51 protein-coding genes, 4 tRNA genes and 1 rRNA gene (1 of these 56 running past the window's edge) are annotated in these 57,671 nt (G+C 59.9%); 22 read left to right on the top strand and 34 right to left on the bottom strand.

Annotated features, from left to right (window positions below; all coding sequences use genetic code 11):
• From ED655_RS05960 to ED655_RS05935, 6 genes are all read left to right on the top strand, one after another.
• On the top strand, positions 1-118 hold the final stretch of the coding sequence (locus tag ED655_RS05960; RefSeq protein ID WP_122049387.1) for an FUSC family protein. The gene continues 1,934 nt to the left of window position 1, outside the view; 118 of the gene's 2,052 nt are visible here — the last part of the coding sequence; the start codon falls outside the window, past its left edge; it ends in the stop codon at positions 116-118.
• Positions 119-151: 33 nt separating this feature from the next.
• The gene (locus ED655_RS05955) at positions 152-346 is read left to right on the top strand and encodes a DUF1656 domain-containing protein (RefSeq protein WP_023978594.1); all 195 of its coding nucleotides are present in this window, start codon (positions 152-154) and stop codon (positions 344-346) included.
• A gap of 13 nt (positions 347-359) precedes the next feature.
• Positions 360-1,307 (top strand): HlyD family secretion protein, encoded by a 948-nt coding sequence (locus ED655_RS05950; RefSeq protein WP_023978595.1) that lies wholly within the window; start codon positions 360-362, stop codon positions 1,305-1,307.
• 70 nt (positions 1,308-1,377) lie between these two features.
• Positions 1,378-1,929, top strand: a complete 552-nt coding sequence (locus tag ED655_RS05945) for a nicotinamidase (RefSeq protein ID WP_122049386.1) — start codon at positions 1,378-1,380, stop codon at positions 1,927-1,929.
• Positions 1,930-2,055: 126 nt separating this feature from the next.
• Positions 2,056-3,570: a PepSY domain-containing protein gene (locus ED655_RS05940; protein WP_162993411.1), complete on the top strand. Its 1,515-nt coding sequence runs from the start codon at positions 2,056-2,058 to the stop codon at positions 3,568-3,570.
• A gap of 15 nt (positions 3,571-3,585) precedes the next feature.
• Positions 3,586-4,572, top strand: coding sequence for a DMT family transporter (locus ED655_RS05935; protein ID WP_122049384.1), 987 nt, complete (start codon positions 3,586-3,588; stop codon positions 4,570-4,572).
• Between the two features lie 60 nt (positions 4,573-4,632).
• Here the strand turns inward: ED655_RS05935 and ED655_RS05930 are convergent, their stop codons facing one another.
• The 7 genes from ED655_RS05930 to ED655_RS05900 all read right to left on the bottom strand — a co-directional run bounded on the left by ED655_RS05930 (position 4,633) and on the right by ED655_RS05900 (position 11,783).
• Positions 4,633-5,019: a response regulator transcription factor gene (locus tag ED655_RS05930; protein ID WP_205835994.1), complete on the bottom strand. Its 387-nt coding sequence runs from the start codon at positions 5,017-5,019 to the stop codon at positions 4,633-4,635.
• Positions 5,016-6,950 carry a GAF domain-containing protein gene (locus ED655_RS05925; RefSeq protein WP_162993410.1) on the bottom strand — a complete coding sequence of 645 codons (1,935 nt, stop codon included), beginning with the start codon at positions 6,948-6,950 and terminating at the stop codon, positions 5,016-5,018. Before ED655_RS05925 ends, ED655_RS05930 begins: the two co-directional genes overlap by 4 nt.
• A 207-nt stretch (positions 6,951-7,157) precedes the next feature.
• Positions 7,158-10,178, bottom strand: a complete 3,021-nt coding sequence (locus ED655_RS05920) for a ligand-binding sensor domain-containing diguanylate cyclase (RefSeq protein ID WP_205835993.1) — start codon at positions 10,176-10,178, stop codon at positions 7,158-7,160.
• Positions 10,179-10,653: 475 nt separating this feature from the next.
• A tRNA-Arg gene (locus ED655_RS05915) sits at positions 10,654-10,730 on the bottom strand.
• Positions 10,731-10,754: 24 nt separating this feature from the next.
• Positions 10,755-10,831, bottom strand: a tRNA-Pro gene (locus ED655_RS05910).
• Positions 10,832-10,944: 113 nt separating this feature from the next.
• A complete protein-coding gene (gpt, locus tag ED655_RS05905; protein WP_122049380.1) occupies positions 10,945-11,430 on the bottom strand; it encodes a xanthine phosphoribosyltransferase in 486 nt (161 codons plus the stop codon).
• Entirely contained in the window at positions 11,430-11,783 is a 354-nt protein-coding gene (locus ED655_RS05900) for a hypothetical protein (RefSeq protein ID WP_031240730.1), read from the bottom strand. Before ED655_RS05900 ends, gpt begins: the two co-directional genes overlap by 1 nt.
• A 164-nt stretch (positions 11,784-11,947) precedes the next feature.
• Between ED655_RS05900 and ED655_RS05895 the strand changes: the two genes are divergently transcribed.
• Positions 11,948-13,210 carry an MFS transporter gene (locus tag ED655_RS05895; RefSeq protein ID WP_122049379.1) on the top strand — a complete coding sequence of 421 codons (1,263 nt, stop codon included), beginning with the start codon at positions 11,948-11,950 and terminating at the stop codon, positions 13,208-13,210.
• A 19-nt stretch (positions 13,211-13,229) separates the two neighbouring features.
• Here the strand turns inward: ED655_RS05895 and ED655_RS05890 are convergent.
• Positions 13,230-13,305, bottom strand: a tRNA-Asn gene (locus tag ED655_RS05890).
• Positions 13,306-13,388: 83 nt separating this feature from the next.
• Here ED655_RS05890 and ED655_RS05885 point away from each other — a divergent pair.
• On the top strand, positions 13,389-14,396 hold the full coding sequence (locus ED655_RS05885) for an ABC transporter substrate-binding protein (RefSeq protein WP_122049378.1): 1,008 nt from the start codon (positions 13,389-13,391) through the stop codon (positions 14,394-14,396).
• 162 nt (positions 14,397-14,558) lie between these two features.
• Here the strand turns inward: ED655_RS05885 and rnhA are convergent, their stop codons facing one another.
• From rnhA to ispH, 3 genes are read right to left on the bottom strand one after another with little or no spacing between them, the layout of a single operon-like run.
• Positions 14,559-15,035, bottom strand: a complete 477-nt coding sequence (gene rnhA / locus ED655_RS05880; RefSeq protein WP_122049377.1) for a ribonuclease HI — start codon at positions 15,033-15,035, stop codon at positions 14,559-14,561.
• The gene (gene thrB, locus ED655_RS05875) at positions 15,028-15,990 is read right to left on the bottom strand and encodes a homoserine kinase (protein ID WP_122049376.1); all 963 of its coding nucleotides are present in this window, start codon (positions 15,988-15,990) and stop codon (positions 15,028-15,030) included. The genes rnhA and thrB overlap by 8 nt, the downstream gene beginning before the upstream one ends.
• A 45-nt stretch (positions 15,991-16,035) precedes the next feature.
• Positions 16,036-17,049 carry a 4-hydroxy-3-methylbut-2-enyl diphosphate reductase gene (gene ispH, locus ED655_RS05870; RefSeq protein ID WP_023978608.1) on the bottom strand — a complete coding sequence of 338 codons (1,014 nt, stop codon included), beginning with the start codon at positions 17,047-17,049 and terminating at the stop codon, positions 16,036-16,038.
• Between the two features lie 237 nt (positions 17,050-17,286).
• On the opposite strand from ispH, the gene ED655_RS05865 reads away from it, so the two are divergent.
• The 3 genes from ED655_RS05865 to ED655_RS05855 all read left to right on the top strand — a co-directional run bounded on the left by ED655_RS05865 (position 17,287) and on the right by ED655_RS05855 (position 21,648).
• Positions 17,287-17,853 (top strand): hypothetical protein, encoded by a 567-nt coding sequence (locus ED655_RS05865; protein WP_023978609.1) that lies wholly within the window; start codon positions 17,287-17,289, stop codon positions 17,851-17,853.
• 94 nt (positions 17,854-17,947) lie between these two features.
• Positions 17,948-19,657, top strand: coding sequence for an alginate export family protein (locus ED655_RS05860; RefSeq protein ID WP_122049375.1), 1,710 nt, complete (start codon positions 17,948-17,950; stop codon positions 19,655-19,657).
• A gap of 50 nt (positions 19,658-19,707) precedes the next feature.
• Positions 19,708-21,648, top strand: a complete 1,941-nt coding sequence (locus ED655_RS05855) for an OPT family oligopeptide transporter (protein WP_122049374.1) — start codon at positions 19,708-19,710, stop codon at positions 21,646-21,648.
• 205 nt (positions 21,649-21,853) lie between these two features.
• Here ED655_RS05855 and ED655_RS05850 read toward each other — a convergent pair whose 3' ends face one another.
• From ED655_RS05850 to ED655_RS05840, 3 genes are all read right to left on the bottom strand, one after another.
• Positions 21,854-22,465: a hypothetical protein gene (locus tag ED655_RS05850; RefSeq protein ID WP_122049373.1), complete on the bottom strand. Its 612-nt coding sequence runs from the start codon at positions 22,463-22,465 to the stop codon at positions 21,854-21,856.
• A 489-nt stretch (positions 22,466-22,954) separates the two neighbouring features.
• Entirely contained in the window at positions 22,955-23,494 is a 540-nt protein-coding gene (locus ED655_RS05845) for a cob(I)yrinic acid a,c-diamide adenosyltransferase (RefSeq protein WP_122049372.1), read from the bottom strand.
• A complete protein-coding gene (locus ED655_RS05840) occupies positions 23,491-24,066 on the bottom strand; it encodes a DUF4142 domain-containing protein (RefSeq protein ID WP_162993408.1) in 576 nt (191 codons plus the stop codon). The genes ED655_RS05845 and ED655_RS05840 overlap by 4 nt, the downstream gene beginning before the upstream one ends.
• 115 nt (positions 24,067-24,181) lie before the next feature.
• Between ED655_RS05840 and ED655_RS05835 the strand changes: the two genes are divergently transcribed.
• Positions 24,182-24,550 carry a DUF423 domain-containing protein gene (locus tag ED655_RS05835; protein WP_240993525.1) on the top strand — a complete coding sequence of 123 codons (369 nt, stop codon included), beginning with the start codon at positions 24,182-24,184 and terminating at the stop codon, positions 24,548-24,550.
• Here the strand turns inward: ED655_RS05835 and ED655_RS05830 are convergent.
• Positions 24,523-24,834, bottom strand: coding sequence for a hypothetical protein (locus tag ED655_RS05830; protein ID WP_122049370.1), 312 nt, complete (start codon positions 24,832-24,834; stop codon positions 24,523-24,525). The two genes, ED655_RS05835 and ED655_RS05830, sit on opposite strands and share 28 nt — an antisense overlap.
• Positions 24,835-24,990: 156 nt before the next feature.
• Between ED655_RS05830 and ED655_RS05825 the strand changes: the two genes are divergently transcribed.
• Positions 24,991-25,539, top strand: coding sequence for a thioredoxin family protein (locus ED655_RS05825; protein WP_240993524.1), 549 nt, complete (start codon positions 24,991-24,993; stop codon positions 25,537-25,539).
• 96 nt (positions 25,540-25,635) lie between these two features.
• On the opposite strand, the gene ED655_RS05820 is transcribed toward ED655_RS05825, so the two are convergent.
• From ED655_RS05820 to ED655_RS05765, 12 genes are all read right to left on the bottom strand, one after another.
• Positions 25,636-27,318: a M3 family oligoendopeptidase gene (locus tag ED655_RS05820; RefSeq protein WP_122049369.1), complete on the bottom strand. Its 1,683-nt coding sequence runs from the start codon at positions 27,316-27,318 to the stop codon at positions 25,636-25,638.
• Between the two features lie 116 nt (positions 27,319-27,434).
• A complete protein-coding gene (locus ED655_RS05815; RefSeq protein WP_408735657.1) occupies positions 27,435-28,583 on the bottom strand; it encodes a pyridoxal phosphate-dependent aminotransferase in 1,149 nt (382 codons plus the stop codon).
• Positions 28,584-28,644: 61 nt separating this feature from the next.
• Positions 28,645-29,847: a pyridoxal phosphate-dependent aminotransferase gene (locus ED655_RS05810; RefSeq protein ID WP_122049367.1), complete on the bottom strand. Its 1,203-nt coding sequence runs from the start codon at positions 29,845-29,847 to the stop codon at positions 28,645-28,647.
• A gap of 19 nt (positions 29,848-29,866) precedes the next feature.
• Entirely contained in the window at positions 29,867-30,976 is a 1,110-nt protein-coding gene (gene leuB / locus ED655_RS05805) for a 3-isopropylmalate dehydrogenase (protein WP_062164274.1), read from the bottom strand.
• Positions 30,973-31,605, bottom strand: coding sequence for a 3-isopropylmalate dehydratase small subunit (gene leuD / locus ED655_RS05800; protein WP_122049366.1), 633 nt, complete (start codon positions 31,603-31,605; stop codon positions 30,973-30,975). Before leuD ends, leuB begins: the two co-directional genes overlap by 4 nt.
• On the bottom strand, positions 31,605-33,023 hold the full coding sequence (leuC, locus tag ED655_RS05795; protein ID WP_122049365.1) for a 3-isopropylmalate dehydratase large subunit: 1,419 nt from the start codon (positions 33,021-33,023) through the stop codon (positions 31,605-31,607). The genes leuD and leuC overlap by 1 nt, the downstream gene beginning before the upstream one ends.
• A gap of 23 nt (positions 33,024-33,046) precedes the next feature.
• Positions 33,047-33,427, bottom strand: a complete 381-nt coding sequence (gene rplS / locus ED655_RS05790) for a 50S ribosomal protein L19 (RefSeq protein WP_023978624.1) — start codon at positions 33,425-33,427, stop codon at positions 33,047-33,049.
• 25 nt (positions 33,428-33,452) lie between these two features.
• Positions 33,453-34,154 carry a tRNA (guanosine(37)-N1)-methyltransferase TrmD gene (gene trmD / locus ED655_RS05785; RefSeq protein ID WP_062164272.1) on the bottom strand — a complete coding sequence of 234 codons (702 nt, stop codon included), beginning with the start codon at positions 34,152-34,154 and terminating at the stop codon, positions 33,453-33,455.
• Positions 34,151-34,735, bottom strand: a complete 585-nt coding sequence (gene rimM, locus ED655_RS05780) for a ribosome maturation factor RimM (RefSeq protein WP_062164271.1) — start codon at positions 34,733-34,735, stop codon at positions 34,151-34,153. The genes trmD and rimM overlap by 4 nt, the downstream gene beginning before the upstream one ends.
• A gap of 31 nt (positions 34,736-34,766) precedes the next feature.
• Positions 34,767-35,102, bottom strand: coding sequence for a 30S ribosomal protein S16 (gene rpsP, locus ED655_RS05775; protein WP_023978627.1), 336 nt, complete (start codon positions 35,100-35,102; stop codon positions 34,767-34,769).
• 50 nt (positions 35,103-35,152) lie between these two features.
• Entirely contained in the window at positions 35,153-36,550 is a 1,398-nt protein-coding gene (ffh, locus tag ED655_RS05770; RefSeq protein WP_122039280.1) for a signal recognition particle protein, read from the bottom strand.
• Positions 36,551-36,873: 323 nt separating this feature from the next.
• Positions 36,874-37,413: a Spy/CpxP family protein refolding chaperone gene (locus ED655_RS05765; protein ID WP_122049364.1), complete on the bottom strand. Its 540-nt coding sequence runs from the start codon at positions 37,411-37,413 to the stop codon at positions 36,874-36,876.
• 532 nt (positions 37,414-37,945) lie between these two features.
• Between ED655_RS05765 and ED655_RS05760 the strand changes: the two genes are divergently transcribed.
• Both ED655_RS05760 and ED655_RS05755 read left to right on the top strand, forming a co-directional pair.
• Complete coding sequence (locus ED655_RS05760; RefSeq protein WP_122049363.1) at positions 37,946-39,259, top strand: ABC transporter substrate-binding protein; 1,314 nt, start codon at positions 37,946-37,948, stop codon at positions 39,257-39,259.
• 152 nt (positions 39,260-39,411) lie between these two features.
• Positions 39,412-41,076, top strand: a complete 1,665-nt coding sequence (locus ED655_RS05755) for a glycoside hydrolase family 13 protein (protein ID WP_240993523.1) — start codon at positions 39,412-39,414, stop codon at positions 41,074-41,076.
• Positions 41,077-41,203: 127 nt separating this feature from the next.
• Here the strand turns inward: ED655_RS05755 and ED655_RS05750 are convergent, their stop codons facing one another.
• The 5 genes from ED655_RS05750 to ED655_RS05730 form a co-directional block, all read right to left on the bottom strand.
• Positions 41,204-42,682: a UdgX family uracil-DNA binding protein gene (locus ED655_RS05750; protein ID WP_240993522.1), complete on the bottom strand. Its 1,479-nt coding sequence runs from the start codon at positions 42,680-42,682 to the stop codon at positions 41,204-41,206.
• Positions 42,679-43,911 carry a putative DNA modification/repair radical SAM protein gene (locus ED655_RS05745; RefSeq protein WP_122049568.1) on the bottom strand — a complete coding sequence of 411 codons (1,233 nt, stop codon included), beginning with the start codon at positions 43,909-43,911 and terminating at the stop codon, positions 42,679-42,681. The genes ED655_RS05750 and ED655_RS05745 overlap by 4 nt, the downstream gene beginning before the upstream one ends.
• Positions 43,912-44,006: 95 nt before the next feature.
• The gene (locus ED655_RS05740; RefSeq protein ID WP_122049361.1) at positions 44,007-46,565 is read right to left on the bottom strand and encodes an HWE histidine kinase domain-containing protein; all 2,559 of its coding nucleotides are present in this window, start codon (positions 46,563-46,565) and stop codon (positions 44,007-44,009) included.
• Entirely contained in the window at positions 46,558-47,133 is a 576-nt protein-coding gene (locus ED655_RS05735; protein ID WP_122049360.1) for a biliverdin-producing heme oxygenase, read from the bottom strand. Before ED655_RS05735 ends, ED655_RS05740 begins: the two co-directional genes overlap by 8 nt.
• Before the next feature lie 474 nt (positions 47,134-47,607).
• The gene (locus tag ED655_RS05730; protein ID WP_023978637.1) at positions 47,608-48,579 is read right to left on the bottom strand and encodes a 3-hydroxyacyl-CoA dehydrogenase family protein; all 972 of its coding nucleotides are present in this window, start codon (positions 48,577-48,579) and stop codon (positions 47,608-47,610) included.
• Between the two features lie 143 nt (positions 48,580-48,722).
• Between ED655_RS05730 and ED655_RS05725 the strand changes: the two genes are divergently transcribed.
• The 7 genes from ED655_RS05725 (at position 48,723) to ED655_RS05695 (ending at position 56,857) form a co-directional block, all read left to right on the top strand.
• Positions 48,723-49,685, top strand: coding sequence for a LysR family transcriptional regulator (locus ED655_RS05725; protein WP_162993407.1), 963 nt, complete (start codon positions 48,723-48,725; stop codon positions 49,683-49,685).
• A gap of 161 nt (positions 49,686-49,846) precedes the next feature.
• Positions 49,847-50,800, top strand: a complete 954-nt coding sequence (locus ED655_RS05720; protein WP_122049358.1) for a LysR family transcriptional regulator — start codon at positions 49,847-49,849, stop codon at positions 50,798-50,800.
• A gap of 70 nt (positions 50,801-50,870) precedes the next feature.
• Complete coding sequence (denD, locus tag ED655_RS05715) at positions 50,871-51,857, top strand: D-erythronate dehydrogenase (RefSeq protein ID WP_122049357.1); 987 nt, start codon at positions 50,871-50,873, stop codon at positions 51,855-51,857.
• 69 nt (positions 51,858-51,926) lie between these two features.
• Positions 51,927-53,291, top strand: coding sequence for an MFS transporter (locus ED655_RS05710; RefSeq protein ID WP_122049356.1), 1,365 nt, complete (start codon positions 51,927-51,929; stop codon positions 53,289-53,291).
• 65 nt (positions 53,292-53,356) lie between these two features.
• Entirely contained in the window at positions 53,357-54,289 is a 933-nt protein-coding gene (locus ED655_RS05705; RefSeq protein WP_122049355.1) for a sugar phosphate isomerase/epimerase family protein, read from the top strand.
• A gap of 118 nt (positions 54,290-54,407) precedes the next feature.
• Positions 54,408-55,718: an MFS transporter gene (locus ED655_RS05700; RefSeq protein WP_122049354.1), complete on the top strand. Its 1,311-nt coding sequence runs from the start codon at positions 54,408-54,410 to the stop codon at positions 55,716-55,718.
• Positions 55,712-56,857, top strand: coding sequence for an alpha-hydroxy acid oxidase (locus ED655_RS05695; RefSeq protein WP_122049353.1), 1,146 nt, complete (start codon positions 55,712-55,714; stop codon positions 56,855-56,857). The genes ED655_RS05700 and ED655_RS05695 overlap by 7 nt, the downstream gene beginning before the upstream one ends.
• 567 nt (positions 56,858-57,424) lie before the next feature.
• Here the strand turns inward: ED655_RS05695 and ED655_RS05690 are convergent.
• Both ED655_RS05690 and rrf read right to left on the bottom strand, forming a co-directional pair.
• Positions 57,425-57,501 (bottom strand) — tRNA-Met (locus ED655_RS05690).
• A 35-nt stretch (positions 57,502-57,536) separates the two neighbouring features.
• A 5S ribosomal RNA gene (rrf, locus tag ED655_RS05685) occupies positions 57,537-57,651 on the bottom strand.
• Positions 57,652-57,671: the final 20 nt, after the last annotated feature.

The following is a 57,671-nucleotide window of genomic DNA, read 5'->3' as shown; positions in this document are numbered from 1 at the left end:
CGACCATGAGCGCAATCTGGCCGTGCTCTGCGCGGGCAGTCTTGAGGCTGTGCGGTCCACACTTGAGGATAATCGGTCGACCTTGCGCCATTTCGGCCTGGGGCGTCGGCGATGGTAGGCGGGACTTCCACACGCGACACGGGTGATGGGTATGAGTGAAGTCATCGACCTCGAAGGCGTTCTCGTCTCGGCCTTTGTCGCCAATCTGTTTCTCGCTCTCCTCACGCTGGCCATTGTGCGCTGGTGCTTCGGCCGTCTCAATCTGTGGCGTTTTTTCTGGAATCCGCCACTCGCGCAATTCGGCCTGCTTGTCTGTCTGCTTGGCCTTTATACCTGGCTTTTGTGAAGGTAATCCGCTCGTGCTCGCTCGTGCCTCCCGCCTGATCCGGTGGTTCATCACCCTGTCGATCCTCGTGGTCGCCGGGATCGTTATCGTGATCCTGTGGGATTACTATACCGCAGCCCCCTGGACCCGTAACGGACAGGTCCGCGCGCAAGTCGTGAACATGGCGCCGCGTGTTTCAGGCGAGATTATCGAAGTTCGGGTGCAGGACAACGAATTCGTGCATCGGGGCGACGTGCTCTATGTCATCGATCCTTTCGACTTCAAGGTGCGTGTCGCCTCCGCCGAAGCCAATCTGGCCGAGCGCAAGGCCGATCTCGATTTCAGGAATTCGCAGTTCCAGCGGCGGCGGATCATCCCGGGTGTTGCTGTATCCGGCGAGGAAAAACAGCAATATGCCGCCGCCGCCGCTCAGGCCCGTGCCCAGTATGACGCCGCACAGGCAGCCCTCAGACAGGCCCGCATCGATCTGGAGCGGACGATCGTGCATAGTTCGATCGATGGCTACGTGACAAACCTGCTCATGCGGCCCGGTGATTTTGCCACAGCCGGCCATGTGAATATCCAGATCATCGATTCCGCCTCCTACTGGGTGGACGGCTATTTCGAGGAGACCAAGGTCCATAATATCGAGATTGGCGACCCCGTCCGGATGGATCTCATGGGCGGCCATCATCCTGTGTTCGGCCATGTCGAGAGCATTACCCGCGGCATTTCAAGCATGAATGCCTCGACCGCAACACAGGGCCTGCCATCGGTGGACCCGGTCTATACATGGGTAAGGCTGGCCCAGCGTATCCCGGTGCGTATCCACATCGACAAGCTCCCCCCTGATCTGCATCTGGCAGCGGGCATGACGGCCACCGTCACGATTGTCTCCGAAAACGGCCACAGGCGGCACATGTCCACAAAGGACGCGCTTCATCATTTCGGAGACGACATGCGTCATGTTATTGGCCATTAGGAAAGCGGAATGATGCGATGGCACGCAGGCGTCTAGCCTTTTGAAGAAACAGGGAGCCACCGGAGTGACCATGCGAAAAGCCCTCCTCCTGATTGACGTACAGAATGACTTTTTGCCCGGCGGTGCGCTCGGCGTGCCCAATGGCGATGAAATCTTCCCGGCAATCGACATGCTCCTGTCTCTTGATTTTGCAGCCGTGATCGCCAGCCGTGACTGGCACCCGCCTGAACACTGCTCTTTCACGCCCTATGGCGGTCCCTGGCCCATTCACTGCGTAGCAGGCACGAGCGGGACCGATTTTTCTCCCCGCCTGAACCAGAGCCGACTCAGCCATATCGTCCATAAGGGGCTGGATATCGCCTGTGATTCCTACTCGGCCTTTTTCGATAACGATCAGGTTCACGCCACCGGGCTCGAAGGCCTCCTGCGCGGGCTCGATATCGGGCAGGTCACGCTTTGCGGCCTCGCGCTCGATTACTGTGTTGCCGCAACCGCCCGGGATGCGCGACGGCTTGGCTTCGCAACTGATATCGCGCTCTCCGCCTGTCGCGGCATTGCCCCTGACCCTGCCGCCTGCCTGACGGAACTGCACACGCTTGGCGTGAACCTCATCGAGGCCTGAGCAGGCGGCATTGATGCAACGCCGTACGACACAGGCGTCTTGTCAGGGCAATCACGAGGCGGCAGGTAAAAGCCGTCTTTCTCCCGTTTCTATCTGGACCATTCATGCGCCCGCGCCTTGTTCATCATGACTGATCGCGCGAAGCCGTTGTGCAAGAAAGCCGTTCGAGCGGCGTTTCTGGTTCATCGCTGGCTGGGTATTGGCCTTGGTGCGCTGATGCTTCTCTGGTGCCTGTCCGGGATGGTCATGCTCTGGAAGCCCTGGCCCCAGCCAGACGAGCGGCTTGCCAGACTGGCACATGAGCCCCTCCGGTTCGATCGCCCTCCTGTGCTTCCGGATCTGCATGGTTCCTATCGGCAGTTCCGGCTCGTTATGGCCGGATCTGTGCCCGTTTTGCAGGCGATGGACGACAAGGCAGAAAGCCGGAATTACGACCTGCGCACTGGCCTAATTCTGGGTCGTAATGATACCTATCCCGACCCTGCCGCTCTTGCGGAGGTCGCTGGCCGCTATGCTGCGCTGGAGGGCGAGACCGCCCCACCCGTTTTCAGGGGGCTACGCCGCGTGGATCAATGGATCCTGAATACCAAGGATCATGATGCAGGGTTCTATTGCTTCGATTTCGACAGCCCGCGCCACACGATCCTCTATCTCTCTCCGCTGACGGGCGATGTCGTGCAGGCCACCACCCGCAAGACACGGTTCTGGTCATGGCTTGGCGCTATCCCCCACTGGCTGTATTTTTCACAACTGCGCCGTTACCCCGTCATCTGGTCTGACACGCTCATTATCCTGTCAGCCCTTGGCGTCACCCTGACCACGCTCGGGCTCTGGATCGGTCTGCGCCGCTTCCGGGTCGGGCGTCGTCTTTCACCCTATCGCGGCGCGCATCTCGTTCATCATGCTGCCGGGTCGGTCTTCGGGCTCTTCCTCCTGTCATGGATCCTGACCGGGTTTCTCAGCATGAACCCGGCGGGGCTGATGGCTCACAAGCCCTCCCCCCTCTGGATGTCCCAATGGCGCGGCACCCTGCCCGCCTCGGCACTGACGCAGACAGTTGCTGCTCTTACCCGCGTACCCCATCAGTCGTTTCGCGACATTCTTGTCCTGCCCGGTGCGCATGGAACGGGACTTGCGGTGACAGAGGCAGAGGGCAACCCACAGCGGCTGGATCTGACACTCGCTCCCTCACCCCTGACCAGGCAGGAACTTGTCGATACGATGGCTCAGACGGGTACAAGGGCTGAGGTAACGCTCTTGCAGAACGATGATGCCTATTATTTCTCGACGCGTCACAAACGCCGCGTCTTTCCGGTTTTTCGTCTTATCGGAAAAGACAGGGCAAGACTCTATCTCGATGCCCGGTCCGGCGAGGCGCTGCTGCGTATCGAGACATCAGAAAAAGGCTCACGATGGGTCATCTATGGTCCCCATGATCTCGATTTTTTCTCGTGGCTGCGTCAGCCAGATGCACGGCTCCGGATCATTCTGCCCCTGCTCGGCGGTGTCAGCCTGATATGCCTTTCTGGCCTGTGGATCAGCGTGAAGCGCTGCCGGCATCGACGCCGCAGCCCGGCGAGGCTTGACCGTACAACACGTAACAGATCAGGAAGAAAACCACGCCGCCATGCAAGATCGTGATGCAAGAGAGCCAAGATGACACCCCCTTCTGCCACACAGCCTGAACGACAAGCCTATCCTCTGGGTATTTTATGCGGCGCAGGCGCAGGGGCTCTATGGGGGCTGGTTTTTCTCGCCCCTGAACTGGTGCGTCATTTCTCGCCGCTTTATCTCGCTGCCGGGCGCTACCTCGCCTATGGCGTTATTGCACTGGTCCTGATTGGCGCGCGATTGCCCGCGCTATGCCGGATTCTTGCCGCTCGTGACTGGAGCACATTGTTTCGTCTCTCGTTTCTGGGGAACAGTTTCTACTATGTCATGTTGTCCATGGCCGTGCAGAAGGGCGGGATTGCCCTGACTTCCCTTGTCATAGGGTTTATGCCTGTGGCCGTGACGATTATCGGCAGTCGCGACAGCGATGCCCCGCCGCTGCTCAAACTCGCGCCATCGCTGTTCTTCTGCATGATCGGCGCTTTCTGCATCGGCTGGCAGGCCCTGTTTCAGGTAGAACTGTCGCCGGGAATTGCGGGGCACAACCCTGTTCTCGGCCTTGCATGCGCCTGCGCTGCACTGGCCTCCTGGACCGGCTTTGCTGTCGGGAACAGTCGCGCCCTTGCGCGCCTCGATCATGTCTCAGCACATGACTGGAACCTACTTACGGGGATCATGACTGGCGCACAGTCTCTTGTGCTCTTTCCTGCGGCTATCCTGAGCGACACAGCGCAGCATAGCCATCATGACTGGCTTGTGTTCTGGGCGGTTTCGGCGGGAGTGGCCTTTATTGCCTCGGTCTGCGGCAATGCCTTGTGGAACCGCATGAGCCGGTTGCTACCGCTCACCCTCACCGGGCAAATGATCCTGTTCGAGACGCTTTTTGCGCTGATCTACGGGTTTGCGTGGGAGCAGCGCTTGCCACGCCCGCTGGAGATCGGCTCCTTCGTGTTTATCATCGCCAGCGTCCTGTCATGTGTTGCGGCGCATCGTCGCCCCGCCCAGGAGGCCGTAACCGAACAGGCGATGTGACGCCTGCTCGCTGATCTGTCAGGACACTCACGGAGTACACGTCACGCGCTGGAGTTGCGCTCAGGCGAAGAGGGTCAGGGCTTCCTTCACGCGCTGCTCGTTCAGCGGTTTGGAGAGAAATCTGGCCCGTGCCGGAAAAGTGGCGAGTTGCGGCACGCCGCGGCCGCTGGTCACGATGATCTCGATCGGTGGCCAACGATCCCGCACAAGAGCAGCGAGACGAAGTCCGTCCATGCTGCCTGGCATATCGACATCAGCCAGCACGATACGGATGTCAGGTCGGGTTTCCAGAACGATCAGGGCCTGATCGGCGTCCGAAGCTTCTGCGACAGCGTAACCGGCTTCCTCGACCATATCCATGAGGCACATGCGCTGCAGCGGTTCGTCTTCCACCACCAGAACCGTGGGAAAGCAAGACGTTGCGCGCGATGTAGCCTGTGCCATCATGTCCTCATGATCTTTTCTGCATCGGCCCTGAAGCTGGCCGACAGACCTTCAGTTCGATAGCGCAGCTCGACGCCGCCCGTTCCAATCAGCCCAAAGGAAATAAGGCGTGAGCCAAATCCGCCACGCACGGGCTGCGTGGCAGGCGGGCCATTGCGCTCCTGCCAGTTCAGCACAAGCTCGCTGTTACCCCCTTGATATTCGATTTCCCAACTGATCTCGATCTCGCCTTCTGATACCGAAAGCGCCCCGTGCTTGCAGGCATTCGTCGTCATTTCATGAATTAGAAGCGCCGTTGACATCGCCGCCCTCGAGCCAAGACGGATGACAGGCCCAGACAGGCGGCATCGCTCATCCATGCTGGCATCACGCAGGATGTTGGCGATGAGATCACCCAGATGCGCTGCACGCTGGTCGTCTCCATGCAAAAGATCATGGGCCCGTCCCAGTGACTGGAGACGCTCGTAGAAACGGCTCGCATCCTCTTTTGACAACGCATCGCGCAGTGTCATTCTGGCGACCGCCTGCACCATGGCCAGTGTATTGCGCAGTCGATGGGCAATCTCGCCATTGACCATGGCCTGCATTTCATCGGCCCGCCGGCGGGCAATGGCCACCTCAAGACGATCCGCCGCATTGTGCAGCCAGTGGATCTCTTCAGTGGTCCATTCATGCGGGTGGGAAAAATGCAACAGTACAAGGGCTACATTGCGCCCGTCTTCGCGCACCGGGATATTGATGACGCCACGCGCATTGAGCGCCAGCCACCCTGCACTGTCATCTGCGGTGCGCGGATCGGTCAGAATGTCAGTGATCACGAGCGCCTCACCGGCGAGAAGTGTCTCGCGCAGCCTGCCGTAATCATCAAAGCGGTACCGCCCCTTGATGGAAGGCATACCCTCTACTGCCCATCCCTCACTGACGGTCAGGCTCTCTATATCATGGTCAAGCTCACCATAGGTCGCCCGGTCTGCATCGAATGCCTCACCAATAACAGCCATAGCCCGGCAGGTCATGACATCAACATCACGCTCGTCGCGCAGCACGTCTCCGAGTGCGATGAGGCCATTCTGCCGCCTTTCCGCCGCGACCTGAGCGGTGATCTCACGAAGGGTGAGCGAAAAGAAATCCTGCCCGACCGGATAGAGCGTCCCCTCGAACCAGCGACGCAGTTTGCGCACCTCCTGCACGAAAGGCACAGGGCGGTTTTCATCTACAGCCTGAGCGGCGAGCGCAAACCAGTGCGATTCAACCCAGGGAAAGATGGCGCGACATGTCTGGCCGATCGCCTCATGGGCCGCGACCCCCATATGGCTCTCCCATGAAGGATTAACCTCCTGGTACCGCCAGTCATGTACATGCCCCGCCTCATCACGAATGACCTGAGCGAGAAAATACCCTTCATTCATGGTCTTTATGAGACTGCGCCAATGGGTCTGCGCCCGGTCATTGGCCAGGCTCTGGCGGCGCAGCTCAAGCAGATCAACAACCAGACGAGCGAGCTTTTCGAGGGCGTCTCGCTGTACGTCTGAAAGACCACCTGGCCTGGGTACAGGATCGAAAACTGCCAATGCACCGATCGTGCCAAAAGGCGTGCGCAGTGGCACGCCTGCGTAAAAGCGCAGATAGGGCGCCCCAAGCACCAGAGGGTTGCGCTCGGTACGGGGGTCGAGCGAAAGATCCTCGATCTCGATGACGGCGTCCATACTCGCCACCATGCCGCAGATGGCGTGATCAAGATCAGTCTGGCATAAACCGATCCCCTGACGCGCCTTGAACCACTGGCGGTCATGATCAATCAGACTCACGACGCCGGAGCGGGCCTCGCAGATCTGGGCAGCGAGAGCGACCAGATCATCATAGCCGCGCTCGGGCGGCGTATCGAGGATATCATAGGCGCGCACCCCATGTGATGTCGCTGTCTTTTCGACCATACCCGGTTCCATGCACCTCAGGTCCAGAGCGCTCACATGAGCGTTCTGGCTTACGGCTTCAAGCTTGTGCGACAAATGTGCGATGCTGATTGCCCCGACCATACGGTGTTACATACCCGGTGGACAACCGCTGTTTGTTTGCATTTTGACCCCAATCTTTCCGGATCTGTATTCATCGGCAAAACCCGCCCCGACATACATCCGTGATCAGCCTGCATGGGTGCGATCACGCCCGGCATGTTTGGCCCCATAAAGAAGCAGATCGGCCCTTCGCATAAGCGTCTTGATCGTATCGGCAGGCTCGAAACGGGTCAGCCCCGCGCTGAAGGTCACGAGCCCGGTCGAGCGTGAAATCTCCCAGTCGGTTTTCTCATGGAAGGCATCACGCACGCTTTCCAGGCGGGTTGCGGCCATATCCAGCGTCTGCGCCGGCAGCAGGATTCCGAACTCCTCCCCACCGATACGGGCCACCATGTCTGCCGGATGCGTATGTGTCTCGAGCACAGTGGCGACCTGACGCAGAATCTGATCACCCGTCTGATGGGAATAGGTATCGTTGATCGCCTTGAAATGGTCGATGTCGATAATTGCCAGACAGAAATCAGGGCCACCTGCATTGGCTCCTGTCAGCATTTTCTCGACGGCTTCATCAAATGCACGTCGATTATAAACCCCGGTCAGGGCGTCTTCGCGGGCCTGACGAGCCGTAAGGTCGATCTGGATTTCCAGACGCGCCAGAAGCGCATCTTTCTCGCGTGTCTGGGCTTCGAGATCCTTGGTACGCGAACGAATGATGCGCGACAGACGACTGGCCTCGGCCTTGTAGCTCCAGACGATGCCCCAGTAGGAGAGGGCAATGACGATACAGAGTATAGCTGAACACAAGATCCAGAACTGTCGGCGCTGCCACCATTTGGGATCGATCACGAACCGTACCAGCGTCACCGGGCGGGGCCAGATCTGTCCGGGATGTGCGGCTGAGGTCGTAAGCGTATAGGCCCCGGGGGGAAGCGACGTGAGTTCAAGTGTGCGCGAACGCCCGGTTGTCGTCCAGGCGCTTCCGGCGCCGGTGATCGTGGTGCGAAACAGGATCTCTCGGGGAGCAAGATAGCTGGGCGCTGTATAGCGTATGGTCAGATTGTGCCGCGACGGCACATGAAGCACATCCCCCTTGCGCAGAACAGGAATGTCGCGCCCGTCCAGAGCGAGACCGTCGAGCGCGACAGGCGGCGGCGGCGGCTTGACGAGGAACTTGTCAAAACTGTTTGTGTCGGTTGTCGCAAGACCGATCGCGGTGGCGACCCAGAGCGATCCGTCACGGCGAAGCGTGGCACCGGGTTGCGCGCTGCCACTGGCCTGACTGCTGCCAAGCCCGTTGGTCTCGTCCAGCTGGATGTAGTTCAGGGTCCCCTGTCTACCGTCGGCCGCCGCATCGAGATCAGCCAGGGCAATACGAAACAGACCGCGGTTGCTGGTCAACCAGGCAAAACCCCGCTGATCCCTGATGAGGGTAAAAACGGAGTCCACCGGCAATCCGGCCTCACGCCCGATATGGGTCATCCTGCCCTGTCGATAGCGGTAAAGCCCCCTGTCGGTCGTCAGCCACAGATCGCCATCAATGGCAGTAAAGCCGAAAATCGTGTGGGCACCATCCACGCCATTGAAGCGTATGGTGCGCGTCCTGCCATCGTGAATCACCCGCGCGCCATCGAGCGTCCCGATCCAGAGGGTATCCCCACGCGCCATGACAGCCGTGATCAGGCCGGTTGGCGTCGTACCGGCAGCATATCGCTCTACCCTGTCGCGTGCTGCAAGCCGGTACAACCCGTGCTGCGTACCAATGACGAGCTCATGATCATGATCAAAGGCCAGTGCACGCACATTGCCTGCTGGAAGGCCGTTTTCGGCACCAAGATGGCTGATCGTGCCATCCAGCGCGACAGCGAACAGCCCGTCCGCATAAGTGCCAAGCCAGACCGTACCATCCTGATCTTCCACGCTTGACAGCACTTCAGGCTGATGTCCCGAGCGCGTCGGCAAATACAGGGTCTCGGGCGGGTCATTGTGCATGATACGTGACAACCCGCCATCCGTACCGACCCATAACGCACCGGTATGATCCTCCATGACGGTACGCACAAAATCACCCGACAGACCATTATGCCGGCGCAGACTGCTGAAAGGCGTTTCCTGCAACCGGAACAGCCCGGCATTGGTCCCGACCCAGATGGACCCCTCTGAATCCTCAGCCAGTGACAGGATACGCCCCCCCGTGGGGTCGAGCGTATCAGGCATGACCTCGATCCTGCTCCCGCTCAGCCTCAGCAAGCCATGATCTTCAGTGCCGACCCAGAGAGAGCCATGCCGATCCTGCAGCAATGCCGTAACACGCCCACGATCCCTCAGATCGTAGGCCAGACGTGGCTGGTTATCCGCAAAGGAGAATATCTGGCTGTCTGAAACGATCCAGAACCTGCCATCAGGTGCGTGATACGGCCATGACAGACCATGCGGCAGATCCCAGGAGGCAGGGGGCTGACGGACATGGCCGTCCCTGTCGCGTATGATGATGCCGCTATAGGAGCCGAGCCACAGCGCATCCGCATCATCGAAAGCCATGTTCCGGTAGATGCCCGAAAGCGGCTCGTTATGCGCCGGGGTGATATAATGGAATCGCCCGGCATGCGTCATGGTACCCAGGCCGTGATTTTCAAAAAGCATCCAGACATCGTCATGCCTGTCTACCTTCATCGACTGGATGAGCGTCGCCGGTGCGCTGGCCTCATGCTGCCAGAAATGCCAACTGCCATCGCTGTCATGACGGCCGATATCCCCGCGGGAATCGCTGAACCACATATTGCCGGAAGCATCGAGCGCAAGCGCACCTATGCCATTGTCAGGCAAGGCCGGGTCACTGCCGCGGTTCTGTACGTGAAAGTCCAGCCCGTCATAGGAGACGAGCCCCTCCCATGTGGCAAACCACATTCGGCCATCGGGAGTCTGAACGATGTCGCGTATCGAGTTCTGCGGCAGGCCGTCCTGCGTGGTCCAATGCTTGATGGCATAATTGCCGAGCGATGAGATTTCGTCACCGGACGCCGCATGGGCCGAAGCGGCGGGCAGGACCACCAGAGCCAGGCTGCACAAGCCCGCCCGGATTTCACTGAGGATAGAGATATCTTCCCATCTGCGCCCTGAGGGCATCGGTCCGTAGCGTCCTTCAGCCAAGGCGCCGGCATCCATAGGGTCCAGGCCATGAGGGCAGCATCCTGCGCCGGTTCGTTCTCATCTTCTGGTCATCAGGCATGGTCATCTGTCACGTTCATCATGCGGGCAGAATGGAATTCTTATACCCATGCCTTCGTCTCAGGAAAAGCAGCCGGAACAACGCGGCTTGCGACGTTGCTTTTTCGCAACGCAGAACCAGATGCGTTCAGAAAGAGGCATTCAAACGGCATGCTATCATGAGATCGGTGTCATCATCCGGCTCGAAAACGGTCCGGTCACATAACCAACAGGTATTGATGGGCAACTCTCGAAGAGAAGGGCCGGGTCAATCAGACAGCGCCGTGATGGCGGGAAGACCGAACCCAGTCACTCAGATTGATCGCTCGGTGATCATAACAGACACGTTCTCTCGACCGTAATGCGGGGAATGCAGTTCTACGATAAAGAAGGAAAGAGCACACACGGACAAGGGGAGTGGCGCGCCCTGCTGGATTCGAACCAGCGACCCACAGCTTAGAAGGCTGTTGCTCTATCCAACTGAGCTAAGGGCGCGTATCGCCATACCCTTGGTGGTGGTGGTCGGGGCGCCCGGACTCGAACCGGGGGCCTCTTGTACCCAAAACAAGCGCGCTACCAGGCTGCGCCACGCCCCGAACGCGCGGACCCTACCGCAACTCGCGACAGGGTGAAAGGTGCACTCTCGAAAAAACTGAAGAATTATCCGAGGTTACGCCCAAAGGTTGCGCGCCCATGTCAGGTGCCCAGGTCAGGCGCCCAGGTTACGGGCCAGCGGCGGCACGAAGAGCGGCGCCGTGTCCCACGGGAAGAGCACCCAGGTATCCTGTGCCACTTCCATGACATACTGATCGGTATGCGGCTTCCCGTTGGGCTTGGCGTAAAGGCAGGCAAAATGCGCCTTGGGGAGCACATCGCGCACGACCTTGGCCGTCTCACCGGAATCGACCAGATCATCGATCACCAGAAAGCCTTCGCCGTCACCGGCAGCGACCGGGGCTTTCACCACGCGGGGTTCCTTCTGGTCCTGCGCGCTCTCGCCGGAATAGCTGATGACCGAGATGGATTCGACAAGACGGCAATCGAGCTCACGCGCGATAATGGCCGCCGGGATAAGCCCGCCCCTTGTGACGGCCACGATGCCCTTGAATTCGCCGCGCGCCATCAGGGCCGAGGCAAGGGTGCGGGCATCGCGGTGCAGCTGGTCCCAGGTGACGGTTGCGTAGTTGGTAGCCATCAGAACAGTTTTCCTCCATCTGGCACCCGGTGGTCCGGGCAGATCAGCACCATGTCGCCAGAGCGATCAGGCATGCCGAGCGCCAGCACTTGATTGACGGTCGTGTTTTGCAGCTGCGGGTTAACCACAGCGCAAACCTGCCTGCCAACCAGCTGCGGTGCCTTGTAGTTTCTTGCCAGGGTCATTGTGGCACGACGGACACCCAGATGGGCGCCAAAATCGATCCAGAGCAGCGTCTTGCCCCCCTCTTCCTGCGCCGAGGCGATGGTCCCGACACGTATATCGGGCTGAACGGCCCCAGCCTGCACCGGGGCCGGAGACGATTCGGGGGCAATGTCGCTGTCTGAAGTCATGCGGCGGAACCTGCCTGCGCAACCCGTGAAATGCAATCGCGCAATCACCATGCTGCGCGGGCATTCTGACGCTTGCAGTGAGGCAAAAACCTGCGCGGAAGCGTGCTGACGATTTTCATACACAACATTGCTGGATTGCGGCCGCTGTCTATAGTGATTGCGCCATGCCAGAGCCCCTTTCTCCCGACGCTTCGCCCCCTCCTCCCTCCGACGCGCTGCGCGATATCATCGGGCTCAAGCCCTTTCTCGCCGGTCGCACGCTCTCAGCCCTGTCCGCACAGGTGCTTGCCGTGGCGGTCGCCTGGCAAACCTATGCCCTCACCCACAGCGTCACGGCGCTTGGCCTTATCGGGCTCGCCCAGTTCCTGCCCATGCTCGCGCTGGTCTTCATCTCGGGCCATGTGGCTGATCGCTATAATCGCAAGCGTGTCGTGCAGATCTGTCAGGCGATCGAGGTGTGCGGAGCACTCCTCATGGCTTTCGCCACCATGACGGGCCAGCTGGCGCCCTGGGCGCTCTATGTACTCGTTGCGTGTTTCGGGGCACTCCGGTCCTTCGAGGGGCCCTGCCAGCAGACCTTTCTGCCCTCAATCGCCACCCCGGCACAGTTCCCGCGGGCGGCGGCGCTGTCATCCTCCCTGTTCCAGACAGCCTCGATCATTGGCCCGTCTCTAGGTGGCTTGCTGTACGGCATGGGCGCGGATTTCTGTTACCTGACCTGCGCCTGCGGTTTTGCCGTTGCTCTGGTCTCGACCTCGTTGCTCAGGCTGAAGCCCTATGTGGGCAATCGTTCGCCGATGAGCCTTGAATCGCTGTTCGGCGGTATCGCCTTCCTCAAGCGTCGCCGCGACCTGCTGGGAGCAATCTCGCTCGATCTGTTCGCGGTGCTGCTGGGTGGAGCAACAGCCATGTTACCTGTCTATGCCGATGATATCCTGCACCTCGGCCCCATAGGCCTGGGCATACTCAGGGCCTCACCGGCTGTGGGGGCGCTCATGGGCTCGCTGGTGCTTGCCCGCTACCCGCTCAAATCTCATGCTGGCCCCATCATGTTTGCCTCTGTCGGCATTTTCGGCATCGCCACGATTGTGTTTGGCGTCTCACATTCCCTAACCCTCTCCGTCCTTTCCCTGGCCGTGCTGGGTGCTGCCGATGTGGTGAGTGTGGTGGTTCGTGGTGCCCTCACGCAGCTTGCCACGCCTGATGGCATGCGGGGCCGTGTTTCTGCCGTGAACATGCTGTTTATCGGCTCGAGCAATCAGCTGGGTGAATTCGAGAGCGGTATGCTGGCGACAGCCATCGGCACTGAAGCCGCCGTTGTGGCCGGCGGCATTGGCACGCTTGTCGTCGCGGGGCTCTGGATCAGGATGTTCCCGCGCCTGTGGGCGCTGGATCGCCTTGATACGATCACACCGGATGAAACATGAATTTTGAAGGAAAAATGCCTGGCTCCCGAAGTAGGACTCGAACCTACGACCCAGCGATTAACAGTCGCTTGCTCTACCAACTGAGCTATTCGGGACCGGCGAGGCACTATCTAGCGAAAGCTTTTCATGGGGTAAACCCCCCTTTGTCATTTTTTTTGCATATGGAGTTTTTCTTCTGATGGCAGCGCCCTCCCGCCGACTTGTTCTCATGGGTGCAGGCGGCATCATTCTCGCTACAGTCCTGCAATCACGGCATGTTTTCCATCATCGCACACAGATCGCGACAGATGGAAAGCCAAGGCGCGTACGCCTCGCCTGGCCCGAACCTGATTATGATCCCCTGCTCTGGCTGTGCCAGCAGGGGCTTTTCGGGCGCTACAATCTGCAGGTCGATATCGTCGAGGTTGGCGGCGGAAACAGTGCGATCGATGCCGTGCAGAACGGTCGCGCCGATGCCGCGCTCAGCCCCCTGCTCGACTGGCTGCCTGCGCTTTATCAGGATGACGCCGAAGATCTGCCGGCGAAACTGGCCTGCGGCGTCAGGGGCGGGAGCTACCGGCTTCTGGTGCGGCGCGACCTGAAGCTGCACAAGGTGGCTGACCTCGCTGGAAAGAAGATTGGTGTCATGAGCCTTGAGGGTGCAGACCGCCGATTCGTCAGCATCCAACTTCGTCGACGCGGGCTGCATCCAACCGATTCGGTCCATTGGGTCGCGATTCCTGCAGACGACATGGCCGATGCCCTGCGCGCAGGGGAGCTGGATGCCGTCGCCGTGCATGACCCGATGGGATGGCGAATCCTGCAACAGACCAAAGGGATCAGCTGGAACATGCTCGACAGCATGACGGGGGCCGAACGCGAAAGAATCGACCTTACACTCGGCATTGCAACCAGGACCCTGGCACAGGACCCCGGTCTCGCTGCCGCCCTCACCGCCGCGCTCAGCGACGCGCAGCACGAATTCCCCGCGCATCGCGACGAACTGGCCTCGCTATGGGACAAGGACAAGGACGCACCTGACGATGCGAAGGGCATGCTGGATCGCGAAATCACCAGCCATCCGGTCACGGGGCATCCGCTTCGTGTGCAGGTCGAGCAATATGTGGACGAACTCAAGCTGATCGGCCTGATGCAGGACGCCGATAACGCGTCCGATATCGCCCATCGTATCTGCCTGCCCGTCTGACCCGGGTTTTCGCATCAAACGGATGCGCGGGGTGAGGCCCCGCTATGACCGACAGCGTTGTGACCCGGCGAAAGCCTGAGACATCGGGCAGTTGATTGTCTGAACGGGACGCGAAAGAGAAATTTAACAGGGATATGTGTCGGCCAGCGATGGCCGGGGCCATCAGCTTCGCTCGATAGCCTCACGCCCCGCAGTGGCAAGCTGGTCCACGCGTTCGTTATTGACGTTGCCGCTATGACCGCGCACCCAGAGCCAGGTCACGTGGTGGCGCTTTTCTGCTTCCAGAATACGCTGCCACAAATCCATGTTCTTGACCGGATCACCTGCCGCATTGCGCCAGTTGCGCCTCACCCAGCCAGTATGCCAGCGCGTGATGCCATTACGCAGATACTCGCTGTCGGTATGAAGCGTCACATGACAGGGACGGTTGAGCGCCTCAAGCGCCTCAGCCGCTGCCGTAAGTTCCATGCGGTTATTGGTGGTCTCGGGTTCACCACCCGAAAGCTCACGTTCATGCCCGTTGGCACAGAGCAACGCGCCCCAGCCTCCGGGTCCCGGGTTGGGGCGACAGCCCCCATCGGTCCAGATCTCGACGTGCGGCGCCCCCTCGGGGAGCGGCGGCTTGGCTGCCTCAGACATGGAGCAAGCCCTTCGCATTCTCGCGCCAGGCTCTGAGCCTGTGATGATAGGCCAGCGGGTCCTTGCGTGTGACGATCGCATCCGCTGGCGTGTTGATCCAGTCAAAGAGGCGGGTCAGCAGGAAACGGATGGCAGCCCCCTGAACGAGCGCTGGCATGGCCGCCTTTTCCTCAGCCGCGAGCGGCCGCACGGATTGATAGCCCCCCATCATCCCGGCAATGAGCGCAGGCGAGGCTGTCTGCTCGTCGGGAAAGCACCAGGCATTGAGGCAGATCGCGAGATCATAGGCATAGAGATCGGTGCAGGCGAAATAGAAATCGATCAGCCCCGAGACGTTCCCGCCTTCGAAAAACACATTGTCCGGAAAGAGATCCGCATGGATCTGCCCCTGCGGGAGGGTCCCTTCCTGCGGCCATGCTTTCAGCACATCGGCAATGGCAAGCTGAAGCTCTTCAGTCAGGCCCGGATACAGGCTGTCCCCTGCCCCGTGGCAGGAATCGAGCAATGGCTGCCAGGCCTGCGGGCCAAGACTGTTTTCACGACGCGCCCGAAAGCCGTCTCCCAGCAGATGCAACCGCGCCAGCGCCTGACCCAGCGAAAAGCACGCTCCCGCTGTGATCGTAGCGATCGGTCGGCCAGTAAGAAAGGTCGTGATGGCTGCCGGACGATCCATGAGTCGCCGCAGGGCAACGCCGTCACGCGCAATCACCGGGGTCGGGCATTTGAGGCCACGACGGGCAAGATGCTGCATCAGGCCAAGAAACCAGGGCAGTTCGGCCTCATTCACCCGCTTTTCATACAGGGTGAGGATCGCGCGCCCGGCTTCGGTCTCGATCAGATAATTGGTGTTCTCGACACCCTCGGCGATCCCATCCACGCTCTTGAGCGCACCGAGATCGTATTCCGCCAGAAACGCCTCAAGCGTCTCCGGCGGGATGGTTGTATAGACCGCCATCGATTCAGGCGGACAGAAGAGCGTTCATGCGAGTTCCGCCAGATCTCAGACGGGTTCGCCAAGCGGGCTGGGCAGACGGAACGCCACGTTTTCCTTCTTCACGATACGCTCCTCGATATCGAGCTTGTAGCGCGTGGAGAGGGCATCGACCATTTCCTGAACCAGCGATTCAGGTGCCGAGGCCCCTGCCGTGATCCCGACCGTGGAAACACCTTCAAGCACGCTCCAGTCGAGCGCCGCCAGCTTGGGCACAAGAAGCGCACGCTTGGCGCCCGAACGCTCGGCCACTTCACGCAGGCGCTGCGAGTTCGACGAGTTGGGCGAGCCAATCACGATCACCAGGTCGCTCTCTGGCGCAATGGCCTTCACGGCCTCCTGACGATTGGTGGTGGCGTAGCAGATATCTTCCTTCTTCGGCCCTTCGATGAGCGGAAAACGCTCACGCAGGATCGCGACGATCTCAGATGTATCATCCACTGAGAGCGTCGTCTGGGTGATGAAGGCAAGACGCGTCGGGTCAGCGGGCTGGACGGTACGGGCTTCTTCCGCATCGTTGATGAGCGTCACCGCGCCGTTGGGCAGCTGGCCCATCGTGCCGACGACTTCAGGATGGCCTGCATGGCCGATCATGAGGATATGGCGGGCATCGGGACCACCACCGGCAAAATGACGCTCAGCTTCACGATGCACTTTCGAGACCAGCGGGCAGGTCGCATCCAGATAGAGCAGGTTGCGACGCTGCGCCTCGGCCGGAACCGATTTCGGCACGCCATGCGCCGAAAACACGACATGGCCATCCGCAGGGACCTCGTCGAGCTCTTCAACGAAGATCGCGCCCTGCTCCTCGAGATTCTCGACGACAGTGCGGTTATGCACGATCTCGTGGCGGACATAGACGGGGGCGCCATAACGGCGGATGGCTTCTTCCACCACGCGGATGGCCCGGTCCACGCCAGCACAGAAGCCACGCGGCCCGGCCAGAAGAACGCGAAGCGTTTGTGCCCCGGACGCCTGCTCCGAGGTCTCTTGCGGGCGTGAAGTGGTCAAGGTGTCGGGCATGGTGTTCCCCAATCTCACGGCAGGCGGTATATGCGAACAAGCCCCATGGCAGCACGCATGTCAGATGATGCAACGCTTCGCGATGTGGGCTCGCATATGGGAGCTACGCAACCCGTTGCCAGTATGCAAGCCCATGATTGATGTGAGCCCGTGATTGCATGATCATTTGGCGTTGTGTCGCCACCATACCATACCGGGCTCGGTTTCCGCACCGGTGAATAGACGAGAGCCTTGTTCATGACCAGATATGCCCGCCAGTTCCTCCCTCTCCTCGCCATACTCGGCACGGGCACAGCCCTTACAGCGTGCGATCAGGATGATCAGAGCGCCTTCGCCCCTGTCTGCCCTCCGGTCGAAATCCTGAGTTCGGCAGCCGATTATTATCAGTATGACGGCCATGGACTGGATGCAGGCAGCCTTGTGACCCACGCGGCCATGAGCGGTCTGACCGGCAATTGTGAAGGCGCACCCAAGAAAACCGTTCGCTCACGCCTCAGCCTGGGCATTACGGTCGAACGCGGCCCGGCCTCTGATGGCAAGGATATCGTCCTGCCCTATTTCGTGGCCGTGATGCGCGACGGCAAGATTATCGACAAGAAGGAATTCGAGGTTCCCGTCTCGTTTGCCGGCAACCAGTCCACCGTCTCGCTGCGTACGCCAGTGCGCATCATTGATGTGCCTGCGTCGCCCGATCTGCAACTTACCAATTACTCCCTGAAGATCGGTTTCCAGCTCAGCCGTGAGCAGCTCGACTACAACCAGACCCATCTGCGCCCGGCAAAGTTCACTGCCCACACGAACTAAACCACACAATATCATAGTGTTTTTATAGAAACACTTTGTATTCTCGTTTTATGCTGATACGCTGGGGAACCATCTTTCTCCGGAACGTTTCGTCATGCGCCCATATCCTGCCCTGCCTGCCCTGCTCCTGCTTGCAGGCTCGCTTCCCTGCGCCGCGCATGGCGAAACCATCAATCAGGTCAACACAGGCCGCACGGCGACGACCGCCCCATCGGTTTCACGCCAGAAACCGCGGGTTGATCCCACAGCGGCAGAAGAACAGGTGACGGTAAGCGGCACCAGCCGACCCGAAATCCAGAACTTTCCCCATGCCGGGCCGGTGGGGCAGCCGCGACGCGTGACCCCGCTTCAAAACCGTCCCCCGCACGGGACGCAGGGCGATTGGGGCGTTTTCACGCGGGGAAACGGTGAATCTGCCGGGTTCGGCCCAATAGGCCGCTACGGTGTCGCCCCCTGGGCGGAAGACTGGTCTTTCCTGCGTGACAGGAAGCGCCATGATGACCTGTTCGATGCCATCAAATACATCCCGCTCAATGCCAGTGGCCGTTGGTGGCTCAGCTTTTCCGGCGAAACCCGCCTGCGCAACTGGTCGGAGGAGACGCCGTTTCTCGGGACACGTGGCCCGGCAGGCTCGGGGCGATTTGCCGTGCGCAACCTCTATGGTGCCGATCTGCACCTGGGCGATCATGTGCGCTTCTTCGGCCAACTCGTGAATGGCGATGCGGCTGGCTGGGGCGGGTTTGGCTACAACACCACCTATCGCAAGCGCCTCGACCTGCAACAGGGGTTTGTGGAACTGCGCTCCAGGCTTGCTGGCGCAAAGGCCGGGGTGATTGTGGGACGCCAGCAGTTTCTCGATGCGCCGTCCTATATTCTCTACAACCGTGAGACGCCCAACGTTCCCCTCTCCTGGAACGGTGTGCGTGGCTATGCCATCTGGCCGCGCCTGCGCGCAGATGTTTACGATTTCGTCGGCACGAATGTGACGTTCAACAAGATGTTCCATGACCGCGTCGACTGGAGCACGCGTCTGCACGGTATCGACGTCACCTGGGCACCGCCTTCCTTCTCTTTTGGGGCAGAGCGTGTGTCGTCCTTTCTGGACCTCTTCCTGATTGCCTTTCGCCTGGGCGGCAGTTCGGCGGCTCTGGCCTATAACCGGTCGACGCTCAATGGGACGACGGCGCGTCAGGATTACGGATTTCGCTGGTATGGCGGCGCGCCATCCTTCGAATTCTCGGTGGGTGGGCTCTATCAGGGGGGCAGTTTCGAACTGAACCGTACCGGACAGAACCGCGCCGTCTCGGCTTACGCCTTGAACGCCATTGCTGGCTACCGCCATACACCCTCGCCGCTGCATCCATTCATCGGTGTGCAGGCCGATTTATATTCTGGTGGGTCCTCAAGGAGCGATAACGGCACAATTGGCACCTACATCGCCCCGTTCAATCCACAGACGAACTATCTCGATACCACGACCTATATTGCGCCAAGCAATCTCGTGAGCCTGTCGCCAGTCCTGCGCATCACGCCACGCAATTGGCTGAGCCTGCAATTCAAAAGCCCCTTCTTCTGGCGTGAATCGACGGATGATGCTGTTTACGGTCCCTCGGGCGCTTACACGTTCAATAACCTGCATGGCGGGTTTATCGGCATTGTGCCGCAGGCCTCGCTCACGCTGCAGCTCAATCGTCACCTCACATGGACACAATATGGCGCACGCTTCATCGGCTCGGACGGGTTGCGCGCAGCCGGTGGCAAGAGCGGAAGTTACTACCAGTCCAACTTCGTCTTTCGTTTCTGATCGCTTCGTCGTAGGACCAGTTCCTTACGACATCGACACAGAGAGACAGCATGAGCAAGGCGACACGGGAATTAACCATAAGAGGACTCATTCTCGGCGCTCTGATCACGGTCATCTTTACCGCGTCCAATGTCTATCTTGGCCTCAAGATCGGCCTGACCTTTGCCTCATCCATTCCGGCGACCGTCATATCCATGGCCGTCCTGCGGGCTCTCGGTGGCAGCACGATTCTGGAAAACAATCTGGTCCAGACACAGGCTTCGGCGGCGGGAACCTTGAGCTGCGTGTTTGCCACCATCCCCGGTCTGGTCATGATCGGGTTCTGGGGCGGCTTTCCGTTCTGGCAAAGCTTCTTCATCACCCTGCTCGGTGGCGCAACAGGCGTCCTGTTCACAATCCCCCTGCGCCGCGCACTGGTCACCCATAGCGCCCTGCCCTACCCCGAAGGCGTTGCCTGCGCGGAGATCCTGCGCGTCGCGTCTCCGGAAGGGAACCAGCAGGCGCTCAGATCCCTGATCCGCGGCAGCGTGCTTGCTGCCGTTGTGACCTTCATGAGCACCGGCTTGCGCGTGATGCAGGATGGCTGGAGCCTGACTCTCAGTCTCGGTCAGTCCATCTTCCGCCTGCAGGGGGCGTACTCCTTTGCGCTGATCGGTACGGGCTATCTGGTCGGGCTGACAGGCGGGCTCGCCATGCTGGGCGGCGTTGTGCTGGGCTGGGGAATTGCCGTGCCCTGGCTCACGGCCATTCTGCCCCACCCGGCTGGCGTCTCGGCTACCGATTTCGCGACAGGGATATGGGTGCACAAGGTGCGGTTCATGGGCGCTGGCACAATCGCCATCGCGGCACTCTGGACCGTTGGTTCTCTGCTCGGCCCCGTCGCGCGTGGCCTGAGGGAAGCCTTTTCGGGCGCGCATCGCCAGACGCTGGACGAGACGGACCGCGACCTGCCCCCCGCCATCATGAACATCCTGCTCGCAGCGCTCGTTCTCGGGTTGGGCGCTCTATTTACGCTCTTCCTGTGGCCCGTGACTCCGCATGATTTCCTGCTGGTGGTCATGCTGGCTCTGGGCCTCGCTGCCTGTCTGTTCATCGGTTTTCTTGTAGCCAGCGCCTGCGGCTACATGGCTGGGATTATCGGGTCTTCCTCCTCTCCCATTTCCGGCATCTCGATCATCAGTGTCGTGGCGCTCTGCATGGCTCTGATGGGGCTGGAAGCCCTTCATCTGGTGCCGGACGCACTCTCGGCCCATGACCAGCATATTGCCATTGCCTATATTCTGTTCGTGCTTACGGCCCTCACCGGCTCGGCGGCGATTTCAAACGACAATCTGCAGGATCTGAAAACCGGCCAGCTTGTCGGGGCCTCTCCCTGGAAGCAGGAAGTCGTGCTGCTGGTCGGCTGCGTCGTGGGCGCCCTGATCATCCCGCCCGTGTTGAACGTGCTGTATCAGGCCTATGGTTTTGTCGGCACAATGCCCCGTCCGGACATGGATCCCGCACGCGCCCTTGCCGCACCTCAGCCCGCCCTCATGGTTGATCTGGCACGCGGCATTCTGCTGCGTAGTCTCGACTGGACCATGATCCTGATCGGTGCTGCGATTGGTGCCGCCCTGATCGTGATCGACCGCCTGTTCAGGCTGCGTAATCTCGCCCTCCCTCCGCTGGCCGTGGGCATGGGTATCTATCTGCCGGCCGATGTATCCGTCACCATAGCCATTGGGGCCATTATCGGTCGGCTTTTCGACAAGGCCCATCGAAGCGAAGCGCATGATGACGATAGTGCCGGCACAATGATCGCCTCCGGCTTCATCGTTGGTGAGAGTCTCATAGGGGTTGTCATTGCCGTGCTGAGCGGCATGAGTGGACACAGCAACCTTCTTGCACTTCCGGTCGGCGCAAGCGTGGCCCAGATCATCGGTCTGACGGTATTTGCCGCGAGTCTTTTGTGGTTTGCCCGCCAGCTCGCGCGGTCTCGCAAACCAAACTGAAACAGATAGCCGGCGTAACAGGGGAGTGTCACAGCCTGACCCCGGGGCAGAAGCGGCAGTCTTGCGAGACTCCGCCTCCCTGACCTCCGATCAGCGCTGCATAGTCAAAACGCGAAGCTCAGGACCTGGACAGGCCGGGCCAAGATCGTTGCCTGGCCCACGGGGTTTCGTCACTCAGCCGCTACACCACCCTGGAGGCGTTGCCTCAGTCTTTCCACCACTGAACCGGCTCAGGCTCGCTGGACGGCGCAACGGGCGGTCTGATCTTCGGCGGACGTCCTGGCCCGCGCGTCTTCTTCTCCACACTCTCGCCAGTGGCCTCAGGATGATCGGATGGCGTTTGGAGCGTCAGTGCCTGATCGCGCAAACGCTCGACAAGGATCTGCGAATCAAGGAGAGCCTGCTCGACATCTGCGCAACGCGTCTTGAGTTCCTTGACGTGGAGTTTTTCGTGCACAAGATGTGTCTCAAGGGTGCGAAGCTGCACCTGCGCGTCACCCAGTTCACGCTGGGCGTCCTCGGCACGCCTTTGTTCCATTTTGAGAAGGTTACGGAGACGGCTCAGTTCCTCAGCGTGATCATCACCCGGGGACGGCGCAGTTCGCAGGGTCGAGCGTGAGCCCTGATGATGCTCGACAACAACCTGCCCCTCCTGAACGAAGCGGCGACGGCGCGGCTCGGCAGATGATTTAGGTGGGATATTGTGGCTAGAGCGTTTCCTGCCGCCAGAGCCCAGGCGCTCCAGTGCAAGACGCAGGGAGTCCTCGCTGATTTCATTTTCTGAACGGTCGTCTTTATTTGATAAATCCGGGTTCATGTCCACTTTATTGTATCCGGTACAAAATATTAGCCAATTTATTAGCACACCACCTAAATATTCATGAAGGACTTATCCAAGGCTTTGGATAACCTATCAGAATATTTATTTTTCGTTTTTTCTAAACTATTAATTTATTGTTGTCACCTTGATGATATCGAAATCAAACAGTTATCCATGCTCACGTAACAATTCCATTACTAGAAGATGTCGAACAATAGTTTTTGTAATACGTGATCAAATTAAATCTCACGATGTGAACATGATAGCAGCAGCCAGCATCAGGATTGAAAAACGCATTGCCAAGGCAAGATATGCATGGATCTGATTTCAAGATTTTAGCATTACTCGGTAACGTATATCACAGAAATTTGTTCTGTCACATAACAATATCATCGCACCATATCAGGCAATCATGAAGCGTTGACTGCCTCTGCGCCGTCCTGAAGCCCATCAGCTCAGGACCAGTCACATCAGCACCCCGGTGTCTCACCCCTTGCTGGGCTGCCAGAGCACGTCGCTCTTGCCGTCATTGTTGAAATGCCGCGCCAAAACGAAAAAATAATCCGAAAGACGATTCATGAAGATCAGGCCGCCAGCCAGCCGCGGCTGGTCCAGCGTGACGAGCCGGCGCTCGGCACGACGGGCCGCCGTGCGCGCCATGTGGGCCCAGCATGATCCCGACGTGCCTCCCGGCAGCACGAAGCTTCTGAGAGGTTCTTGGTCACGACGCAACCGTTCGATCTCATTTTCCAGCCACGGGAGATGGTGCGCCATTGCATCGGCGTCAATATTGCGTTCGGGCATACACAATACGGCTCCGATATCGAACAATATGTTCTGGACCCGGGCAAGTTCATCGAGAAAAGCCCCGGCAAGACGCACCAGACCGATAATCGTATTGAGCTCATCCACGCAGCCCATCGCCTCGATCACGGGATCGTCCTTACGTACCCGCGCGCCATCGCCGAGCGAAGTCATTCCGCCATCACCGCCGCGCGTGACGATCCGATCGAGACGAACATTCATCGGGAAGCGCCAGACCGGTGCTTGCGCGTTGCGAGTTGCGGCAGCCAGCTGAAGGCCGAAGAGATATAGCGCTGATCAAGCTTCTGCAGATCGGTCGCGGCTGCTTTCACATCGCTGTCCTTGGTGGTGGTAAACACCGTCCCGATGGAAGCCTGATTGGCCTGCGCGTCGTCGCGTATCGCCTTCATATAGGCACGGTCGAATGCGGGGCCGTGCAGCTTTGACAGCCGGTCTGTCTTTTCCTGATCGGCAGCCAGCACGGTGGTTGTAAGAGCAAGGTCATGCTTACCGGCCAGTGTCGAAAGCGTCTTGCGATGGGCCTCGTAATCCTTGAGCGCGTCCTGGCCCAGCGTCTTCACGTCGTTTGATCGCGCATGATCGACCGTCAGCTTTGCCAGCGCGATCTGTGTCAGGTCATGCTCGTTCGCCTGCTGCAGGAAGGCAGCATCGGCCGTCGTGAAAGGCGGGGCCTTGTCAGGAAGAGGGGGCAGCTTCGGATAGGCCGGCGTGCAGGCACAAAGCGGTAAAAGCGCAAGACCGACACGCAGCTCTGGTCTTAATCCGAATTTCATGGGCGTTCCCTCTTTCTCGTTATCCCGGCGGTGCAACGCGCGTGGTAAAGGTTTGTTTTCCCGGTTGAACCGCGCAGTAATGAAGAGTGTGCTTCCCATGATGAGATGGCAATGTTTGATTCTGACCCTGGCGGGGCTGTCCGGCTGTGCCGGCGTCATGCTGGCTGCGCTCGATGCCCATCTGCCGGATACGCATTTCATTGCCGGCGGCAGAGCCATGCTGGCACGAGGGGTCGAGATGCTCATGTGGCACGCCATCGCTCTTTTGGGCATTGCCTTGAGCGGCTGGAATGACCTGCGCTGGGCAGCCTACCTCATGGCGCTCGGCATGGTCCTTTTCGTTGCCCCGGTGGTGATGCTGGCCCTGAACGGCCCAGCCCTCGGTTTCATTGCGCCCTGGGGCGGCACGCTCACGATGCTGTCCTGGCTGCTGCTCGCCGTGTTGGCCTGGCGCTCTCAGCGCCGGAAACGCGACCACGCGTAAACCAGACCGGTCTGCACCGCCAAAGCCACAATAAAGCAGGCCATCATGATCCCGATCAGGATAAGCTGCTCACGCCCGAGGCTCGTATCGATGCCAAGCAATGCATAGAGCTTCTGCCAGATTTGCGTTCCTGCGATGAACTGAACGCCGTGGGAGAGAAAGGGCACGAAACGAATCAGGCAGGCAAGGACGAGCGTCAGGCCGACAAGCCCGATAGTGCGCAGCAGGGTTGTGGTGATCGAGACCTCTGTGCCCGGCTCGCCCACTGGCTGGCGCTGTTTCATGATGCGTTCCTCGCTCTCTTGTATTCCCACGGGACAGGGAACATTTCATACTCTGTCAGACTTTCAACCCCCCGCCATCGGACAGGCGTTTTTATCTCCGGACCTCTGGTCCAGCTGTCCTGCCCGAATGCCTCTGCCACCCGAAAGGCCCGCCTCGTGTTCCATCGCAAATTCGGTGTTTTGACGTCCCTTGCACTCGGTCTCTCGACGCTCTCTGTGGCGGCCCCTGCCCTCACCAGCAACGTGGCTTATGCAGAGGACGGGCCACCCGCGCCGCCGGTGCTCGACAAGGATGTGCAGATCACTCCGGCGAAGGATGTCTATCCGGATATCGCACTGGCCAAAAAGCAGGTTGAGGAAGCCTTCGCCACCGCGGCCCGCACCAAGCGCAAGGTTCTGATCGATTTTGGCGGCAACTGGTGCCCTGACTGCCGCATGCTTGCTGGCATCTTCGAGCAGCCCGAAGTGGCACAGTGGCTCGAATCGCAATTCGTTGTCGTGCCGGTCAATGTCGGTCGCATCGACCAGAATCTCGACATCGCCAAGCAATACGGCGTGACCATTCACGAAGTGCCCACAGTCCTGATCGTCACACCGGGGCGTACCTTGCTCAATGCCGATGGGGCGAACACGCTGGGCAATGCCCGTGCCATGTCCACACAGGCCGTGCTCGACCTGCTGGACAAATGGAATCGCCGCGGCTGACGCGCCCGATCGCACCGACCTGCCCCGAACCACGGATGCCAAGGGGCTGGGTCGGCGCGATACCTGATCCGGCCGCGCCGGATCATCTTACCATCGTCACATCATGAGCATCTGCTCGGCCTCATGCACAATCTCAGCCAGGGCATCGTCCTCGAACGGCACAGTCAGCCCGGCCTGACGCACGATGGTGCAGAAAGCCTCGCTCCCGCCGACCTCGCAGAGGCCGCGATACAGATCGCGCGCACGTGGTGCATCGACCTGGGCAATCAGCCAGATCTGCAATGCCACGCATAGCGCGAGCGTGTAATCGATATAATAGAACGGCGAATTATAGATGTGGCGCTGAGCCTGCCAGCGGCCGCCCTTGGCCGGATAGGCCAGATCGCCCCAATCACGCCAGGGCATGTATTGCTGTTCCAGACGCCGCCATGTTGCGTGGCGTTCCTGCGGTGTCATTTCCGGGTGGGTGTAAATCTCGTGCTGGAAATGATCGACACAGGCGCCATAGGGCAGGAAGCACAGGCTCTCGATCAGATGCAGTCGGCGATAACGCTCGCCTGCCCCATCTTCCACCAACAAGTCGATTTCTGGCCAGGTCAGGAACTCCAACCCCATCGAATGGATCTCGGCTGCCTCCATGGTGGGCCAGAGCATGTCGATCACGGGTTGTGAGCGGCTTTTCCAGTTCTGATAGGCATGCCCCATCTCATGGGTGAATACGCCGATATCGCCATGTGTTCCGTTGAAATTGGCAAAGATGAATGGCGTACCCTGCGTGGAGAACGACGTACAGAAACCACCCCCGGCCTTCCCGCCACGGTTTTTGAGATCGACATAGTCGCGCTCGACCATTTCAGCGAAGAACGCGGCCATTTCACCGCTTTCATCGAGGCGTGAGAACATCTCGCGGGCACGGGTGATCATCAGATCATAATCGCCAGCCGGGCCCGGATTCCCTCGTGGGTCGACCAGGGCCTCATCCCAGGCCTTCAGACTGTCCCATCCCATTTCAAGCTGACGGCGCTGCAGCAGGGCCTGAACCAGCGGCGTTACATGGGTGGCAATACGCTCGCGGAAACGGGCCACATCTGCCGCCGTATAATCCGTACGCCGCATGCGGCGGTAACCTAGTTCGACATAGGAGTCGAAGCCGAGCGTCTGGGCCATCGCGACGCGTACGCGCACCAGATCGTCGAAGATCCGGTCCAGCGTCTCACTATTTGCTTCGTAAAAGCCCCAGCGCGCCGCTTCAGCCTCATGACGCGTGGCGCGATCCGACTCCTGTTGGAATGGCTCGATGCCGGAGAGGTTGTGCGTCTCGCCACGAAACGGAATCTCGGCCGCTGCGAGAAGCGCCGTGTACTCCGCACAAAGACGGGCCTCTTCCGCCAGCATATTCTCGATACGCTCATCGAAGGTGGTGATATCGGCCTCCCACAAGGAAAGCACATGAGCGGAGAGATGCTTCGCGGTCTCTTCCCGCGACGCGAGGAGGCGCTTCTTGATATCGGTCTCAAGCCCGGTTGCGTAAGGCGTCAGCGTATCGGCATAGTCGCGAGCCGCCACATAATCGGCATTACGCGTATCCTGAGCGAAACGCAGTTCGACCAGCGCGGACCAGGATTCATAGGCGCGGCGCTGCGTATCGAACAGGGCGATGGCCGAAGCGATATCACCGGAATCGAGTGTCTCGCTGATCACCACGTAAGCCTGATCGAGGCTCTCACGGCTCGGGGTGGGAAAATCAAGCGTATTGAATTCTGGAAAGGGTGTGATCATGCCTCATGGTCGCATCCCCCGAAGCGAACGTCCAGACGTCGCCCCTTTGGCCAAAGCAGGTTTGACCCGCACCCGGCTTGACAACCCCGAGGGCGATACTGCCCCCATAAAGATGGTCAACCCAGCGTATCGAGAAAATGCGAGAGACGCTGACAGGCTTCGCGCAGCATATCATCCGAAGCGGCGACGGAGAGACGGATGTGACCGGGCTGACCGAAGGCACTGCCCGGCACCACACTCACATGCGCCTCTTCCAGAAGCGCCTCGGCAAACGCGACATCATCGGTCAGAACGCGCCCCTTGGCTGTGGTCTTGCCAAGCGCCACACCAATGCCCGGAAACGCATAGAAAGCGCCCTCCGGCATGGCGCAGGAGACATGCTTCATGGCGCGCAGGGCAGTGACAACAATGTCGCGCCGCTGCTGATACACATCGCGCATGGCATCGCGTCCCGCCGCCGGTGTGGCCAGTGCGGCCACTGCCCCCGCCTGCGCCAGTGTGCAGATGCCTGACGTCGCGTTGCTCTGGATGCTTGTCATGGCCTTGATCAAGGGCTGAGGCCCACCACAAAAACCGACGCGCCATCCGGTCATGGCATAGGCCTTGGCCATGCCATTGATCGTCAGGATACGGTCTTTCAGATCCGGTGCAACAGAAGCGAGAGACACATGACGGCGTCCGTCGAAGGTCAGATGCTCATAGATCTCATCGGCCATGACCAGAACATGCGGTGCGTCACGCAGCACGGCGGCGATCGCCTCCAGATCGTCGCGTTCGAGAATGGCCCCGCTTGGATTGTTCGGAAAATTGAGAACCAGCCAGCGTGTGCGCGGCGTGATCACAGCGCGCAAAGCCAGGGCACGCAGTCGAAACCGATCGCTTTCGAGGCAGGGTACCGGAACCGCAACGCCACCCATCATCTGCGCGATGATCGGATAACTCACCCAATAGGGCACAGGGACAATCACCTCGTCGCCCGGATCGATGGTTGCGGCAAACGCATTATAGATGAGCTGCTTGCCGCCATTGCCGATCAGAATTTCATCCGGCGCGTAGCTTAGCCCGTTTTCGTCGAGGAATTTCTTCGCAACGGCTGCCTTGAGCGCGGGCTGGCCGCCAACGGGCGGATATTTCGTATCGCCGCGCAGCCCCGCCTGATAAGCCGCCTCCACCGCCTCAGGCGGTGAAGGAAAATCGGGCTCGCCCAATGCGAGAGAAATCACATCCACACCCGCCGCACGCAGGGCGCGCGCCTTGGCGGACATGGCTATGGTGGCAGGCTGCGGCAGGCCGTGCAGGCGCTGCGCAAGACGAAAACTCACTGCCTCAGCTCAGAGAGGCGCAAAAGCGCTGGATACGGGTGCAAGCCTCGCGCAGGCTCTCGGTATCGGTCGCATAAGAGATACGGAAATATCCAGGCGTCAGGAAGGCACTGCCATGAACAGCCGCCACACCCGTCTCCTCAAGCAGTTCAGTGACAAAGACCTCGTCATTCTCGATGACCTTGCCGGACGTTGTCTTCTTGCCGATCAGCCCCGCGATGGAGGGAAACACATAGAATGCGCCCTCTGGTCTTGTGCAGGTCAGACCCGGTGCCTGAGCCAGCATGGACAGCACCAGATCACGTCGGCCCTGATAGACTGACACCATCTCACCGATGAAATCCTGCGGTCCTGTCACAGCCTCAAGCGCTGCGGCCTGAGCGATAGAGCAAGGATTGCTCGTGCTCTGTCCCTGAAGCTTGATGAGCGCCTTGGTCAGTTCGACCGGCGCAGCCGAAAAACCGATGCGCCAGCCCGTCATGGCATAGGCCTTGGACACACCATTCATGGTCACCACGCGCTCGCGCAGCTTCGGCTCGACCTGTACCAGTGTCTTGCTCACATGGCCGTCATAGACCAGCTTGGCATAGATATCGTCGGTCAGCACCCAGATGCGCGGGTGATCGAGCAGCACGTCGCACAGCGCACGCAGATCGGCTTCGGAATAGACCGCGCCGGTCGGGTTGCAGGGCGAGTTGAGCACCAGCCACTTGGTCCTGGGCGTGATCGCGGCACGAAGGGCTTCAGCGTCGAGCCGGAAGCCCTTCTCGGGCTTCGTCTGAACGATGACAGGCGTGCCATCGGCCAGCGCCACAATATCGGGATAGGAGACCCAGGCCGGTGCCGGGATGATCACCTCGTCCCCGGCATCGAGCGTAGCCGTGAACACGTCATAGATGACCTGCTTGCCGCCAGTGGAGACGACAATCTCTTCGGCCTTGTAATCAAGGCCGAAATCGCGGTTCAGCCAGGCGGCAACCGCCTTGCGCAGCGGGGCCGTACCGGCAACGTCCGTGTAGCGCGTCTCGCCACGGGCGATGGCGTCGCAGGCGGCCTGCTTGACGTTTTGCGGTGTGTCGAAATCCGGCTCACCGGCAGAGAGGCTGATAATGTCCCGCCCTGCTTCTTTCAGGGCCCGCGCTTTCTGCGTGATGGCGATCGTCTGGCTGGGGGAGATCCGGTTGAGCCGGGCAGCGATCAGGGACATATCTTCCTCCGGCTGGCTCTCAGGCCAGCTTCTGCATTTCCTGAAGAACAGCGGCGCCCATTTCCTCGGTGCCGACGCGGTTCATACCATCGGACATGATATCGGCCGTGCGCAAGCCACTGGCGAGCACATTTGATACCGCCTTCTCGATCAGGCAGGCCTCGTCTTCACGCTGAAGCGAATAACGCAGCAGCATGGCGAAAGAGAGGATCTGTGCCAGCGGGTTTGCAATACCCTGCCCTGCAATATCCGGTGCCGAACCATGAATGGGCTCGTACAGCGCATGGCGCTTGCCGCTCTCCTGCACCGGGCCCAGCGTGGCCGAGGGCAGCATGCCCAGCGAGCCGGTCAGCATGGAGGCCAGATCGGAAAGAAGGTCACCAAACAGATTGCCGGTCACGATCACGTCGAACTGCTTCGGGTTGCGAACCAGCTGCATGGCGCAGTTATCGGCAAGCATATGGCTGAGCGTGACATCGCTGTACTCGCGCGCATGCAGCGCGGTCACAACCTGCTTCCACAGCAGGCCGCTCTCCATCACGTTGCACTTCTCGACCGAGCAGACGCGATTATCGCGCAGGCGGGCCAGTTCGAACGCAACACGGGCCACGCGCTCGATTTCCGAGGTCGTATAGACTTCGGTATTGATTCCGCGCTGTGAGCCATCGGCCAGCGTTTCGATGCCACGTGGCTCGCCAAAATAGATGCCACCCACCGTCTCGCGAACGATCATGATGTCGAGACCGGCCACGAGTTCCGGCTTCAGCGAGGAGGCATTGACCAGAGGCGGAAAGACCTGAGCCGGGCGCAGATTGGCGAAAAGCTCGAGTTCCTGACGCAGGCCCAGAATAGCCGCCTCGGGACGCTTGTCGAACGAGACCTCGCTCCATTTCGGATCGCCAACCGAGCCGAACAGCACGGCATCGGCTTCCTTGGCCAGCGCTACGACTTCAGGGCGCAATGGCACGCCGTGAACTGCCAGCGAAGCCCCTCCGACGAGCTCTTCCGTCATGTCCAGCTTGAGGCCCTTGGCCTCGTCCAGCCAGCGCGCAATCTTGACGACTTCGCGCATGACCTCGGGGCCAATCCCGTCACCGGGAAGAACGAGTAGCTTATGGGCCTGGCTCACGAAACCGTCTCCATCACAATGGTGGGGCGCCAGGATTCATCTCTCTGACGCTTCTGCTCGAAGGACGCGATGGCACTGTCATGCTGCAGGGTCTGCCCGATATCATCGAGCCCCTCGATCAGCATGTGCTTGCGAAACGCATCAACATCAAAGGCAATGGTGCTGCCATCGGGGCGCTGAACGACCTGCTTCTCAAGATCGACAGTGATGCGGGCATTGGCCCCCATCTGCGCATCTTCCATGAGGCTCTCACAGATTTCGCGCGGCAGACGGATCGGGAGGATCCCGTTCTTGAAGCAGTTATTGAAGAAGATATCTGCAAAGCTCGGCGCAATCACGCAGCGGATACCGAAATCCAGCAGCGCCCAGGGCGCGTGTTCACGCGAGGACCCGCAGCCGAAATTGTCCAGCGTGACCAGAATCTCGGCCTGGCGGTAAGGCTCGCGATTCAGCACGAATTCCGGCTTCTCCGACCCATCCTCGTTGTAGCGCTGCGCGGCAAAGGCGTTCTTGCCAAGGCCGCTGCGCTGGATGGTCTTGAGAAAACGTGCCGGGATAATCTGGTCCGTGTCGATGTTCTCGACCGGCATCGGGGCCGCAATGGCGGTGAGTGTGGTGAACTTGTCCATTATGCCATCTCCCGCACATCGACAAAGCAGCCTGTGACCGCCGCCGCCGCCGCCATCGCTGGCGAGCAGAGATGCGTCCGGCCACCCGGCCCCTGACGCCCTTCGAAATTACGGTTCGAGGTCGAGGCACAGCGCTGGCCGGATGTCAGCTTGTCCGGGTTCATGCCCAGACACATCGAGCACCCGGCCTCGCGCCATTCAAATCCGGCGTCGAGAAAGATCTGGTCCAGCCCCTCGGCCTCGGCAGCGGCCTTCACATGGCCCGAACCCGGCACGACCATGGCGCGCACGCCCGGGGCCACATGGCGGCCCTTGGCAATGGCGGCTGCCGAGCGTAGATCCTCGATGCGGCTATTGGTGCAGGAGCCGATGAACGCTACGTCGATCTTGGTCCCGGCGATCTTCTGACCGGCTTCGAGACCCATATAGTCGAGCATACGCTGTACCTGACGCGCACGGGCCGGATCGTTGCAGCTTGCCGGATCGGGCACGACACCATCAATGGCAATCACGTCCTCAGGGCTGGTGCCCCAGGTCAGATTGGGCTGGATGGAGGCGGCATCGAGCGTCACCTCAGTGTCGAACACGGCGCCCTCATCGGTGGCCAGCGTACGCCAATAGGCGCAGGCCTTCTCGAAATCTTCGCCTTTGGGGGCAAAGCGGCGGCCCTCGACATAGGCAAAGGTCGTCTCGTCCGGCGCAATCAACCCGGCGCGGGCACCTGCTTCGATCGACATGTTGCACAGCGTCATGCGCCCGGCCATGTCGAGCGCACGGATGGCGTCGCCTGCGAACTCCATCACATGGCCGGTCCCGCCAGCGGTCCCGATCTTTCCGATGATCGCCAGCATGATGTCCTTGGCCGTCACGCCGGGGCCAACCTGGCCTGCCACCGTGATACGCATGTTCTTGGCCGGCTTCTGCAGCAGGGTCTGCGTAGCCATGACGTGCTCGACCTCGGAAGTGCCGATACCGAAGGCAAGCGCCCCCATCGCACCATGGGTCGAGGTATGGCTGTCACCGCAGACAATGGTCATGCCAGGCAGGGAGATGCCCTGTTCGGGTCCCACCACATGCACGATCCCCTGGTCTTTCGAGCGCAGCTTGAAATAGGGAACGCCGAATTCGGCAACGTTCTTTTCGAGCGTTTCGATCTGGAGCCGGGATTCCGGCTCCTCGATCGGCAGCGAGCGGTCCGAAGTCGGCACATTGTGATCGACCACGGCCACCGTCGCATCCGGACGACGCAGGCGCCGCCCGGACATCCGCAGACCTTCGAAAGCCTGCGGGCTTGTCACCTCATGGAGAAGGTGCCGGTCTATGTATAGGATGCAGGTGCCGTCCGGGAGGCGTTCGACCACATGGTCATCCCAGATTTTATCGAACAATGTTCGCGCCACCGTACTCTCCTTTGTCATGAACCGGTTTCGACTATCCTGATTTAGGAAGCCGTCTTGGCAACGTCACGGGGACGCTCGGCAATACGAGCCGACTTGCCGCTACGCTCACGCAGGTAATACAGCTTTGCACGACGCACCTTGCCGCGACGGACAACAGCGATCTCGGCGATGGAGGGGGAGTAGAGCGGGAAGATACGCTCAACGCCTTCACCGTTCGAAATCTTGCGAACCGTGAAGTTGCTGTTCAGGCCCTTGTTGGAACGGGCAATCACAACGCCTTCATAGGCCTGTACGCGCTCACGCGTGCCTTCAACAACGCGCACGCCAACGCGCACGGTGTCACCGGCCTGGAATTCGGGAACCGGACGGGCGGCGGTCAGACGCTCGATTTCGCGCGCCTCATACTGCTGGACAATGTTCATGGTACTTCTCCGAGAAAACGAAAATTTATCTGTTGGTCTTGGCTTCAGCATAGGCCGCCCAGAGGTCGGGGCGTCTGGCCTGTGTCACAAGGCAGGCCTGCTCGTGACGCCAGGCCGCAATCGCAGCATGATGTCCAGAAAGCAGGATGTCCGGCACATCCATGCCATCCCATGAGGCTGGCTTGGTGTAATGCGGGTATTCAAGCAGACCGTCACCGAAGCTCTCTTCGGCATCGCTCAGCTCGGACCCCATCACACCGGGCAGAAGGCGCACGCAGGAATCGAGCAGTGCATAGGCAGGGATTTCCCCGCCCGACAGCACGAAATCGCCAAGCGAAATCTGCACGACATTGCGTCGCTCCAGAACACGCTCGTCAACGCCCTCGAAGCGCCCGCACAGCACCACAACCCCGTCACCCGACGCGAACTCGCGCGACTGCGCCTGTGTCAGGCGCGCGCCACGCGGCGTCGGGTAGATGACCGGTCGGCCATCGGCCTCGATCGAGTCCAGCGCTTCGGCAACCACATCGGCCCGAAGCACCATGCCCGCACCACCGCCGAATGGCGTGTCATCCACGGCGCGATGACGCCCACGTCCAAAGTCACGCAGATCATGCACACCCAGAGACCAGACGCCTTCTTCAAGCGCCCGCCCCGCCAGGGAGAACCCCAGCGGCCCCGGAAACATGTCCGGGAAAAGGGTGAGAATGTCAGCGCGCCAGGTCATGAACGCACCGCCACATCGGCCTTGCCCGACAGATCACCCTCGACTTCCACCTCATGCGGCGGCTCGACAATGATCCGGCCCTGATCGAACAGGATTTCGGGCACACAGGCATGGGTGAAGGGCACGATCAGATCCTGACCCTTGCCATCCTGCCCTGCGGCCGTGATTTCGAGGCTGACACCCGCGCCGTAATCATGAATGACCGCAACCGTGCCCAGCACCGTGCCCTCGCGGGTTTCGGCGCGCAGCCCGATCAGATCGGCATGATAGAACTCGTCCTCATCCGTATCGGGCAGGCAGTCCCGGCCGACATAGAGCTTGAGGTTCACGAGACGCGACGCTTCATCGCGGTCGGTAACGGGGCGACCCGACGCGTCGAACAGACGCGCGATGCCATGACCCTGCCATTCCGCCCGCCATACGCGCCCCTTCTCGTCATGCAATGCCCCGATATCCTCGACCGAAGCCGGATCATCGGTTGCCGCGAAAAGATGCACGAGCCCCTTCACGCCATGGGGCCTGCCCACGGTCGCGACCAGAATATCTTTCGATACATCCGAAGGGGCGCTGACGGTCGTCATGGAATACTGAAGCCTATCCCTGGTCTATGGCTCAGGCTGCGGCCTTGGCGGCTGCACGCTCCTGGGCGCGCTTCTTCGGCGCGGACTGCTTGGGCTGCTCGTTGTAAACGGGCTTCTCGATCAGGCCGGCATTGCCAAGGAAGCGGGCAACGCGATCGGTCGCCTGCGCACCGTTCGACAGCCAGTGCTTGATGCGCTCGTCGTTCAGACGGATGCGGTCAGCATGGTCGGAAGGCAGCATCGGGTTGTAGGCGCCAACCTTCTCGATGAAGCGGCCATCGCGGGGGCTACGGCTGTCAGCAATCACGATGTGGTAGTACGGACGCTTCTTGGCACCAGCGCGCGAAAGGCGGATCTTAACGCTCATATTTTTACTCCAGGGTATCGAAAACTATGTGAAAATCATGCCGGTTGGGGTTAGCGACGCGGGCCGCCAAAGCCACCGCCGGGCCGCCCGCCGGGAGCACCGCCCGACATGAGACCGGAAAGCATCTGCTTCATGCCACCGAGGCCCATCTTGCTGATGCGCTTCATGATGGTGGACATGTCGTCAAACTGCTTGAGCAACTTGTTGACCTCCTGAACCGTCGTGCCGGAACCGGCAGCAATACGCTTCTTGCGGGAGGCCTTGATGATCGAGGGCGTCTTGCGTTCGTCCTTGGTCATCGAGGAAATGATGGCCTGATGACGCCGGAAGATCGAGGTATCGAGATCCTGATCGCCAAGCTTGTCCTTCAGCTTACCCATACCGGGCAGCATGCCGATGATACCGGAGATGGAGCCCATCTTGCCGATCTGACGCAGCTGCGAGGCATAATCGTCGAGGTCGAACTTGCCCGCCATCATCTTCTTGGCGACGCGTTCGCTCTCTTCATGGTCGAGCGTCTCGCTGGCCTTCTCGACCAGCCCGGCGATATCGCCAAGGCCGAGAATACGACCAGCCACACGCTCGGGATAGAAATCGTCCAGCGCCTCGAGCTTTTCGCCCAGACCCACCAGCTTGATGGGCGCACCGGTGATGGCACGCATCGACAGCGCCGCACCACCACGCGCATCGCCATCCATACGGGTCATGACGACACCGGTGATGCCGACCGCCTCGTTGAAGCGCTGCGCGGTGTTCACCGCGTCCTGACCCGTCATGGCATCGACCACGAGCAGCGTCTCGACCGGACTGGTCGCGTCACGTACGTCGCGCACTTCCTGCATCAGGGCTTCGTCGATCGACAGACGACCTGCCGTATCGAGAATGACGACGTCATAGCCTTCGCGACGACCCGTCTCGAGAGCGCGCTTCGCAATCTCGACAGGCTGCTGGCCAGCGATGATGGGAAGCGAGCCCACGCCGACGCGCTCGGCCAACTGCTGAAGCTGGAGCTGCGCGGCAGGACGCTGCACGTCGAGCGAGGCCAGCAGAACGCGCTTGCGCTCACGGGTCAGAAGGCGCAGGGCAATCTTGCCCGATGTCGTGGTCTTGCCCGAGCCCTGCAGACCGACCATCAGGACGGGCACCGGAGCCGCAGCAGCAAGGTTCAGCGGCACATTGCCCGCACCGCCAAGCGCCTCGATCAGGGCATCATTGACGATCTTGGCAACAGCCTGACCGGGAGAAATGCTTTCGAGCACCTCCGTCCCGACGGCCTTTTCCTTCACCTTGTTGACGAAGTCACGCACAACGGGGAGCGCCACGTCGGCATCCAGCATAGCCAGACGCACTTCACGCATCGCTTCGGCAACATCCGCCTCGGACAGCCTGCCGCGCTTGGACAGACCCTCAAATACACCGGAAAGCTTGCCAGAAAGCGTGTCGAACACGTTGAACCCTTATAAGCAACAGAAAGACGCCACTGCGCGAGTCTTCGCGAGGTGGCGTTTCAAATCTGGACAGGGAGCTAAAGGGGTGGGGCGGCAAAGTCAAGGCAAAACCTGCCCTGCGCCCGCCTGCCCTCGTTTCAGCATCACGATGACAGAAAAAGGGGCAGGCAGGACAGCGATCCGCTCCACCTGCCCCTCTTCTTCCCGGTCACACATCAATCAGGCCGCCCGACCAACACAAGCTGAGCAGCACTGATCGTCATGGACCCGACCTTCAGGGGCAGCTACCCGCCCCCTCGGCAGCACCTCGCGGCGTTGCAGGATCAGGGTGCGTCGTCGTCATCCTTGTCGGCGGCGCCCTTTACATGGGGGGGACGCAGCAGATCACGGATCTGGCCTTCAAGCGCGTCGAGCTTATCCTGCGTCACGCGGGCCTTGTCGAGCTGCTCGGGTGTCAGAACATCATGGATCGCCACGGCATCGGCGGCCATCGCCTCTTCATCCTTGGCATTCAGGGCCTCCTTCTGCTTGATCAGCCCATCGAGCTTCGCCTTGTCGACAGGCCCCTTGGCAAGAAGCAGGGCGCCAATCTGGGTGTCCAGATCACGACGCTGGTGCATCGCCTCGCGACGATCCTGACGGTGGGCATGCATGAGAGCATGGATCTTGTCGCGCTGCTCCTTTGTCAGATCAACACCGCGCAGCATGCCCATCAGCGGCGGGGGCATCATCATGCCCATATGGCCCGGCGGCGGGGGAACAGGACCGTTCGGTACGGGAGCAGGTGCATGCGCATAAGCGATCGCCGCAAAAGAAGGCGCGGCAGCCAGCGCCAACATGCAGAAAGTTTTCTTCGAGATCATGCTCGTCGACTTCCTATATTTGTGAAGACACCAAAAACGATGTCCTTGACCTCCGTATTAGCAAGAAGAATGCGGAGAACTAGGGCGAAAGCACTACAGATTGTATGCATTGTTACAGAGCCTCTACAGCTCTCGCCCTGAAAGGCGACCTGCCAATGCCCACGCTTTCCACTGGGCACGGACATGCATAACACATTCATGTTACGAGCTTGTCATCTTCTTGTTAATTTGCCGAAAGGATGACAGCGTGTGCTGGCGCGTTTCCTCAGGGAATGCGGCGCAGGAACCCGAACGCCAAGAGTCACGTAGCCCATGCTCAGGCATCATATCGTTTCAGCCATTAACGGCCCTGACATCACCTTGCCTGGTTCACGCCTCCTCGAGCGTCTGGCGGCGGGCCATACCTGTTACATTTAACCCAGCTCGCTCGCGGAACATGGCTTCGCCTGTCCCGCATGGCAGACATCTCTGCTGCCAGCCAGAACCGATCCTGGCGCCTTACCTCACCAGAGTTTTTCCAAGGACAGCCCACATGAAGAAATCCCTGCTTCTGGCCAGCGCCGCCCTCGGGCTGGGACTTGGCGCCCAGGCCAAGGCCGATACGACCCTGACGATTGCGACCGTCAACAACGTGCAGATGATCGAGATGCGCAAGCTGTCGGGCGTATTCGAGAAGGCGCATCCCGATATCCATCTCAACTGGGTCACGCTTGAGGAAAACGTGCTGCGTCAGCGCGTGACGACCGATATTGCTACTCATGCCGGTCAGTTCGACATCCTCACCATCGGCAATTACGAGGTTCCGCTCTGGGCGAAGCAGGGCTGGCTCTATAAATTCGATAATCTGTCTGCTGCCTATGACCTGCCGGACATCATCGCGCCTGTGCGTGAGAGCGTGAGCTACGAAGGCAAGGTCTATGCCCTGCCCTTCTATGCCGAGAGCGTCATGACGCTTTATCGCAAGGATCTCTTCGCCAAGGCCGGGATCACGATGCCCGAAACGCCAAGCTGGGACCAGATCCGCGACTTTGCCGCCAAGACGACCGACAAATCGACCGATACCTATGGCATCTGCCTGCGCGGCAAACCGGGCTGGGGCGAAAACATGACGGTGGTCACCACCATGGTCACGAGCTTTGGCGGCCAGTGGTTCGATATGAGCTGGAAACCGACGCTCAATACCCCGGCCTGGCATAACGCCATCACCTATTACAGCTCCATACTCAAGCATTTCGGCCCGCCGGGTGCCAGTGCAAACGGGTTCAATGAGAACCTGTCCCTCTTCGCCACCGGGCATTGCGCCATCTGGGTCGATGCCACCAGTGCAGCGGGCACGGTATTCGACCCCAAGCAGAGTTCTGTGGCTGACAAGGTCGGTTTTGCCTCCCTGCCCACCGGCAGTTTCAAGGGTGGTCCGACCTGGCTCTGGTCGTGGAACCTTGCCATTCCGGCATCGTCCACCCATGCCGAGGCCGCCAGCACGTTCATCCAGTGGGCGACGTCCAAGGAATATATCCAGCTTGTGGCCAAGACGGATGGCTGGGTGAATATTCCCCCCGGCACGCGCAGCTCGTCCTATCAGTCTGCTGAATACCAGAAGGTCGCACCCTTCTCTTCTTTCGTGCTGAAGGCCATCGAAAGCTCGAACCCCTCAGGCCAGACGGCCCAGCCGCGCCCCTATGTCGGGGCTCAGTTTGTCGATATCACCCCGTTCCAGGGCATCGGCACGCAGGTTGGCCAGACAATCGCCTCTGTTCTGGCAGGCTCAACCACCGTTGACGCTGGCCTTTCAGCCGCCAATGCCGCCACCAATCGCGTCATCCGTCAGGCGGGGTATCAGAAGTAAGTCGTCCTCGCCTTTTGTCTGGCGGCAATTGATCTGAAATCTGCGATCCATCCATCCCGCGGGGTGGGTGGATCGGTGCAATTTAGTGTGACTGACCCAACCCGGCTGCCAGCCAGATGTTTCCTGAGACTAATCTCATGGAAAACAATGCGATGTCTCAGAACGGTTCAAATCCTGTCTGGTGGAAAGACGCGGTCATTTACCAGGTCTATCCACGCTCGTTTGCAGACTCCAATGGTGATGGCATCGGCGATCTACCCGGCATCATCAGCCATATGCCCTATCTCGAGCATCTCGGGATCGACGCCTTGTGGATCTCGCCCTGCTTCCAGTCCCCGCAGGGGGATGCGGGTTACGACATTTCCGATTATCGAAAGATCGACCCGATTTTCGGCACGGTCGATGACTACGAAGCGCTGATCAAGCAGGCGCATGATCATGGTCTGCGCGTCATTGCCGACATGGTGCCCAACCATACCTCCGATCAGCATGTCTGGTTCAAGGAAGCCATGGCTTCCGAACCCGGTAGTGTCGCCCGTGCGCGTTATCTGTTTCGCGACGGCAAGGGAGAGAATGGCGATGAGCCACCCAATAACTGGCAGAGCGTCTTTGGCGGGATCGCCTGGACACGTGAACCTGAGCGCGAGGACGGCAAACCCCGGCAATGGTATCTGCATCTGTTCGATAGCTGTCAGCCCGACCTGAACTGGGACAATCCCGAGGTCCGGACAGAATTCGAGTCCGTACTGCGTTTCTGGCTGGATCGCGGCGTCGACGGCTTCCGCATCGACGTGGCTCACGGTCTGATCAAGGAAAAAGGCCTTCCGCCCTATACCGAGCGCGCCACGATGGTGGGCGAGGATGACGACAAGACCCCGAGCGACGCCCCCATGTGGGACCGCGACGGCGTGCATGAAATCTATCGCAGCTGGCATAAGCTTCTGGCCAGTTACCCCGGTGACCGGATGCTGATTGCCGAGGCCTGGGTCAAGCCGCTCTCACGCCTTGCACGCTACGTCCGACCCGACGAGATGCAGCAGACATTCAACTTCGACTATCTCCTCTGTCGCTGGAACGCTGCCAAGTATCGAGAAATCATCACCGACTCCCTTGAGGCCATGCATAAGGTTGGCGCCATAACAGCATGGGTCATGTCCAACCATGACACCGTACGCCATGCCTCACGGCTGGGCCTGAAGGACGCCGGCGCACGCCCGCAGGGAATCGATGCGGCTCATGAGCAACCTGACGAGGCGCTCGGCCTGCGCAGGGCACGGGCCGTGATCTTCATGACGCTTGCCCTGCCTGGTTCAGCCACGTTGTATCAGGGAGAAGAGCTTGGCCTGCCGGATCACACCACGCTGGACCGGAAGTACCGGCAGGATCCCGCCTTTTTCCGCACCGATGGCAAGGAAATCGGTCGCGACGGTTGCCGAATCCCCCTGCCGTGGAGCGACAAGGGGCCATCGCTCGGCTTCAATGAAACAGGCAAACTCTGGCTGCCCCAGCCCGATCACTACAAGAACTATGCGGTCTCGGTAGAGGAAAAGGACCCTGACTCAACACTCGCGCTCTATCGCGCGCTGCTTGCCGAACGTAAAGCCGCCGGGCTCGGTCATGGTGAACTCAGCTGGGCGGAGGAACGCCGCAACGTGGTCGAGTTCACGAATGGCCCGATCCGCGTCGTGCTGAACTGTGGCAGCGATCCTGTCTATCTTCCAAAGGGCGACATCATTCTGGCCAGCCACCCTATCGAGAAGCCGGGCTTCCTGCCGGGCAATGCCGCAGTCTGGATGCGCGAAACACAGGAAAGCTGAAGCGTACCGGGAGCGGTGCGGACGCGGCGTCAACACGCGGGAGAGGATAAGGAGCGCGACGACAGCCGTCGCGCTTTTCGAGTTTCGTCAGGAGGCCGCTGAAATGCGCGGGCTAGGTGGCTGCCTGCTACGCACCGAGCCAGTCGCGCGCGATGGCGAGTTCCTGCTCGAACCGTTCTTCCTCCTCCCGCGCCCGCTGCGGGTCCGGGAGGCGAAGCAGATAGGACGGGTGGATGGTAGCAAGGCTTGGCGGGCGCAGGCCATTGGCGCCGCGCACATGCCCCCGGCTTGCACCCAGCCTCGCACCCTTCCCCTCCAGTGACTGCAAGGCGGTTGCACCCAGCGTGACGATGAGCTTTGGCTGGACCAGGGCAATTTCCTGACGAAGCCAGTCCGAACAGGCGACGATTTCGGTTCTGTCCGGGGTCTGGTGAATTCGCCGGCGACCTTTCGAGACAAATTTGAAGTGCTTGACCGCATTGGTCATCCAGACATCCTCACGCTCGATGCCAACAGTTGCAAGAACACGGTCAAGAACCTGTCCGGCCGGGCCGACGAAAGGCTTGCCCTGCAAATCCTCCTGATCGCCCGGCTGTTCACCGATCATCATGAGGGATGCGTTCTCGGGCCCGATACCGGGCACCACCTGTGTCGCATGACGGCACAATGAGCAGCGTTGGCAGCGCTCCAAGGCCGTCGCCAGCGCCGGAAGTCCCGTCAGGCCGGCCTCTGTTGCCCTGACCTCCTCCGCCTTACGCTGCCATTCGGCCTGATGGCGCTCATGAAAACCGGGGGCTGTTCCATCATTCTGCAACGCAACCATAGCTGCCACACGGTTTTCGGCATTGGCGAGCATTGATGGAATCAGCCGCGTCTCAGGGAGGTTCTTCCAGTATTTGGTCGGCATTTCCGAACGCATCGCCTTTGTCTTGATGCGCGCAGGGTTGAAGATCGACTGATAATAGCGATGCCACAATGTCTCGACATCATCTTTCAGGTCCGGCGGCTCGCACGGCGTTCTTTCAATGGCTACCTTGCCGTTCTCGAAAAGGATCGACCCGATTGGCGTTAGAATGAACCAGTCCATGTCTGAAAAGCGTTCGGCAAAGAACGGGGCCACCGTCTCAAGAATGTAATGCTCTGGCTCGAACCAGGCGACGAAATGCCGACGCGCACCCTCTTCTGCGCCATCCTCCCGAAAACGCAGGAACGCCTTCATCTTATGCGCGTCGCGACGGATCTGGTGGTCCATACGCGCGGCCTCACGCACATCCGGATCTGTGGCAATTGCGGGAAGCGCGGGCTCTGTCTGGAGCCGCCAAAGCAGGCGATAGGCAAGGGCGAAACGCTTTGGATCGCGGTACCGCAGGATCGAACGAAGCATGGCAAGCCCTGCCTTGCTGACATGGGCGCCAGAATAGGCCGGGTTGGCAGGGGCCAGCTCCAGAGCAGCAACCGGCTCGGCGGCCCCAAACAGCTCCGGCTGGTCTGCGTCAGGATTGATCCATTCGATGTCGTCCGGCCTCAGCCCCTCTGATAGCGCAGCCCTTGCCGTGCTGCGCCACTGTTCAAACCCGGCATCCACCGGGAGAGAAATCGACTTCACAGCAAGCTCAATTGCTGCGGCTGCGGGCGGAACGATGCCGCAAGATTCTCCTTGTCGATCAGCCGTCCAGGCGACCAATCTGCTGTCACCACAAAGGGTTTGATCTTGCGCAGGGACACGTTCAGACGCTCCACATCTTCCAGCCTGATGATCCGATGACGGCGCGCCGAAAGCAGGGCACCGACACTGCGCGGACCAAGGCCGGGTACACGCAACAACATCTCACGGCTGGCACGGTTCAGATCGAGTGGAAACTGGGCGCGGTTTTGCAGAGCCCAGGCGAGCTTTGGGTCAAGCTCCAGATCGAGCATGCCATCCTGCCGTTCAGCAACGATCTCTTCGAAGGAGAACCCATAGAACCGAACCATCCAATCCGCCTGATACAGGCGATGCTCCCGCAGGAGCGGGGGAGACTGCGCAGGCAAGGCCAGCGAGGCATCGGGGATGGGGCTGAAAGCCGAATAATAGACGCGACGCAGCGCATAGCCGGAATAGAGCGAGGCACTGCTGCGCAGAATATCGCGATCGGTCGATTTATCGGCTCCGATGATCATCTGCGTACTCTGGCCACCCGGCGCAAAGCGTCTTGGCTTGCGGCCACTCAGCGTCTTGTCGCCTGACTCCTGGATACGCAGGCGCAGCGCGCCCATGCTCTGCCGGATATGGCCCGCATCCTTCTCAGGCGCATAAGCCGCCAATCCGGCATCGGTCGGCATTTCCACGTTGATGGAAAGGCGATCTGCATAGAGACCGGCTTCCTCAATGAGGTGCGGTGCCGCATCGGGGATTGTCTTGAGGTGGATATAGCCGTGAAAATGATGGACCAGACGCAGTTCGCGCGCCACGCGGACCATTTCCTCCATCGTATAGTCGGAGGAGCGGATGACGCCCGATGAGAGGAACAGACCCTCGATATAGTTACGCCTGTAGAACTCAAGCGTAATCCAGATGATCTCCTCGACTGTGAACCGCGTCCGCTCGATTTTCGACGATGAGCGATTGATGCAGTAAGCGCAGTCATAGATGCAGAAATTGGTCATCAGGATCTTGAGCAGCGAGATACAGCGCCCATCGGGCGTGTAGGCATGACAGATCCCGTTGGGCGCCTTGGAGCCCAGCCCTTCCTCGCCCGGTTTCTTCTTCGAACGCGCGCCGCTGGATGCGCAGGACGCATCGTATTTGGCGGCATCGGAGAGGATTTCCAGACGTGCGGCGAGGGTCTTCTTCATACACCCGAAATGGGCATCGCGCAGGAACAAGTCAAGAACGTCAGGGTGCGGTAAACGCTGTTAATTTCGTGCAGAAAAGGCCGCAGTCCCTCGCCTCAGGCGTCCCCTCCCTCAGGGAAAACACGGAGCAATTCCTGAACGGCGTTCTTGATTGAGTAGGGCTTGCGCAAAACAGGAACATCCCTGAATTCAGCCGGTATCATCGTGCGGTCGGCATAGCCTGTTGCGAAGATGAACGGCACATTCTTCTTGCGCAGAAGCGTTGCCACTTCGTGAGAGTTTTCCTTGCCCAGGTTGAAATCGAGCAGCGCAATATCCGGGCAGCGGTCCTTGATGGCCTGCAATGCCTCATAGACCGACGAGACGGTACGGATATGACGCACACCATAGGTGCTCAGAGCCTGCTCCGTTTCCATCGCAATCAAAAGCTGGTCCTCGACCAGAAGCACATTGGCCGCATGCAGACGCTCCGTCTGGGCGGTATCGGCCACAATCGGCCCTTCAGTTTCGGGCACGGTCGCTGTCTCGGCCACCAGAACAGCATGACGGGCCGGGAAAGTCAGGCAGATGAAAAGGCCTTCCGGTCTGAACTCCCGCTTTGCCGTTCCGCCCAGTTCATGCGGGATGGCACGTTCGAGCAAAATGGAGCCAAACCCGTTGCCTTTGGGCAGATTGACTTTGGGGCCGCCTGTCTCGGTCCATTCAAGCACCCAGCAGCCTTCAGCCTCGTCAATGAACCAGCGGATATGCAGATTGCCGCTCGGCACCGACAGCGCGCCATATTTGGCGGCGTTGGTTGCCAGTTCGTGCAATGTCAGGGCGGCAACCGACAGGGCAGGCCCGGAGAGCCACAGATTGGGGCCTTCAAGAATGACGGCAGTGGGCTGATGTCGGTAGGGTTCGAGTTCGGCCTCCAGCAGGGTGCGCAGCAATCCACCGCCATCGGTGCGCGCAACCTGATCATGCGCACTCGCAAGCGCCTTTATACGCCCACGCAGAATCTCGACATATTCCTCAATGGTGCGCTCTTTGGCCACAGGGCGACCGATGAGCGACTGCACAACCGCCAGAATATTCTTCACGCGGTGGTTGAGTTCCTCATTTAGCATGCGCTGGCGCAAATCGGCGTCAGCCCGCTCGGAAAGCTGCTGCTGATGATAGACGCCCATCACCTGGATCAGGGCCGAGCGCAATTGCGCCGCTGCCTCGATGTCGAAGCTGGACCAGGGAAGGCAGCGCTCATGCACCTGCTCTTTCCAGATCGCGAAACTCTGGCGCGGCGTCAGGCGAGGGCCGTGTGGCCCATGCTGATAAGTCTTCTGCGGATCCCCACCCCAGTTGATGGTCTGCACGATTTCACGGCGAAACAGGAAAACGTAGTTTTCCGGCTGGGGTGAGATCGGAATGATCAACACACCAGCAACATGCGCTGTATGCGCGGCGATCCAGGGGTGATCCTTGACCAGATGATCCGACTGCCAGATCTGCGTTCCGGCCTTCGTGCGGGCCAGCTCCACGAAGCGGTCCTGCACCTCGGGAGGCGCGGCGATCCCATGTCCTGTCCATTCATTATCGATCCAGATGGCAATACCATCCGACTGGATGAGCGGTGCCAGTCGACTGATCTGCCCACGCAGATAGGCGGGCATATCGGACACAGAGGCGGCATTGCGCAGGACGCTCTCGATCAGCCCGTGCGTTCGCTCCGCAACCTGTAGGCGCGTGGTCTTGAGGATGACGATAACCTGAAGCGCAAAGAACTCCGCAAACATCTGCACGACGGCGCGCTCGGCAATCGGAAGTACGCGGGGCGCGTAATGGTGACAGGCGATCATGCCCCACAGGGCGCCATCGATGACGATCGAGATCGACATGGAGGCGCGAACCCCCATATTGGTCAGATATTCGCAATGGATCGGTGAAACGCTGCGAAGCTGCCCCAGGGACATATCGAGCGGTGAAAGCCCCTCACCCTCAACCAGCGGAACCGGGACGAACTTCACATCCCCAATCATTCGAATGGGCGAACGGCGATAGAGTTCGCGCGCCTGGGCCGGGATATCGGCGCTCGGAAAATGCTGCCCCAGAAAGCTCTCGAGTGAAAGCGACCGCGCCTCCGAGACGACCTTGCCAGACCAGTCATCAGCAAAGCGGTAGACCATCACGCGGTCATATTCGAGCAGACCGCGCATGAGCATGGTCACCACATCGAACAGCCGCGTGATATCGGTCGTCTTGCGTACACGATCCATCATGCCGTGAAGCTGGGTGAGAAACTTCGTGGCGCGGTGCGTCGGCGCGGCTGGCTCGCATTCGAGCACCACCTCCCCATTGACGATATGCACCGCCAGATCGAAAAACAGATCGGGACCCAAAGCCTGATTGAGCAGGAAAACAGGGCGACGCTGAGTCACACTCAGGGTCAGACCATTACGAATGTCATGAATGACATCTGCACCAAAGAGCGCGATCAGATCAGACCCGATACCCAGCCCTTCGTGATGCAGCATTGCCGGTGCGTTGGCCGAGTGCCGGAGCACAATAAAATCACTGATCGAGCAGGTGATCAGACAGCCATGTGGCTGAATACTCCCCGGAATGTGGATCGGTTCGCGATCACAACTCGTCAGATCGACCTGACCAAACTCAGCCATCGACTTTTTCCTCGGCGCGATCGACCAGCCTCACGGCATCACGCGCATGACGGAACAGGGTGGCAGCAGCGCGCCCTGCTTCATCCGCATCAAATTCGGGAGCATTTTCCAGAAGGACCAGGAAGCGGCGCCAGTTATCTGGCGTCGCCGTCTGTTCGGCCAGATGACTGGCTCCATAGGCCGCATCGAAGCCAAGGGCCGCAGCGCGCCGCGCAATAACCCGTCCACCCAGTGCCGACCCCTCGAGCGTATAAAGCATACCCAGAAGTTCAGAATCCGTTGCGGGGGCCGCAATCGCCCCCATCTCGGGCGGAACGATCCCGAGACACCGCAGATCCTCACTCAGGCTGCGCTGCATGCTGACAGGTCGCCAGCCATCGAACCATTCGGGGTAGGTTTGCCCATGAAGGGCATTTTCGGCAGCGAGGCGGAAACCGGCAATACCGGCAACATAGCGCCGATAGCCCCTCGCTGTCGCGAGATCTCCAATAAGGTGGTCGAGTTGCTCATGCGCCTCATGCACATGCGCACGCAGCGTGGCGCGGCGGGAGTTTTCAGCCCTCAGCACGACAATCCCGGGAAACTCACCCTACCTGACATGATCTCGAAGTTCCGTCCCGCCAACGTCAATGATTTTCCATTTAAATCACTCTGTAGCGCAATGTAAACTCGAAGTTTTTCGCTCCAGACCATGAAATCGTTTTTATGCAATATTTATAAGTATAAAGTTAATAAGATATCATATCCGTAAATAAATCGTTTAAAATAGTAAAAGACCGCTCTGTGCCAAAGTCGATCATTTTCGACGCGAAGGGGACTATTGATGAGAAGTATTTTGACACAGCACCCGCGTGATAGGCCTCTCTCCATCAGGCGAATAGGCAGCCGCATCAATGGCTGTTTTTCGACAGGCTCTACTTGGCAGTATGTGCACCTTATGTTCCACACGTCTCGTTACAGAACAGGCATCATGCAGTGAGTGGCCTTCAGACGGATCTTCCGGCGCACCGGAAGATCCCAGATCAGGCCCAGGCTTGGAAATTCATTTCTTTTCGAGAGGCGACGGGCCGAGCTCCCGCAGCAATTCCGCCATCTTGGCATAGGCCTTGTTCCGGTAGGCCACGAGCGCTGCGGCCTCTTCCGGCGTATATTGTCCGTAATATCCCGCGCCGTTCTTAACCCCATATTTACCCTCCGCAACGAGCTTCTTCACCGTGTCCGGGCATGAAAGACGCTCGCCAAACGCATTCTCGGCTGTCACGAAACCATTCACATACACTTCCAGACCCGCCATGTCGGCAATCGCAAACGGCCCGAAGAAAGGCAGGCGGAAGCCGAAGGTGGAGCGAACGATCGTGTCCACGTCCTGCGGCGTGGCAATCCCCTCTTCCACAATGGTGTTCGCCTCTTTGAACAGCACATATTGCAGGCGGTTCAGCACGAAGGTCGGTCGGTCTGCCACCTCGGCTGACTGGCGATTGACACGACCCAGCATCTCCTTGACCGTTGCCACGACCTCCTTTGTCGTTTCCACACCCGAGACGAGTTCGACACCCGGAATGAACGGTGCCGGATTGCTGAAATGCACGGTGAGAAAACGGGCCTGCCCGGTCACAAAGGGGGCGAGCACATGCACAGGAATGGTGGAGGTATTGGTCCCGATAATGGCATCGGGCCGCGCCGCTGCGCTGATGCGCCCCAGGACCTCTTTCTTGACGTCTTCACGCTCGAAAACGGCCTCTTCGATGAAATCGACGTCGCGCACGGCATCCTCGATTGAGGCCGCCGTGGTGAGGTTGGTCATGATACGATCATAGCTGCCCGGCAGGATGAGCCCCTGGTCCTCAAAGGCGCGCGCCTCACCCAGCAGGCGTTCATGCGCACGTTGCGTGGCCTCGGGCGAAATATCAGCCAGCGTGACACGCATACCGGCCGCCGCCATGCTTTGCGCAATACCGCCGCCCATATAGCCCGCACCAATGACAGCGGCGCTTCTGATTGTCTGAACGGCCATGATATTTCCTCACGATCATTTTGATGGACGCTGGAAACGGGATGTTCCAGCGATGTCGTGGACGTAGAAATATTCACCCGGAACGGGGAGCGTCCAATATTCGTATCGATACGATCCATACCTATTTTAATATGAAACTTGCCATGTCACATTCCCATCTTGGCCCGTTCTGGTTCATCGCGTCGCGTCTCAAGCTTCGGCATCTGCAACTTCTCGCGGCTTTTTCGCGCCACTCGACCCTGTTGGCAGCGGCGGAAAGTCTTGGCATGGCCCAGCCCGCCGCTTCCAAACTCATCGGCGATCTCGAGGAGTTGATGAAAATCCGGCTGTTCAGGCTGGAGGGGCGACGGATGATCCCCACCTTTGCAGGCGAGGTCCTGACCCGCCACGCACTGGTCATGCTTGATGAACTCGAGCGTACGCGCGTTGAACTGAACGCCCTTGTCGATGGCAGGATTGGCCATGTCTCGATTGGCGCCATTGATGGTCCTGTGGTGCAGTCACTCGCCGACATGCTGCGCATCGCACAGGATGATTATCCTGAAATCGAGCTCGAAATACGCAGTGGCCCGAGCGACAGTCTTTTTCAGATGCTTATTGATGGACAGATCGACATCATGCTGGGCCGTCGCCCCGTCATTCCGTCGGCTCATCCTGTCAGCTACGAGGAGATTGCGTCAGAGCAGCTCGTTGTCGCAGCAGCTCCAGACCATCCACTCGCAGCTTCAGGGCCGCACACGCTCGAAGCTCTGTCCGAATTTCCCTGGATCCTCCAACGTCGCGGCAGCCGGTCGCGCCAGCGCCTCGAGGAACTCTTTCTCGAGCGCGAACTGCCCCTGCCAACCCGCATCGTGTCGTCGGATTCCTGGATGATGACACTCGCCTACATCACACGCAGTCGGGCGCTCACCCTGCTTTCGGCACCGGCTGCCGCCCTGCAATCGGATTTCGGTCAGATCGCAATTCTGCCGATCGATTTTTCCTTCAATGTGGCCCCGTGGGGGATCATGACTGTGCGTGAACGCGCGCCAACTCCGGCAGCTCTTACCGTCATGACACTCCTGCGCCAGTGCATCCCTCAGATGTCGTCGAACCCGCAGGACTAGATGCGCCCGTATCATGACATCAAGGGTCAAGCCCCGGCCGTTGCGCGCGACACAGCATATGATTCAACAATTGTCATGGTGCGAGAGCGCATCTGAAGCCCCATGCGCGCCCCTGAGCCCCAGCGGCTGTCCACTCGTTATGTGACGCGGATATCCAACTCATGACCGCCCATTCTCTCATCAACCGTCTCAAGCTGCGTCATCTCCGGCTCATTCTGGAACTTGAGGCGACCAATAACCTGCACCGCGCTGCCGAGCGGATGAATCTCTCCCAGCCTTCGGTGTCCAAGCTGCTGCAGGAAGTCGAACACGCGCTGAACACGCGTCTTTTCGAGCGCTCGTCACAGGGAGTATTTCCCACCCCAAGCGGCGTTTTGGCCGCGCGTCATGCCCGCCTGATGCTCAATGATATCGACCGTCTTCAGCTCGATATGAACGCAATGCAGGAAGGGACCTATGGCACGGTACGCGTGGGCTCGATTGTCGCCGCCCTGCCCGACATCATTTCGCCCGTCTTTGCCCGCATCGCTCAGACGCAACCCGGCATCAGTCTCTCACTGACCATCGACACGAGCGATGCGCTTTTGCTGGGTATGGAAACAGGCCGTCTGGACTTCGTTATCGGGCGCGCACTCGGCTTGCACGGCCCGATGGCGCTCGATTGCCGTGAGCTCGCCCAGGAGCCGCTATGCGTCGTGACCAGCATCCATAACCCGATGCCCGACCCCGGCACCCTGACACTGCAGGACGTCGCGAACGAAAAATGGATTCTCCAGACGGCACCAAGCCCCATGAGACGGGCGATCGAAGCCGCATTCACCACTGCACTTCTGCCCTTGCCTGCTCATCCCATCGAAGCGTCTTCGATGTTCGCGACCATCGACCTGTTGCTTCATTCCTGCCTGCTGGCGGTCATCCCCTGCAGCGTGAGCCAACATTACGAAAAAGCCGGGCTCATACGCCGTCTTTCAGTTGCCATGCCCGATTTCCTCGGGCCCTTCTCGCTCATCAGCCAGCCGGGACGACCGCTTTCCCCCGCGGCACAGCTGGTTTTCAGCGCCATTGAACAGGAGTCGATCAGAATTCCTGATCGGTCGGTTCAATCTTGCTTCTAGCGCGCAATTAACTTTCGGATAGGTTTCGTTCATCTCCATTCGGCCCAGTCCGAACGAAAAGGTGACACAGATGCATATCCTCGTCATTGGCGCCGCAGGCATGATCGGGCGCAAATTTACTGAAAGCCTGGTCGCAAATCCCCTCCCCGGCACAGACGGCCCCGAAATCCTGACGCTCGCGGATGTGGTCGCACCTTCAGCGCCAGCCGGGTTCTCGGGACGATGCGAAACCATGACATGCGACCTCACCCAGCCAGGCGCCGCCGACCGGCTATTGAGCGGTCGCCCGGACATCATTTTCCATCTCGCTGCCATTGTGTCTGGAGAGGCCGAGGCCGATTTCGAAAAGGGTTATAGCGTCAATCTCGATGGGACACGGGCGCTGTTTGAGGCCATTCGCCATCATGGCGCACGTGAGGGCTGGAAACCCCGCGTTGTCTTTGCCTCATCCAACGCCGTATTCGGCGGTGATTTCCCTGATGTCATTCCCGATGACTACATCCTGACACCGCAAACCAGCTACGGCACGCAAAAGGCCATGGACGAATTGCTGCTGGCCGATTACCGCCGCAGGGGGATATTCGATGGTATCGGCCTGCGTCTGCCGACCATTTGCGTCCGCCCCGGCAAACCGAACCGCGCGGCCTCCGGGTTCTTTTCCGGTATCATACGCGAGCCGCTGGTCGGGCTTGAGGCAACTCTGCCCGTGCCTGACACCACACGCCACTGGATGACGAGCCCTCGTTCAGCTGTGCAATTCCTGCGTCATGCCGCAGTGCTCGATTTGAACCGTCTGGGCGAGCGACCCAATCTCTCCCTGCCCGCCCTGTCGATCACGGTGGGAGAACAGATTGCCGCCCTGCGCCGCGTTGCCGGAGAAAAAGCCGTCGCGCTTATCCGCCGGGAGCCCGACGAGGCCATAGCCCGCATCGTGGCCGGATGGGCCAGAGGATTTGACCCGAGCCGGGCCCTTTCGCTGGGTTTCACGACCGAGCAGAGCTTCGATGAGATCATCCGGGCTCACATCGAAGACGAACTCGCAGGGCGGATTGCCTGACCCTCTCTTCCGCCTGACCAGCATCGCGCCAGTCCCACAAGATCAGCGCGAGCGAGGAGCACATGCACCATGAGCCCCGATCAGAAAACAAGTCTGCGCGCCCAAGCGCCTTCGCAAGACACCCTGCGCGCCCGCGCAACCGGCAAGGCCTTTGCCAAGCTGCTGCCCTTCCTCATCCTCATGTATATCGTGGCCTTTCTTGACCGGTCGAATATCTCATCGGCCAAGCAGGCGCTGCAAACCGATGTCGGCGTTTCGGATGCCATGTTTGCCTTCGGTGCAGGCATCTTCTTCGTCGGTTATGCCTTGTTCGAAATCCCGAGCAATCTCATTCTCTATCGCGTCGGGGCCAGACGCTGGATGGCCCGCATCATGGTGACATGGGGGCTTGTCTCGGCCGCCATGATGTTCACCCAGGGCAATCTGTCCTTTGTGCTCCTGCGTACGCTGCTGGGCGTCACAGAAGCCGGCTTCTTTCCCGGCATCATGCTCTATCTGACATTCTGGTTTCCCGAAAAAGAGCGCACCCGCGTCCTGGGCGTGTTCTATTTCGGCTATCCGCTCGCGATGACCTTCGGCAATCCGCTCTCGGGTGCGCTGTTTGGTCTTGATGGCGCCTTCGGTCTTGCCGGATGGCAGTGGATGTTCCTGCTCGAAGGCGGACTGGCCGTAGCGATGGGGATCGCCACCTATTTCGTGCTTCCCGACCGGCCGCAGGACGTCAAATGGCTGACGACAGAAGAGAAAGCGACGCTCTCAACCGTCCTCGAGCGCGAGGCCGCCAGTAAGGCTGGGGCGACGGGCCACAGTGTCAGACTGGGTGCCCTGCTTCATTCCACCAAGCTGCTTCAGTTTCTGGCGCTTTATATGGTGATGCAGATTGCCAGCTATGGCGTGGTCTTTTACCTGCCCGAGCAGGTCTCGACCATCCTGCATGAAAAAATCGGCCTGCGTGTCGGGCTGGTCAGTGCCATTCCATGGGCCTGCGCCATTCTCTCCACCTATGTCGTCACGAAACTTGTCCAGAGGCATGATGCCCCGCGCTTCGGGCTGTTGGGCTGTCTCGCGGCGGCGGCAATCGGGCTCGTGATATCAGGCTCTGGCTACGGCCCTGTCGCTCTGATCGGTCTGTGCATTGCCGCAGCAGGCGTTGTCACGGTGCAGGCCGTGTTCTGGAATTTCCCGCTTGCCCATTTCACCGGGGTTCAGGCTGCTGGCGTGATCGCGCTCATCAATGCGCTGGGTAATCTCGGCGGGTTCGCCGCTCCAAACATCCGCAGCTTCGCCACCGGGTTCTGGCACACCCCCATGGCCGGACTTTACGCCGTCGCCCTGTCCGGCGTGGTCGGGCTTGTCATCGCGGCGTTTCTGCCGCGCACCAACAACGCCGAGCAAACGCCCCCTCATCACCCCCGGCATCGCCCTGTGCACTAGGCGCCCTCGGACGCCTTGCCCGATGTCAGGGCCTCTCGCCCTCCCTCATCATGAAGGAACCGACCATGTCGACCACCTATGATCGCACCAACTGGCCCATCGCCGCCGCCATGATCCAGTATGCCAATATCCTGCCAGATGGATCGAGCGTGCAGGACCAGACCCCGGAACAATGGGCCGCCACGCTGTCTGAAGTGACCGATGCAGGATTTACCGAAATCGACCCCACGGACTCCTGGATACGCCTCGCCGATCTGCCGGAAGCCCGCCTGAAAATCTTCGCCGATCTCGTCCGGGAAGCAGGCCTGACCATGCCGGGCCTTTCCACGGCGAGGCGTTCGGTCATCGATCCCGAGGCTGGCGACGAGAATCTGGCCTATAGCCACAGGGTGATCGACACAGCGGCCAGACTTGGCATTGCTGAAGTCTCCTTCGGCCTATTCTACCCCCTCACGCCCCCGCAAAAGGCGGCGCTCTGGTTCTGGACAGCGCAGGGCAGCGTCAATCCTGATGACCCGTCCGTATGGAAGAAAGCGGTCGATCGCATCCGCGAACTTGCGCGACATGCGCAGGAAGTCGGGGTCGGTCTGTCGCTGGAGATGTATGAGGATACCTATCTGGGCACGGCAGACAGCGCGGTACGCTTCGTACAGGATGTCGATCACCCGTCAGTGGGCATCAACGCCGATCTGGGCAATCTGGTCCGGCTGCACCGCCCTGTCGAGCACTGGGCCTCGATGATGCAGAAAGTCGCACCGTTCGCCCGCTACTGGCACGTCAAGAATTACTACCGCACGGAAGACGCAACTACCGGCATGGTCGTCACGGCCCCGGCACCCCTCGAATTCGGGGTGATAAGCTATCGCGCGGCCATCAAGATGGCCCTCGCTCATGGTTTCAAAAGCGCCTTCCTGGTCGAGCATTACGGCGGTGATGGCCTGAGCGTCAGCGCCACCAATCGTGAGTATCTGCGTCGGGTTCTACCCCGCAAGGCCTGAACCCTCCCCTTATCTGCGGGCCCAACCGTTTTGGGCCTGCAGAGAACTGGGCGCTCATCCGGCCCAGCCTGTCTGCCACACTGACACTCCTTTCCTCCCTCATGATCGGAGAGAGATCATGCCCCGACTTCGCTGGCTAATGATCATCCTCTGCTTCGCAGCCACCACCATCAATTATATCGACAGGGCGACAATCGCGATTGCCGCCCCGTTCATGGCCCGCGAACTGCATATCGATCCGGCTGTCCTTGGTGTTATCCTGGGTGGGTTCTTCTGGACCTACGCATTCATGCAACTGCCATTCGGCATGATCGTGGATCGGGTGGGGGTGCGCTCTGCCTACGCTTTTGCCGTGATCTGGTGGTCGGTTTGCACGGCTCTGACAGCGCTTGTTCGCGGCCCCTTGAGCATATTGGGGCTCAGACTGGCGCTTGGCGTCGGTGAGGCCGGCAGCTATCCCTCCAATGCCAAGGTCGCATCGCTCTGGTTCCCAAAGGCGGAGCGGGGCCTTGCAGCCGGCATATTCGATAGCGGCTCCCGCGCTGGCGCGGCTCTCTCGATGCCTGTCGTGGCGCTGCTCATCGCCTGGCTGGGATGGCGTCTCGCCTTTGTGGCGGCAGGAGCACTCGGGCTTGTCTGGGTCGCAGTATGGTTTGGTCTCTATCACGACCCGGATGCCCATCCGAGGGTCAGCGCAGACGAGCTTGCACGCCTGCAAGCCGCCCAGCCACCAGCCCTGAAAGCCCCTCCCGGTAGCTGGAAAGCCCTGCTGAGACATCGCTCCGTCTGGGGTATGATGCTCGGCTTCTTCTGCGCCAATTTCGTCTTCTATTTCTTCGCTACCTGGTTTCCGAGCTACCTCGTTTCAGCCCACGGGTTTTCGCTCAAGGATCTTGGGCTGATCGGCATGATCCCGGGTGTCATCGCCATTCCGGCTGCCTGGCTCGGAGGATGGTCATCCGATCGCCTCCACCATCATGGGTGGAGCCTTACTGCCGCACGCAAAACCTGCCTCGTTGGCGGATTGCTTCTCTCGTCGGTCATTGCCCTGACCGCCTTCGTGACCGAGACATGGCTTTGCATCACGCTCCTCTCACTTTCGTTTGGGGGCATTGCCTTCACTGGTGCGAATATCTGGTCGCTGCCGGCCGACCTCGCCCCCAGCCCGGACCTTGTTGCGACACTTGGTGGGATGCAGAACAGCGCGGCCAATATCGCCGGTATCGTGATTGCGAGCTTCACGGGGCTAATGGTCAGTCTGACCCACGGTTCATTCCTTGTCCCGCTTTGCGCGACCGGGTTCTTTGGCCTGCTCGGGGCACTATCCTATCTCTTCATTGTCGGCCCCATTGCCCCTCTCCCGCTGGACAAAAGATCCGAGGACACAAGAGCGCAACAGCCTATCAACGTGAGACATGAGCCATGCTGAAATCTGCCTCGTCTATCCTGAACCTCAACGATTTCGAGCATCTTGCAAGACGGCATCTGCCACGCGCGATTTTCGGCTATGTCGCTGGCGGAGCTGATGACGGCACTACGGTCCGGCATAACCTCGCGGCGCTGGCTCAGATCAAAACAATCCCGCGTGTCCTGCGCGATGTATCCTCATGTAGTCAGAAAATCACGCTGTTCGGCCAGGAGTACGCCAGCCCGTTCATGATCGCACCGATGGGCGCCTCAGCCGTCGTTGGCTATGATGCGGACAATGCCATGGCCCGCGCGGCCAGGGCGGCACGCATACCCTACGTTCTGAGCGCAAACGCTATCACGCCCATGGAAGAAATCGGACGATCCTATCCGGGATGCTGGTTTGCCGGGTATCAAAAGCCCGACGAAGACAACATTCAGCATATGGCCGCTCGTGTCACCGATGCGGGTTTTTCCGCCTATATGCTCACAGCCGATGTCGCTGTCGGGTCGAACCGGGAGAATAACAAGCGCAACGGCTATACGATGCCCTTCAGACCGACCGCACGCCTTGTAGCGGATATGATGGGTCATCCTTTCTGGCTTTACAAAACGGGATGGCGCACGTTGCGACAACGCGGGATACCCGCGATCAGCAATATCGACCCGGTTGCCAGACCCTCGATTTTCTCGCGCGAGATTAATGCTGTAACGGGTTATCCGAGCTTCAGCTGGAAGCATGTCGAGATGCTGAGACGCCACTGGAAAGGAGCGCTCATCATAAAGGGTATTCTCTCCCCCCATGATGCGCGGCTAGCCAGGGAGCTCGGCGCCGATGGTATTGTCGTGTCCAATCATGGGGGGAGACAGCTCGACTGTGCGGTCTCCCCGATTGATGTGCTCAGCGCGGTGAAAGCTGAAAGCGCAGATATGACCGTGCTGGTTGATAGTGGTTTTCGACGTGGCACGGATGTGATCAAGGCCCTGATGCGTGGCGCTTCGGCAGTGCTTGTAGGCCGCCCCTTCCTCTATGCTGCCTGCCTGGGCGGCGAGGCGTCGATCCGTCATGCGATCGATCTTTTGCAGCGTGAAGTGCACACTGACATGTCGCTGATGGGCGTAAGTTCGTGCGAGGCATTACTCGAGGAGATGTGCATCTGATCGGGGCGTTAGGAGGAGGATATTGTACGTCTAGGCTCGTGCTTTTCCTCCGATCTGTGCTGCAGCCAGACAAAAGCCCGCACGGGATCAGTCAGCATTTAAGCTGACGATCTGTAGGCGGACATAGGTTTGTCCCGGACCATCACATGTTTACCGACGAGGCCAGCCAGACGCTGATGACTGACGCTTGGTACCCGCCTTCATCGAAATAATTTCGGATGGCCCAAGCGACGGGCTGATGAGTAAGACGATCATAAGAGCGGATGAGCACTTGGATCATCTTTCTCGTCTGGATCTACCTTTCTTTTCTCCCCCGCCCCTATCGAAGCCGTCGCAGCGGACCTGTCGGCCTAAATGCTCCATAACTGGCCCTGCGCATGCCGGGTGGTGCACGCGCATATGTATCTTTGGAGAGATTGCAAAGTGCGTTGTGCGTGATGCACCAGAGCACGATGAGGGGGCAGATTGAATGCGTTGTCAGACGCGGGATTTGGATATGAAGCCAGTAACGCAAAACCCGCCTCGAGAGCTGGTGCGCTGTGCCTGGATTGTGTATTGGGGGTATTTTGGTTGCGGGGGCAGGATTTGAACCTGCGGCCTTCAGGTTATGAGCCTGACGAGCTACCGGGCTGCTCCACCCCGCGGGGGTGGTGGTGTGTTTTGTGGGGTGGATCAGGGGACCTGGCGGCGACCGACTTTTCCGCATCTTGAGATGCAGTATCATAGGCGCTGGGGCGTTTCACGGCCGAGTTCGGGATGGGATCGGGTGGAAGTCTCCCGCCATAGCCACCAGGTCTTCTGATCCACCCGACAA

The organism is Asaia bogorensis (assembly GCF_900465345.1).
Classification (GTDB): domain Bacteria; phylum Pseudomonadota; class Alphaproteobacteria; order Acetobacterales; family Acetobacteraceae; genus Asaia; species Asaia bogorensis_A.
This window is presented reverse-complemented; position numbering and strand designations above follow the sequence as displayed.

What these genes read in the sequence shown, in the direction of transcription:
- ED655_RS05955 (WP_023978594.1), top strand. Translation starts at nt 152, where the DNA reads ATGAGTGAAGTCATCGACCTCGAAGGCGTTCTCGTCTCGGCCTTTGTC.
- ED655_RS05945 (WP_122049386.1), top strand. Translation starts at nt 1,378, where the DNA reads ATGCGAAAAGCCCTCCTCCTGATTGACGTACAGAATGACTTTTTGCCC.
- ED655_RS05940 (WP_162993411.1), top strand. Translation starts at nt 2,056, where the DNA reads ATGACTGATCGCGCGAAGCCGTTGTGCAAGAAAGCCGTTCGAGCGGCG.
- ED655_RS05935 (WP_122049384.1), top strand. Translation starts at nt 3,586, where the DNA reads ATGACACCCCCTTCTGCCACACAGCCTGAACGACAAGCCTATCCTCTG.
- ED655_RS05930 (WP_205835994.1), bottom strand. Translation starts at nt 5,019, where the DNA reads ATGATGGCACAGGCTACATCGCGCGCAACGTCTTGCTTTCCCACGGTT.
- ED655_RS05925 (WP_162993410.1), bottom strand. Translation starts at nt 6,950, where the DNA reads ATGGTCGAAAAGACAGCGACATCACATGGGGTGCGCGCCTATGATATC.
- gpt (WP_122049380.1), bottom strand. Translation starts at nt 11,430, where the DNA reads ATGGCTACCAACTACGCAACCGTCACCTGGGACCAGCTGCACCGCGAT.
- ED655_RS05900 (WP_031240730.1), bottom strand. Translation starts at nt 11,783, where the DNA reads ATGACTTCAGACAGCGACATTGCCCCCGAATCGTCTCCGGCCCCGGTG.
- ED655_RS05895 (WP_122049379.1), top strand. Translation starts at nt 11,948, where the DNA reads ATGCCAGAGCCCCTTTCTCCCGACGCTTCGCCCCCTCCTCCCTCCGAC.
- ED655_RS05885 (WP_122049378.1), top strand. Translation starts at nt 13,389, where the DNA reads ATGGCAGCGCCCTCCCGCCGACTTGTTCTCATGGGTGCAGGCGGCATC.
- rnhA (WP_122049377.1), bottom strand. Translation starts at nt 15,035, where the DNA reads ATGTCTGAGGCAGCCAAGCCGCCGCTCCCCGAGGGGGCGCCGCACGTC.
- thrB (WP_122049376.1), bottom strand. Translation starts at nt 15,990, where the DNA reads ATGGCGGTCTATACAACCATCCCGCCGGAGACGCTTGAGGCGTTTCTG.
- ispH (WP_023978608.1), bottom strand. Translation starts at nt 17,049, where the DNA reads ATGCCCGACACCTTGACCACTTCACGCCCGCAAGAGACCTCGGAGCAG.
- ED655_RS05865 (WP_023978609.1), top strand. Translation starts at nt 17,287, where the DNA reads ATGACCAGATATGCCCGCCAGTTCCTCCCTCTCCTCGCCATACTCGGC.
- ED655_RS05860 (WP_122049375.1), top strand. Translation starts at nt 17,948, where the DNA reads ATGCGCCCATATCCTGCCCTGCCTGCCCTGCTCCTGCTTGCAGGCTCG.
- ED655_RS05855 (WP_122049374.1), top strand. Translation starts at nt 19,708, where the DNA reads ATGAGCAAGGCGACACGGGAATTAACCATAAGAGGACTCATTCTCGGC.
- ED655_RS05850 (WP_122049373.1), bottom strand. Translation starts at nt 22,465, where the DNA reads ATGAACCCGGATTTATCAAATAAAGACGACCGTTCAGAAAATGAAATC.
- ED655_RS05845 (WP_122049372.1), bottom strand. Translation starts at nt 23,494, where the DNA reads ATGAATGTTCGTCTCGATCGGATCGTCACGCGCGGCGGTGATGGCGGA.
- ED655_RS05840 (WP_162993408.1), bottom strand. Translation starts at nt 24,066, where the DNA reads ATGAAATTCGGATTAAGACCAGAGCTGCGTGTCGGTCTTGCGCTTTTA.
- ED655_RS05830 (WP_122049370.1), bottom strand. Translation starts at nt 24,834, where the DNA reads ATGAAACAGCGCCAGCCAGTGGGCGAGCCGGGCACAGAGGTCTCGATC.
- ED655_RS05820 (WP_122049369.1), bottom strand. Translation starts at nt 27,318, where the DNA reads ATGATCACACCCTTTCCAGAATTCAATACGCTTGATTTTCCCACCCCG.
- ED655_RS05815 (WP_408735657.1), bottom strand. Translation starts at nt 28,583, where the DNA reads ATGTCCGCCAAGGCGCGCGCCCTGCGTGCGGCGGGTGTGGATGTGATT.
- ED655_RS05810 (WP_122049367.1), bottom strand. Translation starts at nt 29,847, where the DNA reads ATGTCCCTGATCGCTGCCCGGCTCAACCGGATCTCCCCCAGCCAGACG.
- leuD (WP_122049366.1), bottom strand. Translation starts at nt 31,605, where the DNA reads ATGGACAAGTTCACCACACTCACCGCCATTGCGGCCCCGATGCCGGTC.
- leuC (WP_122049365.1), bottom strand. Translation starts at nt 33,023, where the DNA reads ATGACAAAGGAGAGTACGGTGGCGCGAACATTGTTCGATAAAATCTGG.
- rplS (WP_023978624.1), bottom strand. Translation starts at nt 33,427, where the DNA reads ATGAACATTGTCCAGCAGTATGAGGCGCGCGAAATCGAGCGTCTGACC.
- trmD (WP_062164272.1), bottom strand. Translation starts at nt 34,154, where the DNA reads ATGACCTGGCGCGCTGACATTCTCACCCTTTTCCCGGACATGTTTCCG.
- rimM (WP_062164271.1), bottom strand. Translation starts at nt 34,735, where the DNA reads ATGACGACCGTCAGCGCCCCTTCGGATGTATCGAAAGATATTCTGGTC.
- rpsP (WP_023978627.1), bottom strand. Translation starts at nt 35,102, where the DNA reads ATGAGCGTTAAGATCCGCCTTTCGCGCGCTGGTGCCAAGAAGCGTCCG.
- ED655_RS05765 (WP_122049364.1), bottom strand. Translation starts at nt 37,413, where the DNA reads ATGATCTCGAAGAAAACTTTCTGCATGTTGGCGCTGGCTGCCGCGCCT.
- ED655_RS05760 (WP_122049363.1), top strand. Translation starts at nt 37,946, where the DNA reads ATGAAGAAATCCCTGCTTCTGGCCAGCGCCGCCCTCGGGCTGGGACTT.
- ED655_RS05755 (WP_240993523.1), top strand. Translation starts at nt 39,412, where the DNA reads ATGTCTCAGAACGGTTCAAATCCTGTCTGGTGGAAAGACGCGGTCATT.
- ED655_RS05745 (WP_122049568.1), bottom strand. Translation starts at nt 43,911, where the DNA reads ATGAAGAAGACCCTCGCCGCACGTCTGGAAATCCTCTCCGATGCCGCC.
- ED655_RS05740 (WP_122049361.1), bottom strand. Translation starts at nt 46,565, where the DNA reads ATGGCTGAGTTTGGTCAGGTCGATCTGACGAGTTGTGATCGCGAACCG.
- ED655_RS05730 (WP_023978637.1), bottom strand. Translation starts at nt 48,579, where the DNA reads ATGGCCGTTCAGACAATCAGAAGCGCCGCTGTCATTGGTGCGGGCTAT.
- ED655_RS05725 (WP_162993407.1), top strand. Translation starts at nt 48,723, where the DNA reads ATGTCACATTCCCATCTTGGCCCGTTCTGGTTCATCGCGTCGCGTCTC.
- ED655_RS05720 (WP_122049358.1), top strand. Translation starts at nt 49,847, where the DNA reads ATGACCGCCCATTCTCTCATCAACCGTCTCAAGCTGCGTCATCTCCGG.
- denD (WP_122049357.1), top strand. Translation starts at nt 50,871, where the DNA reads ATGCATATCCTCGTCATTGGCGCCGCAGGCATGATCGGGCGCAAATTT.
- ED655_RS05710 (WP_122049356.1), top strand. Translation starts at nt 51,927, where the DNA reads ATGAGCCCCGATCAGAAAACAAGTCTGCGCGCCCAAGCGCCTTCGCAA.
- ED655_RS05705 (WP_122049355.1), top strand. Translation starts at nt 53,357, where the DNA reads ATGTCGACCACCTATGATCGCACCAACTGGCCCATCGCCGCCGCCATG.
- ED655_RS05700 (WP_122049354.1), top strand. Translation starts at nt 54,408, where the DNA reads ATGCCCCGACTTCGCTGGCTAATGATCATCCTCTGCTTCGCAGCCACC.
- ED655_RS05695 (WP_122049353.1), top strand. Translation starts at nt 55,712, where the DNA reads ATGCTGAAATCTGCCTCGTCTATCCTGAACCTCAACGATTTCGAGCAT.